Source organism: Nitratireductor thuwali (assembly GCF_036621415.1).
In the GTDB taxonomy this organism is placed as follows: domain Bacteria; phylum Pseudomonadota; class Alphaproteobacteria; order Rhizobiales; family Rhizobiaceae; genus Chelativorans; species Chelativorans thuwali.
Map to the genome: position 1 here is coordinate 1831571 of NZ_CP030941.1, position 57671 is coordinate 1889241.

The following is a 57671-nucleotide window of genomic DNA, read 5'->3' on the forward strand; positions in this document are numbered from 1 at the left end:
CGCGCACGATCGACCAGTTGCGCAGGATGAAATCCTGCATCGATGCCCGGATCCACCAGGTCGCATAGGTCGAGAAGCGGACTTCACGCTCCGGGTCGAATCGCGCGGCCGCTTCCAGCAGCCCCACATGCCCTTCCTGGATCAGGTCGCTCATCGACAGGCCGAAATTACGGAACTTCGCTGCCATGGAGATGACCAGCCGCATGTGAGCGGTCGTGATGCGGTGCAGCGCATCCTGATCCTTGCCCTGCTTCCACTTGACCGCCAACTCGTGCTCTTCATCGCGCTCCAGATAGGGCGCCTTCATCGCCGCCTTGATCATTCGCTGCCTGGCACTATTTTCCATGATGGCTGCTCCCGATACCCCGCTCCCAAACCCGACCGGTATCGCCGGCCCCGCTCGCTCCTAAGAGCAAGCGTTGGGAACAGTAACGTCTGGCAATGCCTGATAGTTCCATCTCCGCTGCCCCCGCAGGAGCCGTGCGAGGGCTGCCATGCAAAAAGCCCGGCGCTGGGCCGGGCTTCAAATGCGTTGGCAGAGAAAGGGGTATTATGCCGCCTCTTCCTTCTCCGTCTCGGCCTCCTCGTTGTCGGCCTTGGCGCCGCGGCGCGGACCCTTGTTGAGGTTGACCTCGATGAGGCGGACAGCCTCGGTCTCCGACATCTGGTTGACCGCTGCGATCTCACGCGCCATCCGGTCGAGCGCCGCCTCATAGAGCTGACGCTCGGAGTAGGACTGCTCGGGCTGGTTCTCGGCCCGATAAAGGTCGCGCACGACCTCCGAGATGGAGATCAGGTCGCCGGAATTGATCTTGGCATCATACTCCTGCGCGCGGCGCGACCACATGGTGCGCTTCACGCGGGCACGTCCCTGAACGACCTTGAGAGCGCGATCCACATAATCCGTCTCGGAAAGCTTGCGCATGCCGATCGATGTCGCCTTGGCGACCGGCACCTTGAGGCGCATCTTGTCCTTCTGGAAGTCGATCACGAACAGCTCCAGCTTGTGCCCGGCCACTTCCTGTTCCTCGATCGTAGCGATCTGCCCGACGCCGTGCGCTGGGTAGACGATGTACTCGCCCGTCTTGAAACCCTGACGTGTTGCCGATTTTTTTTGCTGGGTTGCCATACGCCTGAAACTCCTGTTCTTAATGGGGCGCGGAGATTTGATTCTCCTGCCCGGGGCGGTAGCGCCGGAGACTTGACTCTCGCGTGCTTGGAACGTGCAACTCACTCTGTGAAAGATGGGTCCGGATGTTCCAGTTGCCAAGCGGCACACAAAGTGCCACGGCCCAGATTGACTGGCCCGGATATTAGATCCCACCCCTCAGTGATTGTTCGCTTGCGCCATCGAAAGACGTGTTGGTCACCGTCATATCGAGTCAAGCTACCATAAAAAGCTGAAAGAATCAACTATTTGCCGCACATGCACAATTGCGGCGAAGCGCCGGTGCTCCACCCTCGGCCAATCGCGACATAGCGCCGCAGCTCATTTGCCCGCCGGTCCCGGCGGTTCACCCCTGCGGTTCAAGTGCAGGTCGCGTCCTTTCAACGCGACTCCGAAAAGTGGGCGCCCGCATTCGCAAAAGATCATGCTCCAGCAAGGGGACAGGTCACGATCAAGACAGCCTTGTCGTGATCTAGTCGCCCTGGCCTGGCTCCGTGGAGAAATATTTCTCGAACTTGCCCTCTTCGCCATCGAACTCCTTGGCGTCCGGCGGAGGATCTCTCTTGACAGTGATGTTGGGCCATTTCTCGGCGAATTCCGTATTCACCTGCAGCCATTTGTCGAGGCCCGGCTCGGTATCCGGCTTGATGGCCTCGGCCGGACATTCGGGCTCGCAGACGCCGCAGTCGATGCACTCGTCCGGATGAATGACGAGCATGTTCTCGCCTTCATAGAAGCAGTCGACAGGGCACACCTCCACGCAATCCATATATTTGCATTTGATGCAATTGTCGGTCACGAGATAGGTCATCTGGGGCTCCCGGTGCTCCGGAGAATGGGCTTCATGTCTGCCGCAAACCATGCTGGACTAGTGCTAACGGCGGGTGAGGTAGCCCCTTTGAAGGGCCGTGGCAAGGGTTCACATTGCGTCGCCGGGCGCGGCAGGAGAACATCGTTTCACAATGCCGGCGGCGACACATTGGGGCCCGGATCAATCGCTCAGTCCTCGTTGCGCAACCGTTCTATCTGGCGGCGTTCGCGCTTGGTCGGCCGCCCTGCGCCGGCTGCCCGCTCACCGTCAGCCGGCTTCACGGCTATTTCCGCCGGCGGCGTCAAATCCTCGTAAAGCGTCCGGGCTTCCTCGGCCGGTCCGCGCCGCGCGCCGGGCAGCAGCACCTTGTAGACGACGATGCGCCGCTCCAGCGTGATCGTCAGCACGTCGCCGGGTTTGACCGGATAGGCGGCCTGGTCGACCTTGACGCGGTTGACCCGCACCTTGCCGGCCACCGTCAGCTTGGCCGCCAGCGAGCGCGACTTCACCACCCGCGCGAAGAACAGCCATTTGTCTATGCGCTGGCGTTCGGACGGAGCAGTCAACACATGGCCCTATTTCTTGAGCTGTTCCCGGAGCGCGGCAAGTTTGGCGAAGGGCGAATCCGGATCGACCTTCGCCGGCCGGCTCGGTTGGGGCGGCCGCGCCTGGGGATGCTTCGGCCCCTGGCTGGGTTTGCCCTTCGGTCCACCCTTACGCTGGCCGTCGCGCCCATGACCAGCTCCCTGGTCAGCCCGGCGGCTGGGATTGCGTCCCTTCGCACGCGCGGGCTTGTCTCCCTCTCGCTGCTCGCGCTTTTGCACCGGCTTGCGGCGCTCGAAACGGGCGGGCCGCCAGATCAGCACGGGCCGGGGCGCTTCTTCGGCCTCGCCCTCCCCTGACGCCGAAGCAGGCGCAGCGGAGGCAGCGGAGGCAGATTGTTCCGGACCGGGCTTGGCGGTCGCTTCCGGTTCGTCCACCTCCAACGGCTGCGCCGGGCCACGGTCGGCAACAGGTTCCCCGTCCCGACGGCCAGCGTCTTGCCCGGCTTCGGACCCGCCGGCTTCCTCCACGGAGGCCGATGCGGCCGCCGGCTGAGTTGCAGCTTCGGCGGGTGCCTGTGCCGGCGGGCCTTCAGCGCCGGTCTGCGCTGCTTGCTCGCTTCCGGCTTGCTTTGCCGCCGCCTCTTCATCGAGCGCTTGGAGCCTCGCCGCAACCTCCTCGGCCGGCTTTTCCTCAGCCCGGTAGCCGAGCCCCTTGAGGATAGCCTCCATGTCCTCGGCGGTAGCGCCCAGGATCGACATCATTGCCGGAGTCACGATAAAGGCGCTGCCGTCGAACGCGCCTTCCGGGCGCGGGCCGCTGCCGGGCTTCCAGGCAAGCGCCGGGCGTATGAGATCGGCCAGGCGCTCGAGGATGTCGACACGCACGGCCCGCCTACCCAGATTGCGGAACCCCGCCAAGCGGTAAAAGGCCCGCTCGAATTCGGAATCGGTGACGACCGACGTGCGGCCGGCGGCCAGCGCGGTCACGACATCTCCGAAGCCGGGCTTGTCCTTGGCATCGTTGGCAAGCGCCCACAGCAGCGTCGCCAAGCCGGCAGGCGCCGGCTTGATGAGCGCGGGAATGAAGACGTGATAGGCGCCGAAGCGCACACCCAGCCGGCGCAGCGCGGCGCGCGCATCCTGATCGAGGCCGCGCACCTCGTCCGCCACGTCGCGGCGATTGAGCAGGCCGAAATTCTCCGATAGCTGGAACGCCAGCCCGCGTGCGATGCCTGAAAGTGCATCTGCCTGCCGCAGATCCAGCAGTGGCTTCAGATGGCTTTCCACCTGGAAATTTACGAACCGCTCCGCCCGCTGCACGACCTTGTCACGCGCCGGCCCCGTCAATTGCTCGTCGGCCAGCACGACGACGCGCGGCCTCAGAGCGTCGTCGCCGGCCACCAGCGTGGCAACGGGCGCACCGAGCCAGCGCAGCACGCCATCCGACCCCAGCGCCAGATCGCCGTTCGGCGCCGCGCCGAAGCGCTCAGCCCGTGTCTCGAACTCGGCCGCAAGCGCCTTCTGCGCCGCCGCCTTGACGGCGCGGGCGTCCTCGCCCTCCGCCGTCCTGTCCGCGGTAAAGCGAAAACCCTGCATCTCGCCCACGTGATGTCCTTCTACCAGGACTTCACCTGCGGCGCTTACTTCTGCTTCCGGCATTGCGTTCTCTCTCAGGCGCTTCATGAGCACGGAAGTCCTGCGGTCAACGAAGCGTTTCGTCAATCGCTCATGCAGCGCATCGGACAGCCTGTCCTCAATCTCTCGCGTTTTTTCCTGCCAGTGTGTCGGATCGGCCAACCAGCCGGGCCGGTGGGAGACAAAGGTCCAGGTACGGATTTGGGCAATGCGATGCGAAAGCGCATCAATTTCGCCTTCGGTCGAGGTGGCCCGCCGCACCTGATCGGCCATGTAGTCCTCGTCAACACGGCCGAACTTTGCAAGGTCAGTGAAGATCGCCCTGACGATCTCGGCATGCTGGGCCGGCGCGATCTTGCGGTAGTCCGGCAGCGCGCATGCATCCCACAGCGTCTCGACCTGCCGCCGATCCCCGGCCAGAGCGCGAATGTCTTCTTCGCGCGACAGATGATCCAGGACCTTCATGTCCGCCGCCGGCAGAGCCCTGGTCAGCCCCTCGATCGCGGGCAGGCGCTCGAGCGAAGCCTTGAGGGCATCGATGGAGGAGAAATCCGTCTGCGACGAGCGCCATTGCAGGACCTTGGAGGGCTCGAAATGATGCGTCTCGATCCGCTCGACGAGCGCATCGTCCAGTGGATCGACCCGGCCCGTGACACCGAACGTGCCGTCGCGGACGTGCCGGCCGGCACGTCCAGCGATCTGCCCAAGCTCCGCAGCCGAAAGCGGACGATACTGGAAACCGTCGAATTTCTGGTTCTGCGCGAAGGCCACGTGATCAACGTCGAGATTGAGGCCCATGCCGATGGCGTCCGTCGCCACCAGATAGTCGACGTCCCCCGACTGGTAGAGCGCCACCTGCGCATTGCGCGTGCGCGGGCTGAGGGCGCCGAGCACGATGGCCGCGCCGCCGCGCTGCCGGCGGATGAGCTCCCCGATGGCGTAGACCTCGTCGGCGGAGAATGCGACAATGGCCGAGCGCCGCGGCAGGCGCGTGATCTTCTTGGATCCCGAATAGGTGAGCACCGACATGCGCGGCCGCGTGACCACGGAAATGCCCTTGAGAAGGCGCTCCAGGATGCCGCGCATGGTGGCAGCACCCAAAAGCAGCGTCTCCTGGCGCCCGCGCAGATGCAGCAGCCGGTCGGTGAAGATGTGCCCACGCTCCAGATCGGCGGCAAGCTGCACTTCGTCGATGGCCACGAAATCGGCATCGGTCTGGCGCGGCATGGCCTCGACGGTGCAGACGGAATAGCGCGCACCGGGAGGCACGATCTTTTCCTCGCCCGTGACGAGCGACACGTTCTCCACGCCCACCCGGCCTGCGACCCTGCCATAGACCTCGCGCGCCAATAGCCGGAGCGGCAGCCCGATGAGGCCGGATTTGTGCGCCACCATCCGCTCGATCGCCATATGCGTCTTGCCGGTATTGGTGGGGCCAAGCACCGCGGTGACGCCGCGTCCACGCAGGATCGCCGCTTCAGAGCTGTTCGGCTGAATGTTCATTCGCAGCCTTGAATTGCGCAAAACCGGGACGGGCCGATCGCCTTCCTCCGCGGTTTCACTTCGGACAACCAGTTGCGCACCCGCGGATGTCGTTTCCGCAGAATGCTGCCGCAGTCATATAGGAAGCATGGCCGCCAGCAAAAGGCAAAAGCTGCCGGCAACGATGTTCCCGCGTGTCGAACTTCGGCCCGGCAAACTTTGGCCGGTTAATTTTTGGAACGAGTCTGGAACGAATCGGCGACGAATCACTCACCAGCGTGTATTCCTGATTTGTTCACCCCAATATCTTGTGCTCTGGACGGTGCCAGCGGCCACATGATGAATCGCGACATTTCTCGGCAGAAGCGATTCGGCATCGGGCGTTAATCTTTTCCGCGCCGACGGAGCGGTGCATCGCAACGAACCTTCTAAGTTTAAGATTTCGTTCACCTTTCTGAACCGTCCGTTAAACGATCTTGCGCCGCTGGACCGGCGCGCGTTAACGAACCGGCCAAACACGGAACGAATCGGCGACGAATCGGCGCTTCACTGAGGTTCCTGATACGTTCTCCACTACATATTGTGATATCCACAGGCTTTCAACAGACGTTCCACAGCCTGGCGCTCGGCTAGACCCCGCATCAGACCGTGGATGTTAGGAAGTGCGTGCCGTTGTGGCACACGCCATGTCAGGTCCACCTCAGGTAATGTACTGCCCACCATTGGCGGTGAGCGTCGAGCCGGTGATGAAGCCGGCGTCGTCCGAAGCCAGGAACACCACGCAGCGCGCTATTTCGCTGGCCTCCCCGAGCCGTCCAATGGGGATCTGCGCGACGATCTTCTCGCGCACGGCTTCCGGCACGGCCATCACCATGTCCGTGGCGATATAGCCCGGACAGATGGTGTTGACCGTAATGCCTGCCCGCGCGCCTTCCTGGGCGAGCGCCTTCGTGAAGCCGATATCGCCGGCCTTGGCGGCAGAGTAGTTCGCCTGTCCGGCCTGTCCCTTCTGGCCGTTGATGGAGGAGACGGTGATTACCCGGCCGAACTTGCGCTCGCGCATACCGGGCCAGACAGGATGCGTCATATTGAAGACGCCGCTCAGATTGGTGTCAACGACCTCTCGCCACTGCTGCGGCGTCATCTTGTGAAACATGGCATCGCGTGTGATGCCGGCATTGTTCACCAGAACATCGACCGGCCCGAGTTCGGCCTCGACCTTGGCGATGCCCGCCGCGCATTCCTCGTAGTCGGCAACGGACCAGCGGAAGGCCGGTATGCCTGTCTCCTGGGTAAAGCGGCTCGCCGCCTCCTCGTTGCCGGCATAGTTCGCCGCAACCTGGTAGCCCGCCTCCTTCAGAGCGATCGATATCGCCGCCCCGATGCCGCGCGTTCCACCGGTAACCAGTGCCGTTCTTGCCATGATAGTCGCCTCCCTTGGCGTTCCCCTCGTTCAGATCCGTGTATCCGGACTTTCTATGGGGCGCGGGCTGGGCCCGCGCCGATTTGCGTCAGAGCGCTTCGATGCACATGGCCACGCCCATGCCGCCGCCGATGCACAATGTAGCAAGCCCCTTCTTGGCGCCGCGCCGGCGCATCTCGTGCACGAGCGTGTTGAAGACGCGCGCGCCCGAAGCGCCGATAGGGTGGCCGATGGCGATCGCCCCGCCATTGACGTTCACGATCTCCGGATTCCACCCCATGTCCTTGTTGACGGCGCAGGCCTGGGCGGCAAAGGCTTCATTGGCCTCGACCAGGTCGAGGTCGTCGGTCTTCCAGCCGGCCCGCTCCAGCGCTTTGCGCGAGGCGGGAATGGGGCCGGTACCCATGATCTCGGGGTCCACGCCGGCCGTCGCCCAGGATGCGATTCGGGCCAACGGCTTGATCCCCCGGCGGTTCGCCTCCTCCTCGCTCATCAGCAGCGCGCCGGCCGCGCCGTCATTGATGCCGGAGGCGTTGGCGGCAGTCACCGTGCCTTCCTTGTCGAAGGCGGGGCGCAGCTTCTGCATGCCCTCGATTGTCGCGCCATGGCGGATATATTCGTCGTCCTCGACAACCGTCTCGCCCTTGCGCGACTTGACCGTCACCGCGACGATCTCGTCCTTGAAGCGTCCGGCCTTCTGCGCCGCTTCCGCCTTGTTCTGCGAGGCCAGCGCGAACTGGTCCTGCTCATCGCGGGTTATCTGGAACTTGCGCGCCACGTTCTCGGCCGTGACCCCCATATGATAGCCGTTGAAGGCGTCCCACAGCCCGTCGCGGATCATCGTATCGATCATGGTGTAGTCGCCCATCTTCACGCCGCTGCGCAAATGAGCGCAATGGGGCGCCAGCGACATGGATTCCTGTCCGCCGGCAACAACGATCCTGGCATCGCCGCAGGCGATCTGCTGCATGCCGATAGCGATGGCCCTGAGGCCGGACCCGCAGACCTGGTTGAGCCCCCAAGCGGTTGTCTCCTTGGGCATTCCGGCGTTGACAGCCGCCTGCCGTGCCGGGTTCTGGCCCTGGCCCGCCGTCAGCACCTGACCCAGGATCACCTCGTCCACTTCATCGGCCGCCACGCCGGCGCGCTCCAGAACGGCCCGCAGCACAGCTGTCCCCAGATCATGTGCGGGAACCTGGGCGAAAGCGCCGTTGAACGCGCCAACGGGCGTGCGCGCCGCGCTGGCGACAACAATCGAATTCGAAGCGGACATAGGGGAGCCTCCTGGGGAAACGAACGGGACATTTCCGTTCAGATCGTATCTTCCCATTCGTCGAGGTCAATCGCCGGTGTGAGGAAAGCCTCGGCAACAGCGCAAAAGCCGCCTATCGGGTGCATTGCACACAAAGCGCTTTCAATTGCCCGCTTCTTTCGCATATCCTGCCGAAAAGGTGGGAGAAGACATGAAATTACTGCCTAAAAGCGCGTCAGGGGGAGGTCTGTGATGCCCGCGAAGGACGACCCGGTGGTCATCAAGAAATATGCCAACCGCCGCCTCTACAATACCGGAACGAGCACCTATGTGACGCTTGAAGATCTCGCCGAAATGGTCAAGCGCGACGAGGATTTCGTAGTGCAGGATGCCAAGACCGGCGACAATATCACCCACGCGGTGCTCACCCAGATCATTTTTGAGCTGGAAAACGACAAGAACGGGCAGAACATGCTGCCCATTTCGTTCCTGCGGCAGCTTATCTCCTTTTATGGAGACCAGATGCAGATGGTCGTGCCGAGCTTCCTTGAGCAATCCATGGAGGCTTTCTCAAAGGAGCAGGAGCGCATCCGTGAACAGATGCGCCAGACTTTCGGCACCACGCCCATGGACATGATGCAGATGGGCGTGCCGATGAAGATGATCGAGGAACAAACGAAGCGGAATCTGGAGGTGTTCCAGAATGCCATGCGCATGTTCACGCCGATGGCGCCGACCGGCAATGGTACGGCCGCCAAGGAGGAAGGCGGGGGCGGCGAGGCTGGACGCGACGATCTGAACGACCTGCGCGACCAGATCGCGGCCATGCAGCGCAAGATCGATTCCATGTCCCGGGAATAAAGGCGCGGGAATAAAAAGACCGGCGCAAGGCCGGTCCTTTTTGAATTGGGTGTTGCCTGAGAACGCGTGAAACTACGCTTCCTTGGGCTCCAGCACTTGGCGGCCGCGATACATGCCCGACTTCAGGTCGACATGGTGCGGCCGGCGCAGTTCGCCGGAGTTCTTGTCTTCGACATAGGTCGGCGCCTTGAGCGTGTCTGCCGAGCGGCGCATGCCCCGCTTCGACGGCGACGTTTTCCTTTTAGGTACAGCCATTGTTCTGCTCCGGTGATCGTAAAAAGACCGTCGCGGCCCTGATTTCAGGGGCCCCGCAATCCGGCCGGGTATCGGAATTCGGGTCGCCTATACACGGCAATCAACCATTTGGCCAGTGGGAAGCGGCAAATTTTGCTCCGGGCGCCGTCAGGACGACTGATCTTCGGCGCGCAGATCGTAGCGGTCGATCAGTACCGGACTGACCAGCTTCGCGTGGAGAAACAGCAGCACGAGCTCGGTGTCCGGCCCCTCGCCCTCCTCCAGGGCGCGCTCCAGCCGCCCGGCCATCGCATCGGTCGCGCCTTCGCCATTGACGGCGGCATATTCCCCTTCCCCCATAAGGCAGTAGGCCATGAAGGAGCCGACCGCGGGATAGGCGTCTGGCGGAGGTTCCCCCTTGGCGCTTTCAGCCATCAGGCCCACCGTCGCCAGCTTGACCGCCTCGGGCACCTGCGCTGGATGAAGACCGTAACGCCGCATCGCTTCGTCCAGCCGGCGCATGTCCTCCGAGCGGCCGAACAGGCCGAAAAAACCGATAGCCGAGCCACGCTTCGCCATCAGTCGGTCCTCAGGCAATTGACATAGCCGCCCGCCTTGCGGGCGCGCGCTTCGATGATGGAGGCCAGCCGGCTGAGGCCGGCAGATGGCCTGGCGGGCTGGCGCCCCAACGGGTTGGGCAATGTTACCGCCAGGAGCGCTGCCTGTCTCGCCGAAAGATCCTTGGCGGATCGTCCGAAATGATATTGCGCCGCCGCCTCCACGCCGTAAATGCCTGGCCCCCATTCGGCGATGTTCAGATAGATTTCCATGATGCGCGCCTTGGGCACGGCCCAGTCGAAATAGACCGCAAGCGGCACCTCGAGCGCCTTTCGCACGAAAGAGCGCCCGGGCCACAGGAAAAGATTCTTCACAGTCTGCATGGGTATGGTGGAGGCCCCGCGCGGTTTTTCACCCGAAAGCGCGTCGCTGATCACCGTGTTGAGCGCGCGCCAATCGACCCCCGCATGGCTGCAGAACTGGCCGTCCTCGGACATGGCGACCGAATGAATGACGGCAGGACTTATCTGGTCCAGCGGCACCCAGCGCCGGTCGTAGCCCTTCAACATGATAAGATCGGCAAGCATCAGGGTCGATACCGGGTGCAGCACGGGAGAGCGATAGGCGAGCGTCAGGAGCAGGGGCACGGCGGCGACCGCCACGAGCACGAGCAGAATTCGGCGTAGCCAGCGGCGCAGGGTGCCACGGGGGCGCTTTCGCCCGCCCTTGCCGCGTGTCCGCTTTTCCCCCTCGACCGTTGGCACCGGCACGCAAAACTCCCCGGCCGCTGCTCCATCAGGCCCGGCGGGCATCGGCATCGCGGCATGAACGACATCTGGCCACGGCATCAGGGGCACCCTGGAAGATGTATCGCGACCAACCCCTCGATACCGGCAGCGCGGCCTGCTGGCAACGGCCAAGTCCCATCGGGACAAATGCCCGGTATTGACCATTGCGGCGAATGCCGTCATCGCTCGCCGGATGGAATATCTGGAAACCGAAACATTCGAGAATCTGCTGGCGCTTCGCGCCGACGAGGTGGAGCAACTCCTGAGGCAGCTGCTCGACGGGAGGCTGCGCGAGGGCGAGGTCGACCGCCCCCGCCGGCTGATCGAGGCCATGCGTCACGGCGCGCTCAATGGCGGCAAGCGGCTTCGCCCCTTTCTCCTGGTCGAGACCGCGGAAATGTTCGAGCATGGCGGACGCGCCGCGTTGCGCTCTGCCGCCGCCCTTGAATGCGTGCACTGCTACTCGCTGATCCACGACGACCTGCCGGCCATGGACAATGACGACATGCGCCGCGGCCAACCCACGGTCCACCGCGCCTTCGATGAAGCAAGCGCGATCCTTGCCGGCGATAGTCTGCTCACCTACGCGTTCGACATCATCGCCGACGCCGAAACGGAATTGCCGGCCACCACCCGGCTGGAGCTGGTGCTGAAGCTGGCGCGCGCGGCAGGCCTCGGCGGCATGGCCGGAGGACAGGCATTGGACCTGGAAGCCGAGCGCGTGTTCCCCGATGAAGGCGGCATCATAAAGCTCCAGGCGATGAAGACCGGCGCGCTCATCCGCTATGCCTGCGAGGCCGGCGCCATCATCGGCCACGCAGGTCCTGCCGATATCGAGCGCTTGGGCGCCTTCGGCTCGGCGATCGGACTGGCTTTCCAACTCGCCGACGATCTGCTCGACCTTACCGCAACGCCCGAAAGCGTGGGCAAAGCCACCGGCAAGGACGCCGAGGCGGGCAAGGCCACCCTGGCGCGCCTGCACGGCGAAGAGTGGGTCCGCAGCCAGCTCAAAGGCCTCGTCGGCCAGGCGGAAGAGCTGCTGGAGCCCTATGGCGAGCGGGCGGCTATCCTGCGTCACGCCGCCCGCTTCGTGGCCGCCCGCAACCGCTGAAAAGAACTGGCTCTGGCGACGCCTGCAGCTCCACAACACCGGGAGGCGGCGATGCCGCATTTCCCCTCTCCCGTTAATCCGGGCTTAATCGAATTGTTCGATTTTGAGCAAACGGGGAAGAATTGAGCGGGGGCGCCCTTTATGTCGGATATTGTAACGCGTCGTTACATGCACGGCCGGCTGGTCGTGCTGCTGGCCGGGTTTGTACTTGCAGTCGCCATCGGCCTCGGCGCGCTCTTCTGGCAGGCACAGCAGGCCAAGAACCAGGTGCGGTTCGGCGCGCTTCTGGGTTTCATGACGGAGGCGACCGGTGAGATCATCTACAGCGCCTTGCGGCTCGAACATGCAAGCATGCATCAGCGCAATGCGCGCTCGGCACCGAGCCTTTACGCCGCCGGCGCACACGATACGCTGAAGGTCGCCCAAGACGAGCTGAACCAGGCACTGGGGCGGTTGCAGGCAGCCTACAACGCCATGGAAATGGCGGCGCGCGGCGACGTCTCGACGCTGGAAAGCCGGCGCATCACCGACGAAGACGAGAGCCGGAAATCTTCGGTGGGCCTGGGGGCAGAACCGCTGTTTGCCGGCATCGAGACGGCCAAGGTGCCCCGCTCGGTGCTGGCCACCTGGAATGGGGCCGAGGACAGCAATTCGCTCAAGCACGAGCTGAAAAGCGTGCTCACGCTCGCCAACCGCCTCGATATCTTCAGCGATTTTTCTGTCCCGGCCGCCCAGCGTGTTTTTGCGGAACTGCAGACACTGGCGAACCAGCAGCTGCGGCCGCACCTGAAAGAGGTCTCCGACAGGCTTCATGAGGAGATGGTCTCCACATATGATACCATGCAGTTCAGCCTGGTCCTGAACGGTCTGGCGATCGTCCTGGTCGCCATGCTGATCGCCTCCCGGATATTGCTTCCGATGGTCACGCGCATCGACGAAGCCCAGAGGGAGCTTCACGACACCAATCTCTCGCTGGCCGAGGAAAAGCTCAGGGCGCAGTCCGCGGACAAGGCCAAATCCGAGTTTCTCGCCAATATGAGCCATGAGATCCGCACTCCCATGAACGGCGTCATGGGCATGGCCGAATTGCTGGCGCGCACAGAGCTCGACCAGCGGCAATCGATGTTCGTGGACGTCATCGTCAAGTCGGGCACGGCGTTGCTCACCATCATCAACGACATCCTCGACTTCTCCAAGATCGACGCGGGGCAGCTGACGCTCGAAACCGGCCCCTTCCGCCTGGGCGAAGCCATAGAGGACGTCGCCACGCTCGTCTCTCCGCGCGTCGCGGAAAAGGATCTGGAACTGATCGTCCGGGTCGACCCGGCACTGCCGGCGAGCATGATCGGCGACATGGGCCGGTTCCGCCAGGTCGCGACCAACCTCGTCGGCAATGCCGTAAAGTTCACCGAACGCGGCCATGTGCTCGTCGACGTCTCCGGCTCCGTCGAAGGCGATGTTGCGAAGGTCACCGTAAGGGTCGAGGACACCGGCCTCGGCATCCCCGCCGAAATGCAAAAAGCCGTCTTCGACAAGTTCGCGCAGGTGGACGCCTCGTCCACGCGCCGGCACGAGGGGACGGGCCTCGGCCTCGCCATCGCCTCGCGCCTCGTCGAACTGATGGGCGGCGAGATGGGCCTGGAAAGCCGGGTCGGCAAGGGTTCCGTCTTCTGGTTCACGATCCCTTTGGAGATCGACCGCGGCGCCGAACGGCCCAAGCCGGTGCCCTTCGACGTTTCGGGCGCTCGCGTACTCGCCATCGACGACAACCCGATCAACCGCGAAATCCTGATCGAACAGCTCAGGAGCTGGGGGTTTGAGGGCCTTGCGGTGGAAAGCGGCGCGGTCGGCCTCGCCTTCCTCCACCGCGCGGCCGAACTCGGCGCACGCGTCGACTGCATCATTCTCGACTACCAGATGCCGGATATGAACGGGGCGGAGGTGGCCCGCCGCATCAAATCCGATCCGGCGACGGCCGATATTCCCATCGTGCTGCTGACATCCGTAGACCAGGCGGAGACCGGACGCCTGATCGGCGAATGCGGCATCACAGCACAGCTCAACAAGCCGGCACGCTCATCCGCGCTCCTCGAAGCGCTCGTCTCGGCGATGCAGACGGCGCGTATGCAGAGCGGGGAGCAGGTCGCCGAGGCCGGGTTCCAGCATCCGCGCCTCGTCAGCACCGTCGAAGCGCATAAAGCCGTCGAGACGGCAAGACGCGGCCGGCTGGACGTCCTGGTGGCCGAGGACAACGAGGTCAACCAGCTCGTTTTCAGCCAGGTCCTGGACGGCATCAATCTGAACTACCGGATAGCCGCCAACGGAAAGACAGCCGTCAAAATGCACGACGCACTCAACCCGCGGATCATACTGATGGATATTTCCATGCCGGAAATGAACGGCCTGGAGGCGACCGCGGCGATACGCGCCCGTGAAAAAGACATGAACCGGCACACGCCCATTATCGGCATCACCGCCCACGCGCTCACCGGCGATCGCGACAAATGCCTCGACGCGGGCATGGACGACTATCTGTCGAAGCCCATTTCGCCGCGAAAACTGGCCGAAAAGATCGAGCGCTGGCTGAAGGAAGAGGAGAAGCTGGCGCAAACGGCCTGATATCACACATTCGACACATACCGCCGTGATATGCCTGCGTCGGCAACGGGTGATTTTACGGTGCGGCGATTCCTTCTCGCGGTCCTGGCTTTGCCGCCGCTCTCTATCTCTGGAACGCCTCGTGGCTGGCGGGCACCCCCGACGCAGGTGAGCTACGCCTTATAGCCCATCGCGGCGTGCACCAGATTTTCGACAGAACCGATCTTGCAAATGACACCTGCACGGCGGAGCGAATCTTCGAGCCGAGCCACGGCTTTATCGAGAACACGCTTCCTTCGATGCGGCAAGCCTTTGCGGCGGGCGCCGATGTGGTGGAAATCGACGTCCACCCAACGACGGACGGCCAGTTTGCCGTCATGCATGACTGGACGCTCGACTGCCGGACGGAAGGAACCGGCCCCACCCGCGAGCACGACATGGCTTATCTCAAATCGCTCGACGTGGGCTATGGATATACGGCCGACGGCGGCAAATCCTTCCCGTTCCGCGGCAAGGGCACCGGCCTGATGCCGTCGCTGCGCGACGTGGTGGAGAGCTTTCCCGACCGCCGCTTCCTTATCAACTTCAAGAGCCGTGAGGCGCGTGAGGGCGAAATGCTCGCGCGCATGCTGACCGACAATCCCCAGTGGAGGGACCGCATCTGGGCCGTCTATGGCGGCGATGAGCCGACTTTTGAAGCGGCACGGCAGGTCGAGGGGCTGAAAGGTTTCGGCTCCCGCTCCACCAAGCAGTGTCTGATCCGCTACCTTGCCCTCGGCTGGTCGGGCTACGTCCCGCAATCCTGCCGCAACACCTATGTGATGGTGCCCGGCAACATTGCTTGGCTGCTGTGGGGATGGCCCAACCGTTTCCACGCGCGGATGGAGCGCGCCGGCAGCGGGATCATCCTGCTCGGACCCTATTCGAGCGGTGATCCCGGTACGTCGGGCATAGACAGGCCCGACCAGCTTTCGCTGGTTCCGCCGGGCTTCGATGGCTACATCTGGACCAATCGCATCGAAGATATCGGCCCAATGCTTAGATAGGCCGCTTTCAGGTTTCTGCCAGCACAGGCCTACTCGGCCGCTTCCTTGCTGGCGCCGAACCGGCGTTCGATATACTCGCCGACCATTTTCTCGAATTGGCCGGCGATCTCCGGACCGCGCAGCGTGGCGGCCTTCTTGCCGTCGATATAGACGGGAGCGGCGGGCATTTCGCCGGTTCCCGGTAGCGAGATGCCAATGTCGGCGTGCTTGGATTCGCCCGGGCCGTTGACGATGCAGCCCATCACCGCGACCTTGAGTGCTTCGACCCCCGGATAGCGCTCGCGCCAGAGCGGCATGTTGCGGGCGAGGTCAGCCTGGATCTTCTGCGCCAGTTCCTGGAAGACGGTGGAAGTCGTGCGCCCGCAGCCGGGGCATGCCGCCACCACCGGCACGAACTGCCGGAAGCCCATGGTCTGCAAGAGCTCCTGGGCCACCTTCACCTCGCGGGTACGGTCGCCACCGGGCTCAGGCGTCAGCGAAATGCGGATCGTATCGCCGATCCCCTGCTGCAGGAGGATGCCCATGGCCGCCGAGGAGGCGACGATGCCCTTGGTGCCCATGCCAGCTTCGGTCAGCCCCAGATGCAGCGCATGGTCCGATCGTTTGGCCAGTTCCGTATAGACGGCGATCAGATCCTGCACCTGGCTCACCTTCGCCGACAGGATGATCTTGTCGCGCGTCAGGCCGATCTCCTCCGCCAGCGCCGCCGATAGCAGCGCCGATTGGACGATGGCCTCGCGCGTCACCTCCTGCGCCGTCATAGGCGATTTGCTGCGCTGGTTCTCGTCCATCAGCCTCGTAAGCAGCTCCTGATCCAGTGAACCCCAGTTGACGCCGATCCGGACCGGCTTGTCGTAGCGGATCGCCGTTTCGATGATCGCTGCGAACTGTTTGTCCTTCTTGTCGCGAAAACCGACATTGCCCGGATTGATGCGGTATTTGGCGAGCGCTTCCGCACAAGCGGGATGATCGGCCAGAAGCTTGTGCCCGATATAGTGGAAATCCCCTACCAGCGGCACGTTCACGCCGATCCGCTCCAGCCGTTCCCGGATCTTCGGCACGGCGGCGGCCGCCTCGTCGCGGTCCACGGTGACGCGCACGACCTCGGATCCAGCCCGGTGCAGGGCCGCCACCTGCGCCACCGTCCTGTCGATGTCAGCGGTGTCCGTATTGGTCATCGACTGCACGACCACCGGCGCATCGCCGCCGACGAGAACGCCATCCACGTCCACGGCAACCGACGCGCGACGGGGAAATACGGCGGAGATATATTCAGGCTGGCAATTGCCGGACATGGGAGCGGTCCCAAGGGTCGAACGGTTACGGCCTTTCAGGTGGCGGACAAGCGCTCGAATGTCAATGGCGTGGCCGGCGGTGGCCGCTGCCGGTCACTTCAACCGCAGGAAGTCGTTCCGCATTTCCGCTTCGCAGGCTTCCATATAACGCCAGGCGCTCAGCATGTGCCTGTACATGATGGACCGCACGCTTTCGCTGTCCCCGGCCCTCAGCGCCGCAAGCAGCCGCGTCTGGTACGACAGCCCCGTCTCGCGCAACTCCGGGTTCGGCTTGTCGTAGATGCGCTTGCACACGGTAAGGCTGCGCAGCAGGTTCTGCAGAAAGCCGCACATGAAGCCCAGCACCGGGTTGGGGCTTGTCTGAGCGAGCACGCCATGGAAATCGAGCTCCGCCATGCGCTGCTGATATTCCTCGCCCACCGTCTCGGCAGGATGGTCGTAGACCCGCATCGTCTCTTCCAGCCGGGCATAATGTGCCTCGTCCACGTGCCCGACCAGGCTTGCCGCCAGCTCCGGCTCAAGCTGGCAGCGCACGGCGTAGATGTCGGCTATGGAAGGCTGGCGGAAGAAGAAATAGTTGGCCAGAAGCTCCATCGCCTGGCGCTCGCCCAGCGCCGACACGAAGATGCCGCCGCCCGGCCCCGTGCGTGTGGTCACCAGCCCTTGCGCTTCGAGCGAGCGCAGCGCTTCGCGCATCGTGCCCTTGGAAGCCCGGAAGCGCTCGATCAGCGCCTTTTCCTGCGGCAAACGGTCGCCGGGGCGCAGATTGTGCTCGACGATCCAGTCCTTGATCTCTTCGCAGATGATAGCCGGCCGTTTCGGACCCCGTGGCGGGCGCGGCCGGCGCGTGGAAGTCTCGCTCACGCAGCGCCCTCCACGACCGGTACCCCCAGCGGGTGAAAGCAGGCGGCCAGCCGTCCGTCCGAGCCCGTTTTCTCCAGCGGCGGGCGTGTCGCACGGCAGTCGTCCTGCGCGCGGGGACAGCGCGGCGCGAAGGAGCAGCCAGGCGGCGGGTTGTATGGGTCAGGCAGTTCGGCCAGCCCGTCCTCGCCCTGCAGCCTCTTCTTGCCCGGCACCGGCGCGGAATTGAACAGCAGCCGCGTGTATGGATGCCGCGGACGGGAAAAAAGCCCCGCTGACGCACCTTCCTCGACGATACGCCCGAAATACATCACCGCCACCCGGTCCGACACGCTCTCCACGACCGACAGATCATGGCTGATGAAGACATAGGTGAGCCCGAACCGGTCCTTGAGATCGTCGAGCAGGTTGAGCACCTGCGCCTGCACGGAGACGTCGAGGGCGGAGACCGGCTCGTCCAGAACCAGTATCTCCGGCTCCGCCGCGAGCGCCCGGGCGATGCCGATGCGCTGGGCCTGCCCGCCGGAAAACTCATGCGGATAGCGGTCGAGGAATTCGGCGCGCAGGGAGACGGCGTCCATCAGTTCGTCGAGCCGGCTGCGACGCCCGGCCGAATCCAGCCCCAGCAGATGGATCATCGGCGCCTCGAGGATCTTGCGGATCGTCTTGCGCGGATTGAGCGAGGACACAGGATCCTGAAAGACATACTGGATGATGCGGGCAAGCCCCCGTGAATCGCCCTTCGCCAGCGCCGTCACATCGTCGCCCCCCATGACGATGGAGCCCTTCGTGGGTGCGTCGAGGCCGACCAACATGCGCGCCAGCGTCGACTTGCCGCAGCCCGATTCACCGACAATGCCCAGCGTCTCGCCCCTTTCCAGCCGCAGGTCCACCCCCTGTACGGCATGCACCGCCGGCTTTGGCTTGCCGAACAAGGTCCGCCCGCCTCCGAAGACGCGCGTAAGGCCAGCCGTTTCGAGAATGGGCGTGTTCATTGCGCGGCCTCCTCCCGCCCTGCCGTGAGCGGCTTGATGCAGCGTACCGCGCGGCCAGGACTAAGATTATCGAGCGCTATGTCGCCCTTTCGGCAGGCGGCTTCGGCATGGGGGCAGCGATCGGCAAAGGCACAGCCTTCCGGCAGGCGGTTGACGGCGGGCGGAAGGCCGGCGATCGCGTCGAGCCGCCGTTCCGGCTCGCCCAGCACCGGCACGCAGTCGATCAGCTTGCGCGTGTAGGGATGGGCGGGCGAGAAAAGCACCTCGTCGGTCGGGCCCGTCTCGACGATGCGCCCGGCATACATCACCGCCACCCGGTCCGAGATTTCCGACACCACGCCGAAATCATGGGTGATGAACAGCAGCGCCGACCCTTTCTCGTCCTGCAGCGCCGCCATCAGCTTGAGTATCTGCGCCTGCACCGTCACGTCGAGCGCCGTGGTCGGCTCGTCGGCAATCAGGATTTCCGCGTCATTGGCGAGCGCCATGGCGATGGAGATGCGCTGTCGCATGCCGCCCGAAAGCTGGTGCGGGTAGGAATGCGCGCGCTCCGCCGCGTTGGGGATGCGCACGAGCGAAAGCAGCTCCACCGCCTTCTTCCATGCCTTGCGATAGGAAAGCGGCTGGTGGGCGCGGATCGCCTCGGTGATCTGGTCGCCGACCGAAAACAGCGGGTGCAGCGTCGACAGCGGATCCTGGAAAACATAGGCGAACGCCCCGCCGCGTAGCCGCCTGAGCTCGGCTTCCGAAGCTTCCAGCAGATCCTTTCCCTCATGGATCACCCGCCCGCCCGCGATCCGCCCCGGCGGCGTCGGCACCAGGCCCAGCAGCGACATGGCAGTGACCGACTTGCCCGATCCCGATTCTCCGACAAGGCCGAGACATTCATGCTTGTTGAGCTGGAAACTGACGCCGCCCACCGCCTTGTAGACCTCGCCGCCGACATGAAACTGGGTCTTGAGATCACGCACGTCGAGCGCGGCATCGGTCTCTCTTGGCATCTCCGGCACGCTCTCTCGCCTGACGGCGGTCGCCGCCGACGGCCTGCTGAGCGCGCCCGACTTCAAACGCGGGTCGAGCACGTCGCGGATGCCGTCGCCCAGAAGGTTGATGCTCATGACCAGCGCAAAGATCATCAGGCCCGGCACGATCGAGACGTGCGGCGCGTTGAACAGAACCTTACGGCCCTCGCCCAGCATGGACCCAAGGTCGGCCTGCGGCGGCTGCGCTCCAAGGCCCAGGAAGCTCAATCCCGCCGTCTCCAGGATCATCCAGCCGACGGTTGTCGACATGGTGATGACGATCACCGGCAGGACGTTGGGCAGTACCTCGGAAAGCAGGATGCGGATATGCCCCTTGCCCGAAAGCTTGGCCGCATCCACGAATTCCCGCCGCGCCAGCGATAGCGTGACGCCGCGAATATTGCGCGCGAAGAACGGGATGTTGACCACCGCGATCGCGTAGAGCGCGTTCAAGAGGCCCGGTCCCAGAACCGCGACGATAGCCAAGGCCAGGAGGATGTAGGGAAAGGCCATCAGCATATCGATGCCGCGCATCATGATGTTGTCCGTGCGCCCGCCGGCATAGCCGGCGATCAGGCCGATGGCCGAGCCGAAGATCGCCGCCACGATGGTGGCCGAAAGCCCGACTGCTATGGAAACCCGCGTTCCCCACAGGAGTCGGGAGAAGAGATCGCGGCCGAGCTGGTCCGTTCCTAGCAGATGCCCCTCCGTCATCGGCCGCAAGAGCCGATCGGCGGGATCGGTGATGTCTGGCGACGGCAGGGGTAGCCACGGCGTGATGAGCGCCAGCCCGGCGATAATGACGAGCAGCACCAGCCCGAACGCGGAAAGCCGGTTGGCTACCAGAAGCTGGAGAAAACTCGGTCGCCCGCGCCGGGCCGGCGGTTTCGCCGCATCGACAGCCACGCTCATGTCTTCAGCCTCGGGTCTAGGAAGTGCTGCGCCAGATCCGCCAGCAGGTTGAACAGAACATAGCTCGCCGCCACCACCAGCACGCCGCCCTGCACAAGAAGCAGGTCGCGCGTGGAAATCGCCTGCACCAGCATGCGGCCGATGCCCGGCCACTGGAACACAGTCTCGATATACACCGCCCCGCCCAGCACGAAGCCCGCCTGGATGCCGATGACGGGGATGACGGAGACGAGCGCGGCCTTGAAGGCATGGCGGTAGATGACACGGCGCTCCGTCAGGCCTTTGGCGCGGGCGGTGCGGATATAGTCCTGGCGCAGCACTTCCAGCATGGCCGCGCGGGTGAGCCTGGCGATCACGCCGGTCGCCACCACGGCCAGCGTCACGGCGGGCAGGATGAGATGCGCCAGTAGATCGAGCGGCCCGCCACCACCATAGATGGCGAACATGCCCGAGGGCGGCAGCCATCGCAGGTTGACGGCGAAAACCAGGATCAGGATCAGGCCAAGCCAGAAGGAAGGCATGGAGATGCCGATCAGCACGAAGAAGGTCACGATCCGGTCCGTCCAGCCGAACTGGCGCACCGCCGAGACGATGCCTGCCAGAAGGCCGAAGACCGTGCACAGAAGAAGCGCCGCTCCCGCCAGCACCAGCGTCGCGTTGAAGCGCTCCAGCACCTCGTCGAGAACCGGCCGGTTGAGCGAATAGGAGCGGCCGAGATCGCCCTGCAGAAGATTGCCGAGCCAGATGAAATACTGCTCGGGCAGGGAGCGGTCGAGACCGAGCTGCTGGTTGATCCGCGCTACGTTTTCAGGTGTGGCATACGCTCCGAGGATGGCCGTCGCCGCATCGCCGGGGATCATCGCCATGATCAGAAAAACGATGACGGTGAGGCCGAACAACACCGGCACGACCATCGCCAGGCGCTTGAGAAAATAGACGAGCATCACGCTGGCCCGCGAATGTAACGCCGGCCGGCCTTATCCCCCTCCGTCATGACGGCCAATCTCCCCCCTTGAGAGGGAGATGCCCGGCAGGGCGGAGGGGGTTGACAGCGCTGATCATGGAAAGCGGAACCTACTGCTTAGCCACGTCCTTGAGCAGCAGGAAGAATGACGGCTGAAGCTCGAAATTCTCCACCTGCGCTGTCGTCACCGCATTCTGTTTCCAGTTTGCGATGAACGCCCACGGCGCATCCTCATGCACGATCTCCTGCATCTGCTTGTAGAGCTCCGCCCGCTCTTCCTGTTCGGTCGAACGGCGCGCTTGCTCCAGAATCGTGTCCACTTCCCGATTGGAGTAGTAGCCCGAGTTGAAACCGCCCTCATCCGGAAAGGCCTCGGTGCGCAGCGTCAGATAGGGCAGCGTGTCCGGATCGTTGGTCATCCATGCCATCTCGGCCATGTCGGCCTTGCCTTCCAAGCCGGGATTCACTTGGCTGAGGAAAGTGTTCCACTCATACGTCTCGATGGTCACGTTCATGCCGACCTCGGCCAGATCCGCCTGGATGGCCGTGCCCATGGCAACCGGGTCGAGCATGCCGGAACCGCCTTCGGTGACGTAGAAGATCACTTCCTCACCGTCATAGCCTGCTTCCTGAAGCAGCTCGCGCGCCCTGTCGGGATCGTGCGGATACGGCTCCAGCTCTTCATTGTAGGCCCAGGCGAACGCCGGCGGCGTCGGTCCGGCGGCAACCTCCGCCGTGCCCTGCAGCACGTTCTCCACCAGGGCCTGCTTGTCGATGGCGTAATTGACGGCCTGGCGCGCGGCCTTCTCGTCGAAGGGCGGTTCCTTCATGTTGAGGATGAGGAACCACAGATGAGGCCCCGCCTGCTCGTAGACCACGAAGTTCGGATTGTCGGCAAACTGGCCGAGATTGTCCGGCGGCACCTCCACCATCAGGTCGATGCCGCCGGAAAGCATTTCGGCAACGCGCGTATTGGCGTCGGTGATGGGCCGGAAGACAACGGCCTCCAGCGAAGGCGCGCCATCCCAATAGTCCTCGTTGCGGGTCACCACCACCTTCGCGTTGCTTTCCCACTCGGCGAATTTGAACGGGCCGGTGCCGGAGGGATTGCGGCCGAAATCGGATCCGTGCTCCTTCACCGCCGCCGGCGAGACGATCAGCCCGGTCGGATAGGCAAGGTTGGAAAGGAAGGGCGCATAGGGCTCGCTCAGCTTGAATTCGACCGTCAGATCATCGACGGCCGTCACCTCGTCCACCGTCGAGAAGAAGAAGGCCAACGGGAACGGGCCCGTGTCATGCTCCGGGTGCTCCTCATCCAGCATGCGGTCGAAATTGTACTTCACGGCCTCCGCATTGAGGGGAGTACCGTCGTGAAAGCTGACGCCCTCGCGCAGCTTAAAGGTGTAGGTGGTCCCGTCTTCCGAGACATCCCAGCTTTCCGCCAGCGCCGGCTCCACCTCCAGGGTACCGTCCCTGTAGCGTACGAGCCCGTCATAGACGTTCATGAGAATACGGAAATCGTTGACGGCGGTCACCGCATGCGGGTCGAGCGACTTTGGCTCGGCGATCTGTCCGACGATGAGCACGTTCGGCGGCGTCTGTGCCTGCGCCGGCTGCATGCCGAACGCGGCAAACCCCGCCATGGCCAGTCCTGCAAGCGCGCTTTTCAGCACGCGGCTTATCCCTGTCATGACACCCTCTCGGTTTCGCGTTTGTTGATACTACTGTTGCTAGCGTAATTTATCATGATAAATACGCAAGCATGAATTTCACCGCCGACACCCACAGCAACGCGCTCCCGGCGACCGGCCCCTTGAGATCGGGCAATGCCTGATGGCCTGCGCATAGACCTTGCCCGCCTTCGAGCCGACCTCGAAGCGCTGGGTAGGATCGGCCGGAATCCCGATACCGGCGGTCTCGACCGCGTCAGCTTCTCCGACGCCGACATGGAAGGCCGGCGCCATGTGCAGGGTCTGATGGAAGAGGCCGGACTGGAAACCTCGATGGACGGCGCCGGCAATCTTTCCGGCCGGTGGAATGTAGGCAAGGGCCCCGTCGTCATGCTCGGCTCGCATCTCGACACCGTGCCTGACGGTGGAATGCTGGACGGCGCCCTTGGCGTGCTGGCCGCGTTGGAGGCCGTTCGCACCATGAAGGAGGCCGGCCTTGCGCCGGCCTGCCCGATCGAAGTCATCGCCACTTCTGAGGAGGAGGGCCGCTTCGGCGGCATGTTCGGCGCGCAGGCGCTGGCCGGAACGGTGACCCCGGAATGGCTGGAGACCGCCCGGGACGACGGCGGGACGAGGCTCGCGGATGCCATGCGCGCGCAGGGCATGGACCCGCGGAAGGCGCTGGACGCCAAGAGGCCAGAAGGCTCCATCGCCGCCTTCCTCGAACTTCATATCGAGCAGGGGCCCGTCCTGGAGCAAACCGGAAAGCCGGCTGGCATCGTCACCGGCATTTCTGGCGTGTTCAACTGGACGATCCGGCTGACCGGCGAAGCCAATCATTCCGGCACGACGCCGATGGACATGCGCCGCGATGCCTTTCAGGGCTTGGCCGATTTCGCCCGGCAGATACCCGAACTGATCGCCGAAAGCGGCAGCAATGTCAGCCGGTTGACGATAGGCAAGGTCTCCCTGGAGCCGGATTTTCCCCATACGGTGCCGGGCCGGGCCGAATTCACCCTCGTTGCCCGCGATATAGACGAAGCGGTCATGCAGGCGCTCGCCGACGGCGCCCGCCGGCGCATCGCCGAGGTGGCCGCACGCCACCGGCTCGACCATGAAATAGTGGAAACGAGCTGGCTCCCCCCATTCCCCTGTGACGGCTCCGTCATCGCGACACTCCAGGCAGCGGCACGCTCGCTCGGGCTCGACGCGCCGCTGATGCCATCGGGCGCCGGCCACGACACGCAGGTGCTCGGCGCGATAGCGCCGGCCGGGCTGATCTTCGTGCCGTCGGTTGCCGGCATCAGCCACGCGCCCGGCGAATTTACCGAGTGGAAGGACATCGAAGCGGGAGCGAACCTCATGCTCCACGGGGCGATGCGCCTGGCCGGCCTGTAGGACGCCCGCCGTCCCTCCATCTTCTCAAATCATGGAACCGCGATGCCGTGAAGCCGTTGCAGTGTCGAGTTCGTTCGACCATGAAGGGGTATATCAATGTTCAGACATCAGGACGGAACCGCCGACGATCTTCGCGACCAGCTCAACAGCTTGCGCGACGAGATGACGGATCTTCGCAAACAGGTTTCGCGGCAGAGTGCCGGCGCGTACCGGGAGACCCGCCACAAGAGCGCGGAAATCGGCGACATGATACGCGACTATTTCGAGGCTGCCATGCCCGAGCTGCGCCGCAGCGCCAACCAGATCGGGCGTACAGCGCGCCAGCATCCGAGCGCCAGCGCCGGAGCTGCCTTGGCCGGATTGGCGGTCCTCGGTCTGGCGGCGGCTCTGTTGATGCGCCGATAGACGCCGCCGCTTGGCATCTCATGCTGCAATGCAATAAGCTCCCGCCATAGCCAACCGGGAGAGCGCATATGAGCATGCCAAGCACCGCCCCAGGGGCCGCCCCACGAACCGCCCCACGAACCGCCATCGTCACCGGCTCCACCTCCGGCATCGGGCTGGGCATCGCGCGGGCATTGGCCGCCACCGGCTGCAATGTCGTCCTGAACTCCTATACCGACAGCGCCGAGGACCACGATCTGGCGGCGGCGCTGGCGGCCGAGCATGGGATCCAGGCGGCGTATATCGCGGCCGACATGGCCAAGGCCGCGAACTGCCGGGAGCTCGTGCAAAAAGCCTGTGCGCGGTTCGGCGGTCTCGATATCCTGATCAATAATGCGGGAATCCAGCACGTCGCGGCGGTTGAGGATCTTCCGCCGGAAAAATGGGATGCGATCCTGGCCATCAATCTCTCCTCCGCCTTTCACACCACCGCCGCCGCCATCCCGCACATGAAGAAGAAGGGCGCCGGGCGCATCGTCAACATCGCCTCGGCCCATGGCCTGCGCGCCTCGCCCTTCAAATCCGCCTATGTAGCGGCCAAGCACGGCGTGGTCGGCCTCACCAAGACGGTGGCGCTGGAGCTGGCCGAGCACGGTATCACCTGCAACGCGATCTGCCCCGGCTATGTCCTTACGCCGCTGGTGGAAGCGCAGATACCCGACCAGATGAAGGCCCACGGCATGGACCGCGACAAGGTGGTGCGCGAGGTGATGCTGGCCAAGCAGCCGACGCGCGAATTCGCGACGGTCGGCCAGATTGGGGAGACGGCCGCCTTTCTATGCTCGCCCGCGGCCGCTCAGATTACCGGGACTACGATCTCCGTCGACGGCGGATGGACCGCGCAATAGAGCAATTCCAGGAAAAGTGGAAGCCGGTTTGCCGTCCGGACTTGGGTAGAATCAGCCAGTTAGATCAGCTCGGCGCTTCTGTGAAACGGTGAACCGATCCAGGGTGACCAACAGGAGCCGGCACCCATCACAGCCTTGAAACGGCCAGGCAGATGAGGCGCACCATCCGGCCGGCGCCTTCCTCTCCAGCCTTGCCGCAGAGGCCGCGCAGGCGCATGCCTTCGAGCACGTCGAACAGCATGGCAGCCAGTTCGTCCGGCGGCATGTCCGCCGCCTCCAGGTCGGTCCCCCTCTGCGCAGCTTCCTCGGCGATCGCGCGCGCGAACAGGCGGACCAGGCGCTCGCGCCACTCAGCCACGATATCGGCGGCGATCCGGTTCTCGACATCAATGAGTTCCTGCCCATGCGGCGACGCGTCAACCATGCGCGTCAGGTGGAACAGCGCCTTGTCCAACGCCTTCATCAGGCGCTCGTCAAGCGTGCCACCTTCTTTGAGTGCCTCCTCGGCCTGAACGCAGGATTGCTCCAGCAGGGCGGCCCCGACGGCGCGGAAGATATCGGCTTTGTTGCGGAAGAGCAGATAAAGCGCCGGCCTGGATAGTTTCGCGGCGCGGGCGATATCATCCATCGTCGTGCGCGAGAAGCCGTAGGCAAGAAAGACCTCAAGGGCAGCATGCACGATGCGCGCCCGTCTCGGGTCCGTTACGCTTTCTTCTTCTTTTTGATTTTTTGTGTTCATGATCGGCATAAAGGGTTGTTGACAAAATGACGGAATTTGTCAATGTGTCGCCGCCTGGAAATGCCGGTCGCTGGCATGGACAGGGAGGCGGAGCTTGCACACCTCGTGTCTCTTGACTCTAGGTTGTCAGGAGGTTTGACCTGTGCGTCTTTTTTGCAGCGCAGAAACGCGTTAGTAGTGTCGCCCGGCAGAAATGCGCTTATACGGCGAGTTTGAATCATCAGCCCGTCGACACCATATCGGGTCGGACTTGCCGCTTCGGCCAGGTCCAGCACACTGGAAATTGATATGCCCAAGGTTAAGTTCCACAAGATCGCAGCCGTGCTTGTGCTTGTTGCCACGGCCGCCTGGGTAGCCACCGGAGAGTTCTCCTCTGTCGGAAGCGCAAGCCAGGAGGCGGAAGCCCGGCGGGCGGAGGCCCCGCCAGAACGGCAGGTTGAGCTGAAAACTGTGCAGGTGGCCGCTCCGCCGCGCCTTCAGCATTCCCGCACGATTCATGTTTCAGGCCAGACCGCCGCCGACAAGCGGGCCGTGTTGGCTGCCCGTTCCGGCGGCGTGATCCAGGAACTTCTGGTTGAAAAGGGGGACCGGGTGGCTGCGGGCGACCTGATCCTTCGCCTGGAATCGGAAGGCAAGGAAGCAGCCGTCGAATCGGCGAAGCAGGCTCTCGCACAGCGCGAGGCCGAGGCCGAGGCCGCTGAGAGGCTGGCACAATCGGGCAACATCGCACGCCTTCAACTGGATAGCGCCCGCTCGGCCCTTGCCAGCGCCCGCTCGGCGCTCGAGGCTGCGCAGGCGGAGCTTGATCGGGTGACCGTGCGCGCGCCCTTCGCAGGGCTTATCGATTCCGTTCCGGTGGAACAGGGCGCTGCCATCATGCAGGGCGCCGAAGTCGCTACGCTGTTGAAGCTCGATCCAATCGTCGCAAAGGGCGAAGTGGGCGAGCGCGATCTCGGTACCGTCAACATCGGCGACAAGGCCGACGTCCGCCTCGTCAACGGCCAGACGCTCGAAGGCACGGTCCGCTACGTCAGCCGCGAAGCCTCGGCCCAGACACGCACCTACGCCGTGGAAGTCGCCATCCCCAATGCCGCCGGCGGGATTCCGGCAGGCATGACCGCGGAGATCGAAATCCGCGCCGAAACGGTCGAGACCGTTGCTCTGCCGCGTTCGGTGGTAACGCTCAATAAGGCCGGTGATTTGGGCGTCCGCACCGTCGACGCAGGCGATGAGGTCGCGTTTCATCCGATCGACATCGTGGACGATACGCCCAAGGCGCTTTACCTGGCCGGCATCCCCGCCGACGCCCGGGTGATCGTGGCCGGGCAGGATCTGGTCACCGATGGTGAAAAGGTAAATGCCGTTACAGCCGATGAAAGCCTGATCCGCGATCTCGCCGGATCGGTCGTGGGCAAAGCGGTACAATAGGACCAGTCTGACCGATGGATATCGTTCGCCTTGCCATCAAGAACGCGCGGCTCACGCTCTCGATCCTGCTCTTCTTCGTGGTGGCCGGCGCGTTGGCCTATCAGAGCATCCCGAAGGAAGCCGAGCCGGATGTTCCGATACCGATCATCTATGTAAGCCTGAGCTATCAGGGCATTTCGCCGGAGGATTCCGAGCGCCTGCTCCTGCGGCCGGTCGAGACCGCGCTGAAGGGCTTGGAAGGCGTCAAGGAAATGCGTTCTTCCGCCTATGAGGGCGGCGGCTTCGTGCTGGTGGAGTTTCAGGCCGGCTACGATTTTTCCAACGCCATCGAAGATGTGCGGGCGAAGGTTTCGGACGCCGAGCGCGAACTTCCCTCCGGGGCCGACGAGCCTTCCGTGCACGAGGTCAACGTCTCGGAGTTCCCTATCCTCGTCGTCACGCTTTCGGGCAATCTGCCCGAGCGGGTCCTGTCAACCGCGGCCCGCAACCTGCGTGACCGTATCGAAGAGGTTCCCGGCGTCCTGGAAGGCGCTTTGCAGGGTGCGCGCGACGAACTCGTGGAGATCATCATCGATCCGGTCAAGCTGTCGTCCTACGGCTTGCAGCTCGACCAGCTTGTCAGCGGCGTCAACGCCTCCAACAGCCTGGTCGCCGCCGGCGCGCTCCAGGGCGAGGAAGGCCGCTACGCGGTCAAGGTGCCTTCGCTGATAGAGGATATCGAGGACGTAGCGAACCTTCCTATCGTGGCGACGGGCGACGCGGTGGTGCGTGCCCGCGATCTGGCCACGGTCCGCTCCACTTTCACGGATGCCGAGACAGTCACGCGGCTAGACGGCGCGAACGCCATAGCCATCGAAGTCAAGAAGCGGGTCGGTTCCAATCTCGTGGAAACCGTCGATGCGGTGAAGGCGGTATCCGAAGACTTCGTCGCCAACATGCCAGCCGGCGTGAACGTGACGTTCAGCCAGGATAAATCGGTGATGATCCGCGACATGCTGTCGGATCTGCAGAACCATGTTCTGATCGCCGTCATCCTGGTCTTCATCGTCGTCCTTTACACGCTGTCCGGCCGGGCTTCGCTGCTCATCGGCCTCGCCGTCCCCGCTTCCTTCCTGATGGGCATCTACGCCCTGTCGCTGGCCGGCTACACGGTCAACATGGTGGTGCTGTTCAGTCTCATCCTGGCAGTCGGCATGCTGGTGGATGACGCCATCATCGTGACTGAATTCGCCGAAAGGCGCATGACCGAAGGCATGCCGAAGGCGCAGGCGTTCGAACTGGCCGCAAAGCGCATGGCTGGTCCGGTCATCGCCGCCACCATGACGCGCATCGCGGCGTTCTCGCCGCTTCTGTTCTGGCCGGGCATCGTCGGCGAGTTCATGAAGTATCTGCCGATAACGCTGATCGTGACGCTGGCGGCGTCCATGCTCTACGCGCTGATCTTCACACCGACGCTGGGCGCATTGATCGCCAAAGCCCATGTCGAGGAAAAGCCCAAGCCCGACGGCTGGTATCTCGGCCTCGTTAAGCAGGCCATACGCTTCCCCAAGACGGTGCTTCTGCTCACGGTTCTGCTGCTGGTCGGCGTTCAGGTCACCTATTCCAAATATGGCGCCGGCGTGGAGTTCTTCCCTGCGGTCGAGCCTGAATACGGCCTGATGTATGTCCATGCCCGCGGCAATCTCTCGCTCGACGAAATGGATCGTCTCGTGCGCCCGGCGGAGCAGAAGCTCATAGGGTGGCCCGGCATCGAATCTGTCTACACCCGCGTCGGCCAGACGCGCGGCGGCGGACAGGATATCGACGAGGACGTCATCGGCGTCATCCAGTATGAGTTCATCGATTGGCGCGAGCGCAAGCCCGCCAGCGAAATCCTGAACGACCTGCGGGCGGTGATGGCTGATATGCCGGGTGTCGAGATCGAGGTGCGTGTTCCCGAAGGCGGTCCGCCGACGGGCCAGCCCATCCAGGTCCAGCTTTCGGCAGCCAATCCCGCCAACCTGAGCGAGCAGGCAAGCCAGGTTGCCCAGCAGCTCGCCGAGATCGACGGCGTCATCGACATCTCGGACGGCCTGCCGCCGCCCGGCATCGACTGGGCCATAAAGGTCGATCGGGCGAAGGCGGCCCAGTACGGCATCAGCCCCACTTCGGTCGGCACGGTCGTCCAGCTCGTCACCAATGGGCTGAAGCTTTCAGAGTACCGACCGGCCGGTGTGGACGATGCCGTCGACATCCGCCTGCGGCTGCCCGAAGACCGGCGCACCCTCTCCACGCTGGACCAGTTGCGGGTGCAGACCTCCCAAGGGCCGGTCCCGATCTCCAATTTCGTGGAGCGGGAGCCGGAGCGCAGCACGGGCATCCTTAACCGTATCGACGCCCAACGCACGATCACGGTCACGGCCAATGTCGCCAGCGACTTCCAGGTTTCGGAGGTCCAGGCCAATGTGACCTCGATGCTGGAGGGGATGGATTTCGGCGCCACCCGCTGGAAACTTGCGGGCTCGAGCGAGGAAAGCGACGAGGCCGCTTCCTTCCTCAGCAAGGCGTTCGGCGCGGCTATTTTCCTTATCTTCGTCGTGCTGCTCGCGCAGTTCAACAAGTTCACCAGCGTATTCCTGGTGCTGATGACGGTGGTCATGGCCACCATCGGCGTGTTCCTGGGGCTGCTGTTGACGGGCCAGCCCTTCGGCATCGTCATGTCGGGCATCGGGGTGATCGCACTGGCCGGCGTGGTCGTGAACAACAACATCGTGCTCATCGATACCTACGACCGCCTGCGTGAAGAAGGCATGCACAAGCGCGACGCGATTCTGCAAACCTGCCGCGAAAGGGCCCGGCCCGTCCTGCTGACGGCCATATCCGCCATCCTGGGTGTGCTGCCGATCGCCTTCGGCCTCGGCCTCGAACTGTTCGACCGGGAGGTCACGATCGGCGCGCCTTCTACCCAGTGGTGGATTTCACTGTCGAGCGCGATCGTCTACGGCCTGACCTTCGCAACCATCCTGACGCTGATCGTCACGCCATCGGCCCTGATGGTTTTCACCCGCGAGAACAGGCCGGTCGGAGAAAAGCGCCGCGGGATCCTTAAGCGCATCTTCCGCAGGAAACAGCCCGACGACGGCGCCAATGACAGCCACGCCGACGATGGCCTTGCGGCCTTCCCCAAGGCTGCGGAGTAGCGCGTGGCCGCCAGAGGAACAACCTGGCGGCCACGATCCGCAGGAACGGAAAGCTGGAGCACCCGCTGGATTCGGGAAAAGCGGAAGCCGGCTTTTCGTCCGCAATTGCGCATATTCAAATAGTTAGATCAGTTCGGTGTTTCTGTGAAACGGTGAGCTGATCTAGAACATCCGAATAGATGCAGGGGCGCTCAAGCCAGAGGCTGGAACTAGCCCCATGCAACGTGCGTTAGTGATTTTATCGCTTCACAACGAAGGATATGACGATGTCACTTGGCACAATTCTCATCATCATTCTCATTCTTCTTCTGATCGCTGCCATCCCCGCTTGGCCCTATTCCGGCGGCTGGGGCTATGGCCCATCGGGCATCCTGGGGGTACTTCTCGTGATCGTGCTCATATTGGTATTGCTTGGCCGAATATGACGGCCTCACTCCGATAGCCTTGCCGGAATTACTCGGCTGGCTGCGCCGCGATCGTGTCGGCGGGCCGAACCAGGCCCGCCATCATCACCACGAGTGCCAGCAGGCCTGACAGACCTATGAAGATCACCGCGAATCCGGTCCGGTCAGCCACGAAGCCTACCAGGGAAGGCGCCAGGAGCAGCCCGGAATAGCCGATCGTGGTGGCGACGCTCATGCCGGCCGCGGATGAGATGCCCGGCTGGTTGCCGGCCGCCGAAAATGCGATGGGCACCATATTTGCAATGCCGAGACCCGCAAAGGCGAAGGCAAGCGTGGCGACGAGAGGCGACGGGGCAAGCCCCGCACCCAGGAGCCCGGTCGCGGCGACGGTGCCCGAAAGGCGCATGGTCGCGACTGCACCCAGGCGGTTGCGCAACCCGTCGCCCAGGAAGCGCATCAGCGCCATGGTGCCGGAAAAGAAGGTGAAGGCGAGGCTCGCCGTGGCGAGGTTCGCGCCCATCTCCTGGCGCAGATAGAGCGCGGCCCAATCGAGCACCGCACCCTCAGGCACCATGCAAAAGAGCGCGACCACGCCTGTGAGATAGGCGAGCGGATGGCGCGGGAAGCCGCTCAATAGCCCGCCTGCGGGCGCCGTCGGAGCCCTGCGCTCCACGATGAGCTTCGGCACAGCCGCCAGGACGAGGAGAAGCGCCACGGCGGTGACCGCCCCCGCATGGAAAAGATGCCCCCACTGCTGGGCAAGGACACCGCCAATGCCCGCGCCGGCAAACCCGCCCAGGCTCCAGAAGCCATGCGAGGACGACATGATCGCGCGCGCCAGCCGCCGTTCCACGGCGACGGCGTTGGCGTTCATCGTCACATCCATGCCGCCTAGGAGAGCGCCGAAAGCGGCAAGCGCAGCCACCAGCACAGCCATGTCCGGCGCGGCGGCCACCGCCAGAAGTGAGACGGCGCAAAGCGGCCCTGCCACCCGCATGACGACGCGGGAACCGAACCGGCTCATGAAGTAGCCGCAGACCGGCATGGCGGCGACCGCCCCCAGGCCGACGACGAGAATGAGCAGCCCAAGCACCGATTCGCTGAGCGCGAAGCGCGAGACGAGCAGCGGAATCTGCGGCGCCCAGCTTCCGACCATGAAGCCGTTGACGAAGAAGAAGGTCGCAACGGCCCAGCGGCCGTGCAGGGCGTTATCCTGGGACATGTGCAAAATCCGCGAAGTGAACGCTGAGGAGTCCAGTTAAATCGATTTAAACCAGCATGTCCTAGACCAGATCAGCCATTCTGCAGGACCACGAGCAGATCCTTGGCGTCGATCTGGTCGCCCGCCTTCACCAGCACCTCGGACACGGTACCACCGCGTTCTGCATGGAGCGCCGTCTCCATCTTCATCGCCTCGATCGAAAGCAGGACATCTCCGGCCTTGACCTCCTGTCCCGGCGTGACGGCGACGGAGGATATCACGCCCGGCATCGGCGCACCCACATGCCCTTCATTGCCGGCTTCCGCCTTGCGCCGCACGGCGAGGGCGGAGGCCCCGTGCAGCCGGTCCGGCACCTTGACGCGGCGGGGCTGGCCGTTGAGCTCGAAGAAAACCGTGACCATGCCCTTCTCGTCCGGCTCGCCGATGGCAAGGCAGCGGATGATCAGCGTCTTGCCCCGCTCGATATCGACGAAGATCTCCTGCTCCTGCTCCATGCCGTAGAAATAGACCGGCGTCGGCAGCACGCTCACCGGGCCGTAGCTCTCTGTGGCTGCGGCAAAGTCGGTGAAAACCTTGGGATACATCAGCCACGATGCGAATTCCTGATCCGTCACCTCCCGGCCAAGCTGTTCCTCCAGTTGTTTGCGGTCGGCGTCGAGATCGGCCGGCGCCAGCAGCGAGCCGGGGCGCACCGTGATCGGCTTGTCGCCCTTGAGCGCCTTCTTCTGGAGGTCCTGCGGCCAGCCGCCGGGCGATTGGCCCAGGTCGCCGCGAAGCATCGAGACCACGGAATCGGGAAAGGCGATATCTCTCTTCGGATCCTTCACGTCGGCCACGGTGAGGTCCTGACTGACCATCATCAATGCCATGTCGCCCACCACCTTCGACGACGGCGTCACCTTCACGATGTCGCCGAACATCATGTTTACGTCGTGATAGGTCCGCGCCACCTCGTGCCAGCGCGTTTCCAGCCCGAGCGAGCGTGCCTGCTCCTTGAGATTGGTGAACTGGCCACCGGGCATCTCGTGCAGATAGACTTCCGAGGCAGGCCCCTTCAGGTCGCTCTCGAAAGCGGCATACTGGTTGCGCACGGCCTCCCAGTAGAAGGAGATGCGCCGCACCCATTCCGCGTCCAGGCCCGTATCGCGCTCGCCACCCTTGAGCGCCTCGACGATGGAGCCGAGGCAGGGCTGCGACGTGTTGCCCGATAGCGCGTCCATCGCCGCATCGACCGCATCCACGCCGCTGTCGCAGGCGGCGAGCACCGTCGCCGCGGATATGCCCGAGGTGTCGTGCGTGTGGAAATGCAGGGGCAGGTCCGTGGCCTCGCGCAGCGCCTTAAAAAGCACCCGCGCCGCGGCCGGCTTCAGGAGGCCAGCCATATCCTTGAGCGCAATGATGTGCGCGCCGGCTGCCTCCAGTTCCCTGGCCAGGCCGACATAATATTTCAGGTCGTACTTGGCCCTGTCGGGGTCGAGAATGTCGCCCGTGTAGCAGATGGCGGCCTCGCATAGCCTGCCCTCCTCGCACACGGCGTCCATTGAGACGCGCATGTTCTCGACCCAGTTCAGGCAATCGAAGACGCGGAACAGGTCAACGCCGCCCTCCGCCGCCTGCTTGACGAACAGCTTCACCACGTTGTCGGGATAATTGGTGTATCCCACTCCGTTCGCCCCGCGCAGAAGCATCTGCAGAAGCAGGTTTGGCACGCCCTGCCGGATCAGCGACAGCCGCTCCCACGGATCCTCGGTCAGAAAGCGCATGGCGACGTCGAAAGTGGCGCCACCCCAGCATTCGAGCGAGAGCAGCTCCGGCAATGCCCGAGCATAGACGCCGGCGATGGCGGCAATGTCGTGAGTCCGCATGCGCGTGGCCAGCAGGGACTGGTGGGCGTCACGCATCGTCGTGTCCGTCAGGAGCACGCGCGGTTGCTCGCGCATCCACCGGGCGAAGCCTTCGGGACCCCGCGCATCCAGTATCTGCTTGGTTCCGTCCGGAACCGCCCTGTCGAGATAGGGAACGCGGGGCGCGGCTGCTTCCGCCTTGGGCCGCGGCCGGTCACGGGCTTCGGGATGGCCGTTGACCGTCACATCGGCGAGATAGTTGAGAAGCTTGGTCGCTCGGTCCAGGCGCTTGACCTGGGCAAACAGCTCTGGCGTCTCGTCGATGAAGCGCGTCGTATAGGTGTTGTTGCGAAATTTCTCATGGCCGATGATAGCTTCGAGGAAAGTGAGGTTCGTCGCTACGCCGCGGATGCGGAACTCGCGCAGGGCCCGGTCCATGCGGCGTATCGCTTCCTCGGGCGTCGGCGCCCATGCGGTGATCTTTTCCAGCAGCGGGTCGTAGAAGCGGGTGATCACCGCGCCCGAATAGGCGGTGCCGCCATCGAGCCTTATGCCGAAGCCGGTCGCGCCGCGATAGGCGGTGATGCGGCCATAATCGGGAATGAAGTTCTGCTCCGGATCCTCCGTGGTGATCCGGCATTGCAGCGCGTGACCGTTGAGCTTGATCTCCGCCTGGGCCGGAACGCCCGTCGTCCCGTTGCCGATCTCCTGGCCTTCGAGGATGCGGATCTGCGCCTTGACGATGTCGATGCCCGTCACCTCTTCGGTGACCGTATGCTCCACCTGGATGCGCGGATTGACCTCGATGAAATAGAAGGCACCGGTGTCGGCATCCATCAAGAACTCGACGGTTCCCGCGCCGATGTAGTTCGTTGCCTTTGCAATCTTCAGGGCATAGCCGCAAAGCTCGGCGCGCCTTTTCTCGTCCAGGTAAGGCGCGGGCGCGCGCTCGACGACCTTCTGGTTGCGCCGCTGGATGGAGCAGTCGCGCTCGAACAGATGCACCGCATTGCCGTGCGTGTCACCCAGCACCTGCACCTCGACATGGCGCGCGCGTTCGACCAGCTTTTCCAGATAGACCTCGTCCTTGCCGAAGGCGGCTTTTGCCTCGCGTTTGGCCTCCGTGACCTCGCGCGCCAGATCCTCCGCCTTGCGGATGGCGCGCATGCCGCGCCCGCCGCCGCCCCAGGAGGCCTTGAGCATGACCGGATAGCCGACCTCCTCGGCCATCTTCGCCACGGCGTCCATGTCGTCCGGCAGCGGCTCGGTGGCCGGCACCACCGGCACGCCCACTTCCACCGCCAGATTGCGCGCGGCCACCTTGTTGCCGAGCCGGCGCATGGTCTCCGGCTTCGGGCCAATGAAGATGATGCCGTTTGCCGCGCAGGCCTCGGCGAACTCCGGGCTTTCCGAAAGCAGCCCGTAGCCCGGATGAATGGCGTCCGCGCCCGAAAGCCTGGCGACGCGGATGATCTCATCGATCGACAGATAGGCCTCGATGGGTCCCAGATCGCGCTCCAGATGCCGGCCCCGTCCCACCTGGTAGGACTCGTCCGCCTTGAACCGGTGCAGCGAGTATTTGTCCTCCTCGGCCCAGATCGCCACCGTTCGAATATCCATCTCATTGGCCGCGCGGAACACGCGGATGGCGATCTCGGAACGGTTTGCGACGAGGATTTTCTTGATCTGCACTGGCATGCTCCGCTGAAGAGGATGGCTGTCATTGCCGCTTTCCGGGAAGCACGACCTTCAACGAATGCCGACCCCCGGACACTTCCCCTTGATTAGCGTGGACGATGCTGCGGTGCAAACAATCCTGACGCCGGGGCAGAAATGTTTCCCGCCAGTGGAGTGCGCCCCTGAGGGTGGACACTGATCAGGCTGCTGTTTTGCCAGTCTGCCGGATGTGTTGATCCTCGAACTGCTGCGGGCTGAGATATCCCAGCGCCGAATGGAGCCTGCGCTTGTTGTAGACCTCCTCAATGAAGTGGGGAAGGTATTCTGCGACCTCCTCGAAGTTTTCGAAGGCCATGGGATAGACCGCCTCGATCTTCAACGTCTTCATGAAGCTTTCGGCCTTGGCGTTGTCATAGGGATTGCCCCGGCGCCCCATTGAGCCGATCAGGCCATTGCGGCTCAGCGTCTCACGGTAGAGAGCGGCCGCATATTGCCCACCGCGGTCGGAATGATGGATCAAGCCCGACATCGGCTTTCGGCGCTGGATAGCTGCAGTCAGGGCTGTGATCGTGAGGCGCGCGTCGATCGAGCGGCCGATGGCGTAGCCGACGATCAAACGCGACCAGGCGTCGAGAATGATGGCGACGTAAGTGAAGCGGCCCGGCACAGCCACATAGGTTATGTCGGAGACCCAAAGCTGGTTTGGGCCGGTCGACACAAAGTCCTTTGCCAGGTTGGGGAAGATTGGGCCGTCGTGATCGCTATCGGTAGTGACAACGAAGCGCCGCCGGAGCTTGGGCTGCAGATCATGCTCGCGCATCAGGCGCCGGATTTTCTTGTGGTTCACGACAAGGCCCTGTTGCCGCAGGGCGGCGCCGACACGACGGTAGCCGTAGAATTCGAACTCGTCGCAGATCGCGAACATCGCCTCCACGATCGCAGTGTCGTCGGCCTGTTTCTGGGGGTGGTCATAGTAAGTCGAGCGCGCAATCCCCATCAGCCGGCATCCTTCGGCGACGGAGAGGCCACCGGGCCGGTGATGACGGATGTAGTCGCGTTTTTCGGCCGCTGTGCGTTTTTCAGAGCCCCCTTTAGGAACTCCAGCTCGAGAGCCTGCTTGCCGACGAGCCGTTCAAGGGCCGCGATCCGGGCCTCGTATTCCTGAATCAGATCTACGGCCTCAACATCCTCGTCAAAGGCGCCTTCCTCATGCTTGCGGATCCAGATGCGGATCAGGTTGCGCGCGATGTCGTAACGCCTCGCCAGGCCGTGAAGTGACTCGCCGGAGAAATACTCCTGCACGATTTGGCGCTTGAACTGGATGCTGTGATTGCGGTGCCTTGCCATGGGTCTTCTCTCCGAAAACCCGACAGGCTGGTCAATCCTTCAGTCCGATCTGTCCACCCTCAGGGGCGCACTCCACAGGACGGCAAAAATTTCGTTTCAACCGAAAAAGGCCCGGCTTCAAGCCGGGCCTTTCGCGTTGGAGCATGATCGCGATCTAGACGATCAGCTGCGCGCTACTGTACCAGATAATCGTACTGGCCGTCTTTCCACTCGTAGAAGACATAGCCCGGCAGCGTGACGTCGCCCTTCTCGTCGAAGGAGAGCTCGCCCAGAACCGTCTCGAAAGTACCCTCGTTGAGCGCATCGACCACAGCGTCATAGTCGGTCGAGCCGGCAGCCTCGACGGCCTGCGCCCATGCCTGGATGGCGGCATAGGTGTAGAGCGCGTAGCCTTCGGCCGTCTTGCCGGCGGCCAGAAGCGCGTCGACGACGGGCTTGGCGATCTCGTTCTTGCGCGGATCGGGCGAGAACGTCATCAGCGTGCCTTCACCAGCCTCGCCGGTGATGGCCCAATACTCGTCGGTCACGAGAGCGTCGCCGGATACGAGCACCGTATCCATGCCCTGCTCACGCATCTGGCGGGCCATGAGGCCGGCTTCCGTGTGATAGCCGCCGACATAAAGAACGCCGATGCCTTCCTGCTTCAGCTTGGAAACCAGCGCCGTGTAGTCCTTCTCGCCTGCGGTATAGGCTTCGTACATCGCCGGCTTGCCGCCAGCGGCTTCGTAAGCGGCCATGGTCGCGTCGGCCAGACCCTTGCCGTAGGCCGTCTTGTCGTGGACGAAGGCCACCTTCTTGTCGGGGAAGTTCTCGACCAGGAACTCGCCTGCAACGGCGCCCTGCTGATCGTCACGACCGCAGACGCGGAAGATGCCCTCGCCCGGACGCTCGTCGGTGAACTTCGGGTTGGTCGAGGCCGGCGAGATCTGGATGATGCCTTCCTCGGCATAGACGTTCGATGCCGGGATCGAAGAGCCCGAGCAGAAATGGCCTGCCACGAACGACACGCCCGAACCGGCGAACTGGTTGGCAACCGCCACGGCCTGTTTCGGATCGCAGGCGTCGTCGCCCACTTCCAGCTTGAGCATTTCACCGTTCACGCCGCCCGCCGCATTGATGTCGGCGACGGCCTGTTCGGCGCCGGCCTTCATCTGTGCGCCGAAAGAGGCGTACTGGCCCGTCATCGGACCAGCGGTCGCGATAGTGATATCGGCCCAGGCTGATCCGGTCATTACAAGGCTGAGCGCTGCGCCAGCCAAAAGTGTCTTCTTCATGACTACTCCCTTGAAAACACCACAAGTTCCCACAGCTTTCCGGAAATGGTGTTCGGCTCTCCGGTTCTGCCGTCGCGGGTTCGTTCCCCGCTTAACCTGCATCAAAGCTCAATTTTTCTGCGAAGTGAAGACTTTGTGCCGGTTAATCATGAATTGGTTTACGCCTCCTGCCCATCGGTCCTTCGCCAGCCGAGCAGGCCCGTGCGCGCATATTTGAAGTTGTACTGGGTCGACATCTGCCGCGCCCGCGTGATGCGCTTGCCGACGAATGCGAAGATCAGGAGCACGATCAGGTCGGCGATGTAGTACTGGACAGACAGAAGCGATCCGCCGAACAGCGCGAAATGGATGAACCGCGTGGCCGCCGTCAGGAGCACGATATAGGCAGCGAGCTGCAGGTTCGGCTGCCATGCGCGGGCGATCGCACGCCCGGTCAGATATGCCGCCCCGCCGGCCAGGAAAACCGTGACGAACAGGAAAGCGCCGAAAGAGACTTCCCAAAAAAGGCTGTTCGCGTTTTCCATCTCAGTGCCTCCCGCCTTCCAGATACGCCGCGCGCACTTCCTCGCGCTTCAGGAGCTCTGCGCCGGTGCCGCTCATGGTGATGTTCCCGTTGACCATGACGTAGCCGCGATGGGCAAGCCTCAGCGCATGGAACGCGTTCTGCTCGACCAGGAACACGGTAAGGCCCTCGTTCTTGTTGAGCTCGCGGATCGCATCGAAGATCTGCTTGACGATCAGCGGCGCCAGGCCCAGTGACGGCTCGTCGAGCAGGAGCAGTTTCGGCCGGCTCATCAGCGCCCGCCCGATCGCCAGCATCTGCTGCTCGCCGCCTGACAGCGTGCCGCCGCGCTGGCCGATGCGCTCCTTCAGCCGCGGGAACAATTCGAAGACCTTCTTGAGATCGTCCTCGAAATGCTTGGGATCGACGAGCGCCGCACCCATCTGGAGATTCTCCATGACCGTCATGCGCGGGAAGATGCGACGCCCCTCGGGCGACTGCGCGATGCCCAGATGCATGATCTCATGGGTCGGCATCGCCGTAATGTCCCTGCCGTCATAGACGATCTGGCCGGTACGCGCCTGCGGGTTGCCGCATATCGTCATCATGAGGGTCGACTTGCCGGCGCCGTTCGCCCCGATCATGGTCACGATCTCGCCGCGATGGACATCGACGTCCACGCCGCGCAGCGCGACGATCTTGCCGTAATAGGTCTCGACGCCGCGCACCGAGAGCAATGTTTCCCCCGTGCCGGTCATGCCTTGCCTCCCTTGCCGCCGGTGCGCGCCGCGCCGCGGCCGGGCCGGCTGGTGGCGACCTCGCCGCTATCCACTCTTTTCGAGAATTCCGTATCGCCGCCCTTGGCCAGAACCTTCGCCTGCTTCACCCATTCCTCGCGCTCGATGCGTCCGGGAAAGCCGAGATAGCTGCCCACCCATTCGATCTCGGCCTTCTTCCAGGCCGCGACCTGGGAGAAATTCCAGATGCCCAGCGCGTTGAGCTTCTTTTCGCTGGCTGGCCCCACGCCCTTGATGCGCGTGAGATTGTTGGCGCCACCGGCACCCGGCTTCTTTGTGCCGGGCGGCTGTTTGCCCGGATATTTGTCGGCGTCGGCAACTTTGACCTCGCCAGTGGAAGCAGCCGGCTTGGCCGCTGCCGCCTTTGCTTTTGCCGGAGCAGCCCGTTTACCCGCCGCTCTCGGCTTGCGGGCAGGAGGCGCCTTCTCCTCCGGCGGCTGGTCCTTGGTGACCGAGGACAGATCCTCGCGAACTTCCGGCACGTCGATCTCTTCTTCCTCGTCGACGCCCAGATAGGCCGCAATCACCCTCGGATCGGACCTGACCGTTTCGGCCGTTCCGTCGGCGATCTTGACGCCGTAGTCGAGCACCACGATGTGGTCGGAAATCTCCATGACCACGCCCATGTCATGCTCGATCAGGAGCACCGAGATACCGTGTTCGTCGCGGATATATTTGAGCAATTCGTTGAGCTCGGAGGATTCGCGCGGATTGAGGCCTGCCGCCGGCTCGTCGAGGCACAGAAGCTCCGGCCCCGTGCACATGGCCCGGGCGATCTCCAGACGCCGCTGCGCGCCGTAAGGCAGGTCCGAAGCCGGGTCGTCCGCCCGGTCCACCAGGCGCGTCTTTTCCAGCCAATAGACGGCCTTCTCGATAGCCTCTTCCTCGGCTTTTTTATAGCCGGGCAAGCCCAGTATGCCGCCGAACGAGAAGCCGGAAGCCACCACCAGCGGATTGTGCTGGGCAACGAGCAGGTTTTCCAGAACCGTCATGCCGCCGAACAGGCGGATATTCTGGAAGGTGCGCGCCACCCTGGCCTTGTGCGAAATCTCGTGGTCAGCCATGCGCTCCAGCAGGAAGACGCCCTTGTCGCCCTCCTTCTTGAAGCGTGCGCCGCTGCCCGTCACCGCCTCGACCGTGTCGTCCTGCCGTCCCGGCCCGTGGCGCATGATGATGCGCCCCTCCGTCGGCTTATAGAATCCGGTGACGCAGTTGAAGACCGTGGTCTTGCCGGCGCCGTTGGGTCCGATGAGCGCGGTAATGTCGCCGCGTCCCACCTCGAAGGTGAGGTCGCCGACGGCAACCAGGCCGCCGAAACGCATCGTCAGATGCTCGACCGAAAGGACGGGGTCGTTCTCCCAGCGGTTTACGCCCGCCGCCTCGGAAGGTTTCTTCTTCGCCATCGCGTCCATCAGTGGCCCTCGCCCTGTGCTACCATGTCCGCATCGATGCGCTTCTTCTCCTTGAGAACCGCCGTCGGTTCGCGCGTGGATACCAGCCCACGCGGCTTCCAGACCATGATGAGCACCATGGCCATGCCGAAGATCAGCATGCGGTACTGAACCGGGTCGAAGCCCGGCCCGAACACCTGGGACAGGAAGCCGAGATTGCGCAGCATCTCGATGCCGCCGATCATCACCACAGAGGCGATAACGACACCGATCTGCGAGCCGAGGCCGCCGAGCACGACGATGGCCAGGATGATGGCCGATTCCAGGAAGGTGAAGCTCTCCGGCGAGATGAAGCCCTGCCGCGTGGCGAAGAACGATCCCGCGAACCCGCCGAACATCGCACCGATCGCAAAGGCGGTCAGCTTGGTGTTGCGGGTGTTGATGCCGAGCGAGCGGCAGGCGATCTCGTCCTCGCGCAACGCTTCCCAGGCACGGCCTATCGGCAGGCGCCGCAGCCGCATGGTGACGAAGTTCGTCAACAGCGCCAGGAAGAAGATGATGTAGTAAAGGAAGATAAACCGCTGGATCGGCGCGTATTCTATGCCGAAGAAATCGGCGAACCCGCCCTCGCCGCGTTTCAGCTCAAGTCCGAAGAACGTGGGCTTGGGAATGCCGGAAATGCCGTCTGGCCCGCCGGTGAACTGGTACCAGTTCAACAGCACGATGCGGATGATCTCGCCGAAAGCCAGCGTCACGATCGCCAGGTAATCCCCGCGCAGCCGCAGCACCGGGAACCCGAGGATGATGCCCCACAGCGCCGCCAGCATGCCGGCAAGCGGCAGGGCTACCCAAAAGCCGATGAACTCGAAATGCTGCGCCAGCAGCGCAAAGGAGTAGGCGCCGACAGCATAGAAGGCGACATAGCCAAGGTCGAGCAGGCCGGCCAGGCCCACGACGATGTTCAATCCCCAGCCGAGCATGATGTAGGTCATGATCAGGATGGCTAGGTCGATGAACTGCCGATCCTTGCCGGGGAAGAAGGTCGTGAAGAAAAAGGGAAGCACCACCGCAAAGGCGAACAGGCCCCGCATCACCCACTTGCCGAGGCCGGGCGCGGCGGCGCCAAGCTCGCCAAGCTTCTGGCCGAGCGTCTGCGTGGCCGGCGTGTGCGCCTGGAACACGAAAATATTGAGCGCCAGCCGCCCGGCGAAGACCACGAGGATCGACACGATCCACGCCGTCCAGCGCATTTTCAGGTCGAGCCCGCCCGGCGCGATATCGGTGCGCACGCCGATGAAGAACAGGCCGAGCACCGCGACGAGCATCGCAGCCATTGCCGCATCGCGCAGCGAATCCTTGAGCTTGTTCTTCTCGGGCGCCGCAACGATATTCGGGGCCTGGCGGCCCCGCTCCGCCTCTCTCTGCGCACCCGCCGGCCGGTTGCTGGCGGCCGGTACGTTTGTCTTGGCTCCAGCCATCAGACCTTCTCCACTTCAGGCTGGCCCAGAAGGCCGGAGGGCAGGAAAATAAGGACGATGGCCAGGATCGAGAAAGCCGCCACGTCCTTGTATTCCACAGTAAAGTAGCCCGACCAGAAAACCTCGATCAGGCCGATCAGGAGCCCGCCCAGCATGGCACCCGGTAGCGAGCCGATACCGCCCAGGACCGCCGCGGTGAACGCCTTAACGCCGGCGAGGAATCCGATATAGAAGTCGATCACGCCGTAAAGCAGCAGGAACATCAGCCCGGCGACCGCGGCGAGCGCGGCGCCCATCACGAAGGTCAGCGAGATGGTCCGGTCGACGTTCACGCCCAGCAGCGCGGCCATCTTGCGGTCCTGCTCGCAAGCCCGCTGCGCGCGGCCGAGCGATGTCTTGGTGATCAGCAGCGTAAAGGCGGTCATCAGGATCAGCGTGGTCAATATGATTATGATCTGCATGTAGGAGAGTTGCACCAGTATGGTGCCCTGCTCGGTAGAGCCCTGCATCAGCGTCACGCCACCCTGTATCTGCGGCGGCAGCGGCTTGACGCGCGCGCCCTGCGTGATCTGGACGAAATTCTGCAGCACGATCGACATGCCGATAGCGGTGATCAGCGGCGCCAGCCGGAACGAGCCGCGCAACGGCCGGTAGGCCAATCGCTCTACGGTCCATCCCCAGGCCGACGTGAACAGCATCGAAATGATGAGGACGATGAGAAGGACCAACGGCAGGAAGGCGAAACCCAGAACACTGGTCAGGATCAGGAACACGGCCAGCGAGATGAAGGCGCCGATCATGAAGATGTCGCCATGGGCGAAGTTGATCATGCCGATGATGCCATAGACCATCGTGTAGCCGATGGCGATCAGACCATAGATGGATCCCAGCGTCAGCCCGTTGATAAGCTGCTGGACGAAATACTCCATATCCTGTGCAACTCCCCTGGAATGTCGCCGGCAGGCGCATCCCCTTGTTGTTATTCCCCTGACCGTTGCGAGCCTGGCCTTGAGAGGCCTGAGTGTCCCGCCGGCCTTGTTGACGCACCTGCTTCGATGCCTGTGCGATGCCTGGAGCGCCTGCGCCCATTCGGACTGCAAAGGCGCTCGAACTCCTTGGATCTACGCATCGAGCTTTCCGAAAACCGATCCCGATTTCCCCGCCGGTGCTGTAGACGGCGCGGAAGCTATCATCCGTCCCGCGCAATGTCTTTGCTTTCGACGCTGGAAATCGGTACGATTTTCGCACGATCCCCGACGCTTCGAGCTGTTCAGCGCACATTCTTGCGCTAGACTGGATCAATAGGCAAATCGTTTCTGGCTTACCTATCGCACCACGAAACCATGCGCGAAGGGATCGCGGCCGTCAATGAAGATCGTGTTGAGCCCGGTCATGCGCGCCCAGCCCGCCACCGACGGCACGATCGCCCGGCGACCGCCGACTTTCGTTTCCTCCTCCACCCTTCCCTTGAATATCGAGCCGATGATCGACTCGTGATGATACGCCTCCCCGACCGCAAGCCGTCCCTTGGCGTGAAGCTGTGCCATACGTGCCGAGGTGCCGGTGCCGCAGGGCGAGCGGTCGATGGCCTTGTCCCCGTAAAAGACCGCGTTCCGCCCGTGCGCGCCTTCCCGCGTCGGCTTCCCCGTCCACAATATGTGCGACAGGCCGCTTATTGCCGGGTTGTCGGGATGAACGAACGTATGCGCCGCATTCAGCCGCTCGCGCAGGACCGGGCTCCAGCGGATCAGGTCGCTGGCGTCATGGTCGGCAATATCCCGGAAATTTTTCTGCGGATCGACGATGGCGTAGAAATTGCCGCCAAAGGCGACATCGATGCTGAGCAGGCCGAGGTTCGGGCACTCGATTTCCAGCCCCTCGGCATGAAGGAAGGCGGGCACATTGGTGATCCGCACCTCCTCGACATGCGGCCCCTCCTGCCTGTATTCGGCCACGACAAGTCCCGCCGGCGTGTCGAGCCGCAATATGCCTGGCGTCTTCGGCCGGACGAGGCCATGCTCGATCGCGAAGGTCACGGTTCCTATCGTGCCATGGCCGCACATGGGCAGGCAGCCGGAGGTCTCGATGAACAGGATGGCGATGTCGCAGTCTTCCCGCGTCGGCGGATAGAGGAAGGAGCCGGACATCATGTCGTGACCGCGCGGCTCGAACATCAGCCCCATGCGTATCCAGTCGTATTCGGCAAGGAAACGTGCGCGTTTCTCCATCATCGTGGCGCCGGAAAGCTGCGGGGCGCCGCCGGCAACGAGCCGCACCGGATTGCCGCATGTATGTCCGTCGATGCAGAAGAAGCTGTGGCGGGTCATCCTAGAACCATCCCTTGAAACGTTGCGGCCGGAACGGCGTTATGTCGATGGATGGCGCCTGCCCCGACACCAGGTCGCGCACCAGCCGTCCCGTGCCCGCCGCCTGGGTAAGCCCCAGATGGCCATGCCCGAAGGCAAGGATGACATCGGGATCGCGCGATGAGGGGCCGATGACGGGCAGGGAGTCCGGCATCGACGGACGATAGCCCATCCACTGCCGTCCGCCCTCCGTCTTCAACCCGGGCAGAAACGATGCCGCCTTGTCCAGCATGGCCTTTGAACGCGCGTAGTTGGGTGGCCGTTTGAGGCCGCCTAATTCCACCGCGCCGCCAATGCGCAAGCCAGTTTCGAGCGGCGTCACCACGAAACCGTGCCGCCCGAACACGAGCTGGCGCTCCACCGGAAAGGCTCCAACCGGCAAGGTCGTGTTGTAGCCGCGCTCCGTTTCCAGCGGCACCGCATCCCCGAACTGGGCGGCGAAGCGCTTCGACCATGCGCCGGCGGCAATGACAAGCTTCCCGCAGACCCGCCTTTCGCCCCCGGCAAGCTGCAGCACGATGCCCTCCGCCTCGCGCCGCACGCTGCTGACGGTCGCGGGCAGGAAGCGGGCGCCGTTGCTCTCCGCATGGGCCCAGATGGCCTGGCCAAGCCGATGCGGGTCGGTCACCGTCTTCCAGCCGGGCACGAAGGTCGCCCGGACGAACCTGTCGGACAGGCCCGGCTGATAGGCGGCGAGCTCTCCCTTCTGGAGATGCTGGAATGCGATGTGGAAACGCCGCCGCGCGCGCCACCCGGCTTGCGCTGCCTCGAATTCGGCCTCGCTCTCGTAAAGCTCGAGACAGCCGTCCTCGCGCAACATTCGGGTCGTGGCGGAGCGCGCCGTCAGGCCCGCCCATTCGCGCTCGGCCAGCCGCATCATGGTTGCCTGCGCGCACAGCGCCGCCTCATAGCCGGAGGCCCGGCCGGCCCGCAGGAAACGCAGGAGCCAGGGCAGGATGGTCGGCAGATAGACCGGCGGGATCGACAAGGGACCGAGTGGATCGGCCAGCCATCCCGGCACCTGCCGCGCCATGCCCTTTTGGGCCAGCGGCAGGACGTCGGCAAAGGCCAGCGCCCCCGCATTGCCGGCGCTCGTTTCCTCGCAAATGCCCGAGCGGTCGATCACCAGGACCTTCCGCCCGGCCTCGGCCAGATATGCGGCAATGGTCACGCCGATGATCCCGCCGCCGATCACGGCGACGTCTTCCATGGCTGATGTTTTGCGGTCCTGCGCCACCCGTCCCCCTGTCGGCGCCTGGAGCGCCTTGCGTCCGTGGACGCACGAAAGACGCTCCATCTTCTTGTTTTCCGCATATGCGGACGCCAGACGATCCCGCCCGACTGCAAAATTCCCTAGGCCGCCCGGTCGAGCCGAGGCAGCGCCGGCCGCTCGTTTATGGCCTCGCGGACGATCCGCTCCACTTCCGCCCGGCGCGCGCCGGCCAAAGGCTGGCGCGGCATGCGGACCCGCTCGTTCGAGCCGATCTCGATCGTCTCGGCGAGCTTGATGTTCTGCACCAGATAGGTGGAAACGTCCAGATCGAGCAGCGGCCGGAACCAGCGGTATATCGCCAGCGCCTCGTCGCGGCGCCCTGCCTTCATGAGCTGATAGATGGCGACCGTTTCGCGCGGGAAGGCCGTGACCAGCCCCGCCACCCAGCCGACCGCACCCACGGCGAGCGCCTCGAAAGCAAGGTTGTCGACACCGGTCAAGACGTCGAACCGATCCCCAAATGCATTGATGACCTCTGTGGTGCGCCGGATATCGTCCGATGATTCCTTGATGGCAACGAACAGATCGTTTGCCGCGAGCGCCTCCATCACCGGCACGGTAACGTCGACGCGATAGGCGACGCGGTTCGAATAGATCATCACCGGCAGTCCGCCGGCCGAGGCCACCGCATTCAGCGTGTCCACCGTCTCGCGGTCGTTGGTGTGATAGATCGGGCTCGGCACGATCATCAGCCCGTCGGCGCCGGCCTTGGCCGCACGCTTGGCGAGCGCCTGGGCATCGCGCGTGGCCGCCTCGTTGACCGTCAGAAGGACAGGCCGCCCGCCGGCCGCCGCCCGCGCCGTGGCCAGAACCTCCAGCTTCTCGTCATGGCTCAGCATCGGGCCTTCGCCCAGCGAGCCGCACACGATCAGCCCGTCGCAGCCGGCTTCCATGTAGAGGCCGAAGCACCGCTCCATCTCCTTATGATCAAGCGTGTCGTCAGCCGTGAATTTGGTCGTAACTGCAGGAAGAACGCCGCTCCACATTGTTTCGCCTCTCCATTTGATATATCACTGATATATTAACCCGAGCGCCGGCCTGTCAATTGCAGAATGCATTCTGATATATCAAAAATATATCACAGATGAGGGATTCGATGAACGAAGCGCCCCAGACCAAGATGTCCGAACCGGTAGCTGCCAAGGCTTACAAGGCCCTGGAGCGCATGATCGTCACGCTCGCGCTGGCGCCGGGTTCGGTGACCACCGAAGGCACGCTCATCGAGAATCTCGGCTTCGGCAGGACGCCGATCCGCGAGGCTATTCAGAGACTGTCCTGGGAGGGTCTGCTGGAGATACGGCCGCGCGCCGGCCTTGCCATTGCCCCCTTGAACGCCCCCGATTGGCTGAAGGTCATTGAGGCGCGGCGCGGTGTGGAGGCGGTGCTGGCCCGAGCGGCCGCGCGGTTCGTGACTCAGGATAGCGCGGCTCTTTTCCGCAACGCCGCCTTTCGCATGCAGAAGGCGGTGGTCGCGGGCAACGCGATCGCCTTCCTGGAAGCCGACAAGGAGCTGGACGAGGCGATGGCGGCGGCAGCCGATAACCCCTTCGCTGCACGCCTTGCAGCTCCGCTGCAGACCCACAGCCGCCGCTTCTGGTTCCGCTATCAGGCAGACACCGGTCTGGCCCAGGCGGCGGAAGGCCATGTCCAAATCATCCGCGCCGTGTTGGACGGCGACGAGAAGGCTGCCGCTCGCGAGGCTGACGCCCTGATGAACCTCCTCAGGAAGCACGCGGAGGCTGCCTCGCGTTATTGAGGCACCGGCGCTACACGCCCTCGCCGATCAGGATCGAGCCGAAACTGTCGTCCCAACTCTCGCCGGCCGCCAGTATGCAGCTATTGCCTTCGGTATCGGTCGTCACGATGGTCCAGCTGCCTTGCCGCGAAGCGAAAACTTCCATGATGGCATGCTGTCCCAACAGACCCATGGCCTTCTGGCTCTCGTCGAACTGGTGCCTCAACTGGTCGACAAGCGCATCGCGCGGCGCACAGATCGTGGCCTCACTCGTCGCCTGTTGCGCTCCGGTGAAAAGTGCGACGGCGGCCAGCGCCGTCAAGCCGAGCCCGGCTTTCATCGCCTTCATCATCGTCACCTCCCGCCATCAGGCCGCTACCCTTGCGCCGATGGCGTTCTTACAGCGCCGCCCGTCGATCCCGACGCTAAGCGCGGACGCCATGGGGGTTCCCAAAACCGCGCACCCCACCACTCCGGGACCTGTCCCCCGTCGCGCCGTGGTGCGCTCGTGAGGAATTAACGATTGGAGGGCAAAGCCGTTCCCGCGGTCCGGCACAATGTCGTTCACTTTGCCGAGAGCAGCCGCCATGCGGCATCAGATGCATGAGATAGGTTGGCGAACCTTGCGCGGGGCAAGCCGTACGTTGCTCCCGCGACGCAGCCGCAAACGCCGCCCGAAGCCATCTCCGGGCGGCGAGCGCCGCAAATCTAGTTCATCGTCGGAATGATGAACTCTGCCCCGTCCTTCACGCCCGAAGGCCAGCGCGAGGTGACGGTTTTCGTCTTCGTGTAGAAGCGGAATGCGTCCGGGCCGTGCTGGTTGAGGTCCCCGAAAGCCGAGGCCTTCCATCCGCCGAACGTATAATAGGCGATCGGAACCGGGATCGGCACGTTGACGCCCACCATGCCGACCTCGACGCGGGCGGCGAAATCGCGGGCCGCATCGCCGTCGCGCGTGAAGATGGCGACGCCGTTGCCATATTCGTGGTCGTTGGGCAGCGCCAGGGCCTCCTCATAGGTATTGGCGCGCACCACCGAAAGGACCGGTCCGAATATCTCCTCCTTATAGATGCGCATATCCTTCGTCACGTTATCGAAGAGGCAGCCGCCCATATAATAGCCGTTCTCGTAGCCCTGCATCTTGAAGCCACGCCCGTCGACCGCCAGCGTCGCGCCTTCCTTGACGCCGATATCGACATAGTTCTTCACGCGCTCCAGCGCCTCGCGCGTCACCAGCGGACCGAAGTCGGCGCTCGCATCGGTGGATGGGCCCACTTTCAGGCTTTCGACGCGCGGAATGAGCTTCTCGACCAGCCTGTCGGCCGTCTCCTTGCCCACCGGCACCGCCACCGACACCGCCATACAGCGCTCGCCCGCCGAGCCGTAGCCGGCGCCGATCAGCGCGTCCACGGTCTGGTCCATGTCGGCGTCAGGCATGACGATAAGATGGTTCTTGGCGCCGCCGAAGCACTGGGCGCGCTTACCGTTGGCCGTCGCCCTTCCATAGATGTACTGCGCGATCGGCGTCGAGCCGACGAAGCCGACGGCCTTGATGTCGGGATCGTCGAGAATGGCGTCGACCGCTTCCTTGTCGCCATTGACGACATTGAGCACGCCCGCCGGCAGGCCGGCCTCGACGAACAGCTCGGCGATGCGCATGGGAACGCTGGGATCGCGCTCGGAAGGCTTGAGGATGAAGGCGTTGCCGCAGGCGATTGCCGGCGCGATCTTCCACAGCGGGATCATGGCCGGGAAGTTGAACGGCGTGATGCCCGCCACCACGCCCAGCGGCTGGCGCATGGAATAGACGTCGATGCCGGGGCCCGCACCCTCCGTGTACTCACCCTTCATCATGTGCGGCGCGCCGATGCACACCTCGACGACCTCGAGCCCGCGCTGGATGTCGCCCTTGGCGTCGGGGATGGTCTTGCCGTGTTCGCGTGCCAGCAGTTCCGCCAGTTCGTCATAATGGCGATGGGCCAGTTCCAGGAATTTCATCAGCACGCGCACGCGGCGCTGCGGATTGGTTCTGGCCCAGCCGATCTGCGCTTCACTGGCATTCTCCACGGCCTGCCGCACCTCTGCGGCGCTGGCCAGCGAAACCTTGCCGCGCACCGTTCCGTCCATGGGTTGCATGACGTCCTGCGTACGTCCGCTCGTGCCGGCGACACGCTCGCCGCCGATGTAATGACCGATTTCTTCCATTGAGGCGTCTCCCAGGGTTTTTGAGTTGTTCCATTGTCCCGCTCTCGAAGCCCATTTGCAACGCGCAGCAAAACGAACCCGTTGTGCAGATATGGAATAGCGATTATGGAGGTCACTGCAATTTCGCACGATGCGGCGCTTTGGGAGGGCAATCGCGTGAAGGAAAAAGTTTCTTGGTCGAGCCGCAGCGTGCGGTGTTTTCCATTTTCGCGCAGCGAAAATGGCAAGGCCGACCGGCCGTCGCGCCCTGATGGCGCGAGCCAAGGGCGCGGATGCGCCCGCCCGGCGCTTGAGGGACGGAAAAAATGAATTGGGACGACGTGCGCATATTCCTCGCGGTGCTGCGCGCCGGTCAGATTCTGGGCGCGGCAAGACGTCTGGGCGTGAACCATGCCACCGTCTCGCGCCGCATCGCCGCCCTCGAAGAAGCGCTCGGAGCCAAGCTCTTCCATCGGCTGACCACCGGCACGGAGCCGACCGCCGCGGCGGAGCGCCTGCGCGAGGTGGCCGAGCGCATGGAGGCCGACATGATCGCCGCCCGCGCCGAGCTTTCCGGCGAAAGCGGCGACATCTCCGGCACGGTCCGCATCGGTGCGCCCGACGGCTTCGGCGTCGCGTTCCTTGCTCCCCGGCTTTTCCGGCTGAGCGAGACACATCCACGGCTCGCGCTCCAACTGGTCCCCGTGCCGCGCTCCTTTTCGCTCTCGCGCCGCGAGGCCGACATAGCGATCACCGTCGAAAGACCGACCGAGGGACGCCTGGTGGCGATGAAGCTGGTGGACTACACGCTCGGCCTCTACGCCTCCAAAGCCTATATCGAGGCCAACGGCCTGCCCACCGACACCGGCGAGATCTCCCGGCATCGTCTCGTGGGCTACGTGCCCGACCTCGTCATCAGCCCGATGCTGGACTACGCGGCCGAGATCGCCGAGGACTGGGTCTCGTCCTTCTCCATCTCCTCGGCGCTGGGTCAGGTGGAGGCCGTGCGCGCCGGCGCCGGCATCGGCATCCTGCACACCTTCATCGCCCGCCGGCACGAGGAACTCGTCGCCCTGCCGTTTCCCGAACCGATCCGCCGCAACTACTGGCTCGTCTACCACGAATCCATGCGCCCAAGCCGCCGCATCCAGAAGGTCGCCGCATTCATCGGCGACCTGGTGGAGCAGGAGCGCCAAAGCTTCGTTTGACACGTCGTCATCGATTCTGTTTTGCGAACTCGCCCTGATTCTTGCCTTGAGGATGCCGTGGGGCGCCCAGCTTCGTCATCCCGGAAGCCCGCAGGGCTATCCGGGACCTATTGGAAGAATATCGTAGAGCGCGGCCCGGTCCTCGCTCTGGTATATGTCGGCGTCGGCGGCGCCTTCTACGGAGACCGGCCGCGCCTCTCAATAGGTCCCGGCTCTGCGCGGCTTCGCCGCTTGGCCGGGATGACGAGGCGGGCTGCTCGTGCTCTCCCTGTGCATCAACGAGCACCCCTCACACGAACGGCTTCGCCGGATCGTAGCGCCGCGGCAAGAGCCTGTTCAGGTAGTCGAGGCAGGCGGCCGAAACCCGGCTTTCCTCCGGGTGCAGGAAGTCCGCCGGCATGTGGCGGGTCTTGCCCGCCACGGCTTCCAGCGCCACCAGCCGGCAGGCCGTTCGCTTGCCGTCATATTGAAGCGCCACCGACCCGCTGCCCTTATCGACCGAGGCCACCGCGAACGCACCCGCCTCGAAGGCTTCGCGGGCGTCGGCTTCGCTGATGGTCGCGATATTGCCGCGTGGCAGGTAGCCGAAGGTGTCGACGCGGGCGCGCTGGCCAGGCAGGTCTTCGGCCAGCATCCGCTCGATCGCCTGGCCGAGATCGGTGCCCGACAGCCGCACATTGCCGTGCTGGTCGCGCTCCAGCATCTCGGGCGGCACCAGCGCCTCGACGAGCGAGCGCCCCTGCGCATCGGCAACGCCTTCCGACATGGCCACAATGCAGCGGCCATGCCGCGCCAGCGTGGCTTTGACGTCATCGATGAAGCTCTTTCGCTCGAACGGCCGCTCGGGAACATAGGTGAGATGCGGCGCACCACCTTCATCCAGCGTCCAGGCGGAGGCCGCGGCAGTCAAAAACCCGGCGTGCCGGCCCATCACGATGCCGACATAGACGCCGGGCAGCGCCCGGAAATCGAGATCAACACTTATAAAAGCCCCGGCGACGAACTCCGCCGCCGAAATGAAGCCGGGCGTATGGTCGTTTTCCACCAGATCGTTGTCGATGGTCTTGGGAGCATGGAGGAAGGCCATGCCGCCGCCCGCCGCATCGCGCAGGATCGCCTGGGTTCCCGAAGTGTCGTTGCCGCCGATATTGATGAACGCATCCGCGCCCGCCTGCTTCAGCCCCTTCAGCACCGCCTCGCAGTAAGCCGCATCCGGCTTGTCCCGCGTCGAGCCCAGCGCGGCGCTGGGCGTGGCGGCGATACGCCGGAGTTCGGCCTCCGTCAGGTCGGACAGAGTGACGAAATTGCCGTCGCGAATACCGCGAACGCCATGCAACGCCCCCAGCACCCGGCAACCGGGATAGCGGCGGCGCGCTTCCAGCGTCGCGCCCGCCACTGTCTGGTTGATCACGGCGGTCGGCCCGCCGCCTTGTGCGATGACGAATGTCGCGGTCATGTCGCGCCGCCTCCTCCGTTCCGAGTTCCGGCGCTATTCATGACACGGCTCGCGCGTAAATGAAACGCGTTGGGACCGGCTGGAACTCTACCGGAACAGCATTACCGGTATCTTGCACGAACGCAGCATTTCCGTCGTGGTCGAACCGATGATCAGGCTGCGGATGCGCGAATGACCATAGGCGCCCATGACCAGAAGGTTGAAACGCTCGCTCTCCACGCGCTCGGCAATGACGATCTCGGCCTGGCCGGGGGCAATCTCGATTTCGGCTTCGATGCTGCCGGCGGCCAGCGTCGCGCGCGCGTCTTCCAGCCGCCTTCTGATGTCGCTGCCATCGCTTCCCACGGTGAGCAGCTTCACGGGCAGGCCGGCGAACAGGGGCGACCGAGCCATCGCGTCCACCGCCTTCATGCTGCTCGCCCCGCCATCGAAAGCGACCAGCACCTTGTCGATCGGCTTGAATGCGCGCGAGGCGACGAACACCGGCTTTGTACTCGCACGCGCCACCCGCTCCAGATTGGAGCCAAGGTGAAGCTTGGCAAAGTCCGCGGCCTCACCGCGTTTGCCGATGACGAACATATCCGTATCCGCCTCGATCTCCGCCACCGTCTCCACGACGTCGCCTCTCCGGAGCTTGGTGGTGACGGCATCGACGCCAGCAAGGTGAACCATGCCGGCGGCATCGTCCAGAATTGCCCGCCCGCGCTTTTGCGCCAGCTTCGCCCTTTGCTCGTCGAGTTCGGAAAGTTCCTCCAGCAGGCTGGAGCGTGCGCCCAGCGCAATGGCGCCGGAAAGGTTCGAAGGCGCGCTCGCCGTCTCGCGTCGGCCGAGAACGTGCAGAAGCTCGACCGTCGCGCCGATCCGCGCCGCTGCCCAGGCTGTATGTTCGCATACGCTCTGCGAATAGATGGAGCCGTCTACAAAAGCGGTGATCTTCATGTCTAGTGCCCCATCAGTTTCTCAAGCGCGCCCGGCTTGTCGTGAATGCCGAGCTTGTCCACGATGGTCTCGCTCGCCTCGTTCATGCCGAATATCTCGACATCGGCGCCATCGCGGCGGAACTTGAGCACGATCATGTCCAGTGCGGCAACACTCGAAATGTCCCAGATGTGGGCGCGGGAGACGTCGATAACCACTTTCTCCAGCGCTTCCTTGAAGTCGAAGGCCTTGTTGAAGTCTTCGACCGAAGCGAAGAAGAGCTGTCCCTCCACCTTGTAGGTGCGCGCCTTGCCGTCATCGGAAAGCACCGACGTGACGCGGAATATCTGGGCGATCTTGCCGGCGAAGAAGATGCCGGACAGGAGCACGCCGACCAGCACGCCGATGGCTAGGTTGTGCGTGAAAACGACGCAGACGACGGTCGCCAGCATGACGATCGAGGAGGAGAGCGGATGTTCGCGCAAGCCTTTGATCGACGACCAGGAGAACGTGCCGATCGCCACCATGATCATGATGGCGACGAGGGCGGCCATCGGGATCTGGCGCACCCATTCGCCCAGCACCACGATCATGAACAGCAGGAAAACGCCGGCGCTGAAACAGGAAAGCCGGCCGCGGCCGCCAGATTTCACGTTGATGATCGACTGGCCGATCATCGCGCAGCCCGCCATGCCGCCGATGAAGCCGGTTGCCGTATTGGCGAGGCCCTGGCCGATGCATTCCTGGTTCCTGTCGCTCGGCGTGTCGGTGAGTTCGTCCACCAGCGACGCCGTCATCAGCGATTCCAGGAGCCCGACCGCCGCCACCGCGGCCGAATAGGGCAGGATGATCTGCAGCGTTTCGAGATTGAGCGGAATGTCGGGGATGAGAAACACCGGCAGTGTCGACGGCAGCTCGCCCATGTCGCCCACGGTGCGCAGCTCGAAGGCGAAACCGATGGAAAGCGCAGTGAGAACGACGATGCAGACGAGCGGCGAAGGAATCGCCGTCGTCAGCCGGGGAAACAGGTAGATGATCGCAAGGCCGCCCGCCACCATCACATAGGTGAGATCGGGCACGCCGATGAGTTCGGGAAGCTGCGCCATGAAGATGAGGATGGCCAGGGCGTTGACGAAGCCGGTCATTACCGAGCGCGAGACGAAACGCATGAGGTGGCCAAGCCGCAGAAGCCCCGCGCCGACCTGCAAAACGCCCGCCAGAACGGTGGCCGCCAGGAGATATTGCAGGCCGTGGTCCTTGACCAGCGTCACCATCAACACGGCGGTGGCCGCCGTGGCGGCCGAGATCATGCCCGGCCTTCCGCCGGCGATGGCCGTGATGACGGCGATCGAGAAGGAGGCGAAAAGCCCCACCTTCGGGTCGACGCCGGCGATGATGGAAAAGGCGATGGCCTCGGGAATGAGCGCAAGCGCCACGACTATCCCGGAAAGCACATCCGCGCGGATATTGCCGAACCACTGGTCGCGGTAATTGGAAATTGATATCATTGATCGTCCAGAACAAGCCCGCTCCGCCGCCGGGCGGGGCGGAAACATGCGGGATGCGAGATGATTGAGCCGGCGGATGAGCGGCCGGCGGAGCCACCCGGAATCTCACCGGGTCCATGATGGTTGGAATCGGGTAATAGCGGGAACGCTGCTGCAGCGCAACATGGCGAGGCGCATAGCTGCCCTGCGCGGCTTCGGCTCAGTCGGCCGAGCTCTCCAGATGCCGGCGCAGGAGCCCCACATTCCGCTTGTTCGCCTTGAAGAAGATGTCGAAGACGGTGCCGATGACCGGCACCGAACCGATCGCGAAGTCGAGCCCGACATTGGCTGCCATATGCATGAGCACGCTGCGGGGAGCTCCCAGCCTGGCGGCCCGGTACACGATGTAGGCCGAGATAAGGGCGGTGGCGCCGTCGCCGACAACCGGAATGAGGCTCGCCGCGCCATCGATGCCGAACGAGAAGGGCGTCCCCGGAATGCCCCAGCGCGTGTCGAGCAGGGTGGCGAGGCGGTCGAGCTCCTCGATCCGCGGATCGGGTACCGGGCGCCCGGTCTCCCGTCTGTCGCCGGCGGCGCCCGCCTGCATCAGCGCCTCGTGATGATCCATACGGCGTGGATGACGCCGGGAATGTAGCCCAGCAGCGTAAGCAGCAGATTCAACCAGAACTGGATGCCGATACCGACCTGCAGGAACACGCCGAGCGGCGGAATGAGGATCGAAAGCAGTATCCGGATGACGTCCATGGCGAGAACTCCAGCTGTGCGCCGCCCCGTCATACGCCCGAAACCGGCAATGACGGATGCAGCGGCCCGCGTCGCAAATCGACGCACTGCACCGTAACGCTCCAATTCCTCATTCGATCCGGACAGCAGGCGAAGACCGGCCGCTCCCGCGCCTGGCCGTGGCTACGGAGCCTTCTTCTTCGCCTTCTTCGGCTTGGCTGCGCCGCCCGCATCGGCCTTCTTCTTGAAGAACCCGGCCTCGCCTTCCGGCCCCGCGGCGCCCGGTTTGCCGCCCTTGCGATGCTGCTTCTTGAAAGGCTTCTTGCCGGGCTTTTCCCAGCCGCCTGGAGCCTCGCCGCGTGCGGGCTTGCCGCCCGAATAGGGTTTTCCGTGGCCGGAACGCGAAAATCCCGGCGGACCGTCAAGCTGCTTCAGGCGTATCGAATTTTCCAGCGTCATGTCCGGACCGACGGCAGCCAGAAACCGTTTGACGCTGGCGGCGTCCAGTTCGACGAAGGTTTCCTCGGTCTGCATCTTGATCTGGCCGATCTCGCGCTTGGATATCCCGCCCGCACGGCACAGCAGCGGAATGAGCCAACGCGGCTCGGCATTCTGCTTGCGTCCCACCGAAAGCGAGAACCAGGCGCTCTCTGCGAACTCGTTGCGGGACGATGGCCTTGTGTCCTCGCGCTGGCGCTCGTCGCGATGGGCAACCGGCATCAGATCCTCGGGCGCCGATTTGCCGCCGCGATAAAGCCTTACGAAAGCCGCCGCCACCTGGCGCGGATCGCGGTTCTGCAGCAGCTCGTCGACGAAGGCCGCCTCATCCTCGCTCACGGGCTCGGCCAGCGCCGGATCGGCCAGAAGCCGCTCATTGTCTCGCCGCAGCACGTCGTCGGCGGAAGGCGGCGACGCCCACGCCGCCTGGATCTTGGCGCCCTGCAAAAGCCGCTCGGCCTTGCGCCGCGCATTCTGCGGAACGATGAGAGCGCTCACGCCCTTGCGCCCCGCCCGCCCCGTGCGCCCGCTGCGATGCAGCAGCGTGTCCGGGTTGGTCGGCAGGTCGGCGTGGATGACCAGCTCCAGGTTCGGCAGGT

Annotated in this window: 51 protein-coding genes and 1 other annotated feature (2 of these 52 running past the window's edge); of the genes, 13 read left to right on the forward strand and 38 right to left on the reverse strand. The window is 63.9% G+C overall.

Features of this window, described 5'->3' with window-relative positions; genetic code table 11:
* From NTH_RS08800 to NTH_RS08830, 7 genes are all read right to left on the reverse strand, one after another.
* A protein-coding gene (locus tag NTH_RS08800; protein WP_338531840.1) for an RNA polymerase factor sigma-32 crosses the window boundary here: on the reverse strand, positions 1–349 show its 5' end (the start). The gene continues 515 nt to the left of window position 1, outside the view; the window shows 349 of its 864 coding nt (coding positions 1–349); the start codon lies at positions 347–349; the stop codon falls past the left edge of the window.
* Positions 350–550: 201 nt separating this feature from the next.
* Positions 551–1129 (reverse strand): CarD family transcriptional regulator, encoded by a 579-nt coding sequence (locus NTH_RS08805; RefSeq protein ID WP_338529671.1) that lies wholly within the window; start codon positions 1127–1129, stop codon positions 551–553.
* A 511-nt stretch (positions 1130–1640) separates the two neighbouring features.
* A complete protein-coding gene (gene fdxA / locus NTH_RS08810; protein WP_338529672.1) occupies positions 1641–1979 on the reverse strand; it encodes a ferredoxin FdxA in 339 nt (112 codons plus the stop codon).
* A gap of 188 nt (positions 1980–2167) precedes the next feature.
* Positions 2168–2545 carry an RNA-binding S4 domain-containing protein gene (locus NTH_RS08815; protein WP_338531841.1) on the reverse strand — a complete coding sequence of 126 codons (378 nt, stop codon included), beginning with the start codon at positions 2543–2545 and terminating at the stop codon, positions 2168–2170.
* Between the two features lie 9 nt (positions 2546–2554).
* The gene (locus NTH_RS08820; RefSeq protein ID WP_338529673.1) at positions 2555–5662 is read right to left on the reverse strand and encodes a helicase-related protein; all 3108 of its coding nucleotides are present in this window, start codon (positions 5660–5662) and stop codon (positions 2555–2557) included.
* Between the two features lie 679 nt (positions 5663–6341).
* Positions 6342–7064, reverse strand: a complete 723-nt coding sequence (phbB, locus tag NTH_RS08825) for an acetoacetyl-CoA reductase (RefSeq protein WP_338529674.1) — start codon at positions 7062–7064, stop codon at positions 6342–6344.
* Between the two features lie 88 nt (positions 7065–7152).
* Positions 7153–8337, reverse strand: a complete 1185-nt coding sequence (locus NTH_RS08830) for an acetyl-CoA C-acetyltransferase (RefSeq protein WP_338529675.1) — start codon at positions 8335–8337, stop codon at positions 7153–7155.
* Between the two features lie 231 nt (positions 8338–8568).
* On the opposite strand from NTH_RS08830, the gene phaR reads away from it, so the two are divergent.
* Entirely contained in the window at positions 8569–9177 is a 609-nt protein-coding gene (gene phaR / locus NTH_RS08835) for a polyhydroxyalkanoate synthesis repressor PhaR (RefSeq protein WP_338529676.1), read from the forward strand.
* A gap of 72 nt (positions 9178–9249) precedes the next feature.
* On the opposite strand, the gene rpmF is transcribed toward phaR, so the two are convergent.
* The 3 genes from rpmF to mtgA all read right to left on the reverse strand — a co-directional run bounded on the left by rpmF (position 9250) and on the right by mtgA (position 10781).
* Positions 9250–9432 (reverse strand): 50S ribosomal protein L32, encoded by a 183-nt coding sequence (gene rpmF / locus NTH_RS08840; protein WP_265517765.1) that lies wholly within the window; start codon positions 9430–9432, stop codon positions 9250–9252.
* 147 nt (positions 9433–9579) lie between these two features.
* Entirely contained in the window at positions 9580–9990 is a 411-nt protein-coding gene (locus NTH_RS08845; RefSeq protein ID WP_338529677.1) for a hypothetical protein, read from the reverse strand.
* Positions 9990–10781, reverse strand: coding sequence for a monofunctional biosynthetic peptidoglycan transglycosylase (gene mtgA, locus NTH_RS08850; RefSeq protein WP_422392430.1), 792 nt, complete (start codon positions 10779–10781; stop codon positions 9990–9992). Before mtgA ends, NTH_RS08845 begins: the two co-directional genes overlap by 1 nt.
* Positions 10782–10950: 169 nt before the next feature.
* Here mtgA and NTH_RS08855 point away from each other — a divergent pair, with 169 nt between their 5' ends.
* The 3 genes from NTH_RS08855 to NTH_RS08865 all read left to right on the forward strand — a co-directional run bounded on the left by NTH_RS08855 (position 10951) and on the right by NTH_RS08865 (position 15512).
* On the forward strand, positions 10951–11868 hold the full coding sequence (locus tag NTH_RS08855) for a polyprenyl synthetase family protein (RefSeq protein WP_338531843.1): 918 nt from the start codon (positions 10951–10953) through the stop codon (positions 11866–11868).
* A gap of 141 nt (positions 11869–12009) precedes the next feature.
* Positions 12010–14487, forward strand: coding sequence for a response regulator (locus NTH_RS08860; protein WP_338529678.1), 2478 nt, complete (start codon positions 12010–12012; stop codon positions 14485–14487).
* 68 nt (positions 14488–14555) lie between these two features.
* Positions 14556–15512, forward strand: coding sequence for a glycerophosphodiester phosphodiesterase family protein (locus NTH_RS08865; RefSeq protein WP_338531844.1), 957 nt, complete (start codon positions 14556–14558; stop codon positions 15510–15512).
* A gap of 29 nt (positions 15513–15541) precedes the next feature.
* Here the strand turns inward: NTH_RS08865 and ispG are convergent, their stop codons facing one another.
* The 6 genes from ispG to NTH_RS08895 form a co-directional block, all read right to left on the reverse strand.
* On the reverse strand, positions 15542–16807 hold the full coding sequence (ispG, locus tag NTH_RS08870) for a flavodoxin-dependent (E)-4-hydroxy-3-methylbut-2-enyl-diphosphate synthase (RefSeq protein WP_338529679.1): 1266 nt from the start codon (positions 16805–16807) through the stop codon (positions 15542–15544).
* Positions 16808–16900: 93 nt separating this feature from the next.
* Positions 16901–17671 (reverse strand): FadR/GntR family transcriptional regulator, encoded by a 771-nt coding sequence (locus NTH_RS08875; RefSeq protein ID WP_338529680.1) that lies wholly within the window; start codon positions 17669–17671, stop codon positions 16901–16903.
* Positions 17668–18663 carry an ABC transporter ATP-binding protein gene (locus NTH_RS08880; RefSeq protein WP_338529681.1) on the reverse strand — a complete coding sequence of 332 codons (996 nt, stop codon included), beginning with the start codon at positions 18661–18663 and terminating at the stop codon, positions 17668–17670. The genes NTH_RS08875 and NTH_RS08880 overlap by 4 nt, the downstream gene beginning before the upstream one ends.
* Positions 18660–20597 carry a dipeptide/oligopeptide/nickel ABC transporter permease/ATP-binding protein gene (locus tag NTH_RS08885; RefSeq protein WP_338529682.1) on the reverse strand — a complete coding sequence of 646 codons (1938 nt, stop codon included), beginning with the start codon at positions 20595–20597 and terminating at the stop codon, positions 18660–18662. The genes NTH_RS08880 and NTH_RS08885 overlap by 4 nt, the downstream gene beginning before the upstream one ends.
* Positions 20594–21541 (reverse strand): ABC transporter permease, encoded by a 948-nt coding sequence (locus NTH_RS08890; RefSeq protein ID WP_338529683.1) that lies wholly within the window; start codon positions 21539–21541, stop codon positions 20594–20596. The genes NTH_RS08885 and NTH_RS08890 overlap by 4 nt, the downstream gene beginning before the upstream one ends.
* A 130-nt stretch (positions 21542–21671) precedes the next feature.
* A complete protein-coding gene (locus tag NTH_RS08895; protein WP_422392431.1) occupies positions 21672–23204 on the reverse strand; it encodes an ABC transporter substrate-binding protein in 1533 nt (510 codons plus the stop codon).
* 183 nt (positions 23205–23387) lie between these two features.
* On the opposite strand from NTH_RS08895, the gene NTH_RS08900 reads away from it, so the two are divergent.
* From NTH_RS08900 to NTH_RS08910, 3 genes are all read left to right on the forward strand, one after another.
* On the forward strand, positions 23388–24629 hold the full coding sequence (locus NTH_RS08900; RefSeq protein WP_338529684.1) for a Zn-dependent hydrolase: 1242 nt from the start codon (positions 23388–23390) through the stop codon (positions 24627–24629).
* A 96-nt stretch (positions 24630–24725) separates the two neighbouring features.
* Positions 24726–25034, forward strand: coding sequence for a hypothetical protein (locus tag NTH_RS08905; protein WP_338529685.1), 309 nt, complete (start codon positions 24726–24728; stop codon positions 25032–25034).
* A gap of 74 nt (positions 25035–25108) precedes the next feature.
* The gene (locus tag NTH_RS08910; protein ID WP_338531846.1) at positions 25109–25921 is read left to right on the forward strand and encodes a 3-hydroxybutyrate dehydrogenase; all 813 of its coding nucleotides are present in this window, start codon (positions 25109–25111) and stop codon (positions 25919–25921) included.
* A gap of 127 nt (positions 25922–26048) precedes the next feature.
* Here the strand turns inward: NTH_RS08910 and NTH_RS08915 are convergent, their stop codons facing one another.
* Positions 26049–26669 carry a helix-turn-helix domain-containing protein gene (locus NTH_RS08915; protein ID WP_338529686.1) on the reverse strand — a complete coding sequence of 207 codons (621 nt, stop codon included), beginning with the start codon at positions 26667–26669 and terminating at the stop codon, positions 26049–26051.
* 279 nt (positions 26670–26948) lie between these two features.
* Here NTH_RS08915 and NTH_RS08920 point away from each other — a divergent pair, with 279 nt between their 5' ends.
* The 3 genes from NTH_RS08920 to NTH_RS08930 all read left to right on the forward strand — a co-directional run bounded on the left by NTH_RS08920 (position 26949) and on the right by NTH_RS08930 (position 31692).
* Positions 26949–28088: an efflux RND transporter periplasmic adaptor subunit gene (locus NTH_RS08920; protein WP_338529687.1), complete on the forward strand. Its 1140-nt coding sequence runs from the start codon at positions 26949–26951 to the stop codon at positions 28086–28088.
* A gap of 14 nt (positions 28089–28102) precedes the next feature.
* Entirely contained in the window at positions 28103–31267 is a 3165-nt protein-coding gene (locus NTH_RS08925) for an efflux RND transporter permease subunit (protein ID WP_338529688.1), read from the forward strand.
* A 266-nt stretch (positions 31268–31533) separates the two neighbouring features.
* The gene (locus tag NTH_RS08930; RefSeq protein ID WP_338529689.1) at positions 31534–31692 is read left to right on the forward strand and encodes a DUF3309 family protein; all 159 of its coding nucleotides are present in this window, start codon (positions 31534–31536) and stop codon (positions 31690–31692) included.
* Between the two features lie 28 nt (positions 31693–31720).
* Here NTH_RS08930 and NTH_RS08935 read toward each other — a convergent pair whose 3' ends face one another.
* The 13 genes from NTH_RS08935 to NTH_RS08995 form a co-directional block, all read right to left on the reverse strand.
* Complete coding sequence (locus NTH_RS08935; RefSeq protein ID WP_338529690.1) at positions 31721–32893, reverse strand: MFS transporter; 1173 nt, start codon at positions 32891–32893, stop codon at positions 31721–31723.
* Between the two features lie 71 nt (positions 32894–32964).
* The gene (pyc, locus tag NTH_RS08940) at positions 32965–36429 is read right to left on the reverse strand and encodes a pyruvate carboxylase (RefSeq protein ID WP_338529691.1); all 3465 of its coding nucleotides are present in this window, start codon (positions 36427–36429) and stop codon (positions 32965–32967) included.
* A 184-nt stretch (positions 36430–36613) separates the two neighbouring features.
* Complete coding sequence (locus NTH_RS08945) at positions 36614–37462, reverse strand: IS3 family transposase (RefSeq protein ID WP_338531847.1); 849 nt, start codon at positions 37460–37462, stop codon at positions 36614–36616.
* A complete protein-coding gene (locus NTH_RS08950) occupies positions 37411–37761 on the reverse strand; it encodes a transposase (RefSeq protein WP_338529412.1) in 351 nt (116 codons plus the stop codon). The genes NTH_RS08945 and NTH_RS08950 overlap by 52 nt, the downstream gene beginning before the upstream one ends.
* Before the next feature lie 173 nt (positions 37762–37934).
* On the reverse strand, positions 37935–39035 hold the full coding sequence (locus NTH_RS08955) for a branched-chain amino acid ABC transporter substrate-binding protein (protein WP_338529692.1): 1101 nt from the start codon (positions 39033–39035) through the stop codon (positions 37935–37937).
* Between the two features lie 158 nt (positions 39036–39193).
* The gene (locus NTH_RS08960) at positions 39194–39559 is read right to left on the reverse strand and encodes a DUF6867 family protein (RefSeq protein WP_338529693.1); all 366 of its coding nucleotides are present in this window, start codon (positions 39557–39559) and stop codon (positions 39194–39196) included.
* Between the two features lies 1 nt (position 39560).
* The gene (locus tag NTH_RS08965) at positions 39561–40295 is read right to left on the reverse strand and encodes an ABC transporter ATP-binding protein (RefSeq protein WP_338529694.1); all 735 of its coding nucleotides are present in this window, start codon (positions 40293–40295) and stop codon (positions 39561–39563) included.
* Positions 40292–41746, reverse strand: coding sequence for an ATP-binding cassette domain-containing protein (locus NTH_RS08970; protein WP_422392368.1), 1455 nt, complete (start codon positions 41744–41746; stop codon positions 40292–40294). The genes NTH_RS08965 and NTH_RS08970 overlap by 4 nt, the downstream gene beginning before the upstream one ends.
* Positions 41746–43203, reverse strand: coding sequence for a high-affinity branched-chain amino acid ABC transporter permease LivM (gene livM, locus NTH_RS08975; RefSeq protein ID WP_338529695.1), 1458 nt, complete (start codon positions 43201–43203; stop codon positions 41746–41748). The genes NTH_RS08970 and livM overlap by 1 nt, the downstream gene beginning before the upstream one ends.
* Positions 43203–44132, reverse strand: coding sequence for an ABC transporter permease subunit (locus NTH_RS08980; protein ID WP_338529696.1), 930 nt, complete (start codon positions 44130–44132; stop codon positions 43203–43205). The genes livM and NTH_RS08980 overlap by 1 nt, the downstream gene beginning before the upstream one ends.
* Positions 44133–44528: 396 nt before the next feature.
* The gene (locus NTH_RS08985) at positions 44529–45530 is read right to left on the reverse strand and encodes a 4-hydroxyproline epimerase (RefSeq protein ID WP_338529697.1); all 1002 of its coding nucleotides are present in this window, start codon (positions 45528–45530) and stop codon (positions 44529–44531) included.
* 1 nt (position 45531) lies between these two features.
* Positions 45532–46779 carry an NAD(P)/FAD-dependent oxidoreductase gene (locus NTH_RS08990; protein ID WP_338531849.1) on the reverse strand — a complete coding sequence of 416 codons (1248 nt, stop codon included), beginning with the start codon at positions 46777–46779 and terminating at the stop codon, positions 45532–45534.
* Between the two features lie 143 nt (positions 46780–46922).
* Positions 46923–47828, reverse strand: coding sequence for a dihydrodipicolinate synthase family protein (locus tag NTH_RS08995; RefSeq protein ID WP_338529698.1), 906 nt, complete (start codon positions 47826–47828; stop codon positions 46923–46925).
* A 110-nt stretch (positions 47829–47938) separates the two neighbouring features.
* Between NTH_RS08995 and NTH_RS09000 the strand changes: the two genes are divergently transcribed.
* Positions 47939–48598 carry a GntR family transcriptional regulator gene (locus tag NTH_RS09000; protein ID WP_338529699.1) on the forward strand — a complete coding sequence of 220 codons (660 nt, stop codon included), beginning with the start codon at positions 47939–47941 and terminating at the stop codon, positions 48596–48598.
* A 10-nt stretch (positions 48599–48608) separates the two neighbouring features.
* On the opposite strand, the gene NTH_RS09005 is transcribed toward NTH_RS09000, so the two are convergent.
* Positions 48609–48926: a hypothetical protein gene (locus NTH_RS09005; RefSeq protein WP_338529700.1), complete on the reverse strand. Its 318-nt coding sequence runs from the start codon at positions 48924–48926 to the stop codon at positions 48609–48611.
* A 359-nt stretch (positions 48927–49285) separates the two neighbouring features.
* Complete coding sequence (locus tag NTH_RS09010) at positions 49286–50782, reverse strand: CoA-acylating methylmalonate-semialdehyde dehydrogenase (protein ID WP_338529701.1); 1497 nt, start codon at positions 50780–50782, stop codon at positions 49286–49288.
* Positions 50783–50887: 105 nt separating this feature from the next.
* Here NTH_RS09010 and NTH_RS09015 point away from each other — a divergent pair, with 105 nt between their 5' ends.
* Both NTH_RS09015 and NTH_RS09020 read left to right on the forward strand, forming a co-directional pair.
* On the forward strand, positions 50888–51091 hold the full coding sequence (locus NTH_RS09015; protein ID WP_338529702.1) for a hypothetical protein: 204 nt from the start codon (positions 50888–50890) through the stop codon (positions 51089–51091).
* Entirely contained in the window at positions 51088–51969 is an 882-nt protein-coding gene (locus NTH_RS09020) for a LysR family transcriptional regulator (RefSeq protein ID WP_338529703.1), read from the forward strand. Before NTH_RS09015 ends, NTH_RS09020 begins: the two co-directional genes overlap by 4 nt.
* Before the next feature lie 289 nt (positions 51970–52258).
* On the opposite strand, the gene NTH_RS09025 is transcribed toward NTH_RS09020, so the two are convergent.
* The 6 genes from NTH_RS09025 to NTH_RS09050 all read right to left on the reverse strand — a co-directional run.
* On the reverse strand, positions 52259–53425 hold the full coding sequence (locus NTH_RS09025; protein ID WP_338529704.1) for a diphosphate--fructose-6-phosphate 1-phosphotransferase: 1167 nt from the start codon (positions 53423–53425) through the stop codon (positions 52259–52261).
* A gap of 87 nt (positions 53426–53512) precedes the next feature.
* Positions 53513–54364 carry a universal stress protein gene (locus NTH_RS09030; RefSeq protein ID WP_338529705.1) on the reverse strand — a complete coding sequence of 284 codons (852 nt, stop codon included), beginning with the start codon at positions 54362–54364 and terminating at the stop codon, positions 53513–53515.
* A gap of 2 nt (positions 54365–54366) precedes the next feature.
* Positions 54367–55851, reverse strand: coding sequence for a SulP family inorganic anion transporter (locus NTH_RS09035; RefSeq protein WP_338529706.1), 1485 nt, complete (start codon positions 55849–55851; stop codon positions 54367–54369).
* Positions 55852–55914: 63 nt separating this feature from the next.
* Positions 55915–55970: a sequence feature (sul1 is cis-regulatory element that is thought to sense ions involved in sulfur or methionine metabolism; They are found in Alphaproteobacteria), on the reverse strand.
* 80 nt (positions 55971–56050) lie between these two features.
* Positions 56051–56458 (reverse strand): DUF4112 domain-containing protein, encoded by a 408-nt coding sequence (locus tag NTH_RS09040; protein WP_338529707.1) that lies wholly within the window; start codon positions 56456–56458, stop codon positions 56051–56053.
* Complete coding sequence (locus NTH_RS09045; protein ID WP_265517816.1) at positions 56437–56595, reverse strand: YqaE/Pmp3 family membrane protein; 159 nt, start codon at positions 56593–56595, stop codon at positions 56437–56439. Before NTH_RS09045 ends, NTH_RS09040 begins: the two co-directional genes overlap by 22 nt.
* A 162-nt stretch (positions 56596–56757) precedes the next feature.
* Positions 56758–57671, reverse strand: partial view of a DEAD/DEAH box helicase gene (locus tag NTH_RS09050; protein WP_338529708.1) — the 3' end only. 925 nt of this gene lie beyond the right edge of the window; only the last 914 of its 1839 coding nucleotides appear in the window; the start codon falls outside the window, past its right edge — the gene reads right to left on this strand; it ends in the stop codon at positions 56758–56760.

Coding starts and splice junctions, on each gene's coding strand:
- NTH_RS08805 (WP_338529671.1), bottom strand. CDS start 1,129: ATGGCAACCCAGCAAAAAAAATCGGCAACACGTCAGGGTTTCAAGACG.
- fdxA (WP_338529672.1), bottom strand. CDS start 1,979: ATGACCTATCTCGTGACCGACAATTGCATCAAATGCAAATATATGGAT.
- NTH_RS08820 (WP_338529673.1), bottom strand. CDS start 5,662: ATGAACATTCAGCCGAACAGCTCTGAAGCGGCGATCCTGCGTGGACGC.
- phbB (WP_338529674.1), bottom strand. CDS start 7,064: ATGGCAAGAACGGCACTGGTTACCGGTGGAACGCGCGGCATCGGGGCG.
- NTH_RS08830 (WP_338529675.1), bottom strand. CDS start 8,337: ATGTCCGCTTCGAATTCGATTGTTGTCGCCAGCGCGGCGCGCACGCCC.
- phaR (WP_338529676.1), top strand. CDS start 8,569: ATGCCCGCGAAGGACGACCCGGTGGTCATCAAGAAATATGCCAACCGC.
- rpmF (WP_265517765.1), bottom strand. CDS start 9,432: ATGGCTGTACCTAAAAGGAAAACGTCGCCGTCGAAGCGGGGCATGCGC.
- NTH_RS08845 (WP_338529677.1), bottom strand. CDS start 9,990: ATGGCGAAGCGTGGCTCGGCTATCGGTTTTTTCGGCCTGTTCGGCCGC.
- mtgA (WP_422392430.1), bottom strand. CDS start 10,781: ATGCCCGCCGGGCCTGATGGAGCAGCGGCCGGGGAGTTTTGCGTGCCG.
- NTH_RS08855 (WP_338531843.1), top strand. CDS start 10,951: ATGGAATATCTGGAAACCGAAACATTCGAGAATCTGCTGGCGCTTCGC.
- NTH_RS08860 (WP_338529678.1), top strand. CDS start 12,010: ATGTCGGATATTGTAACGCGTCGTTACATGCACGGCCGGCTGGTCGTG.
- ispG (WP_338529679.1), bottom strand. CDS start 16,807: ATGTCCGGCAATTGCCAGCCTGAATATATCTCCGCCGTATTTCCCCGT.
- NTH_RS08880 (WP_338529681.1), bottom strand. CDS start 18,663: ATGAACACGCCCATTCTCGAAACGGCTGGCCTTACGCGCGTCTTCGGA.
- NTH_RS08885 (WP_338529682.1), bottom strand. CDS start 20,597: ATGAGCGTGGCTGTCGATGCGGCGAAACCGCCGGCCCGGCGCGGGCGA.
- NTH_RS08890 (WP_338529683.1), bottom strand. CDS start 21,541: ATGCTCGTCTATTTTCTCAAGCGCCTGGCGATGGTCGTGCCGGTGTTG.
- NTH_RS08895 (WP_422392431.1), bottom strand. CDS start 23,204: ATGGCGGGGTTTGCCGCGTTCGGCATGCAGCCGGCGCAGGCACAGACG.
- NTH_RS08900 (WP_338529684.1), top strand. CDS start 23,388: ATGCCTGATGGCCTGCGCATAGACCTTGCCCGCCTTCGAGCCGACCTC.
- NTH_RS08905 (WP_338529685.1), top strand. CDS start 24,726: ATGTTCAGACATCAGGACGGAACCGCCGACGATCTTCGCGACCAGCTC.
- NTH_RS08910 (WP_338531846.1), top strand. CDS start 25,109: ATGCCAAGCACCGCCCCAGGGGCCGCCCCACGAACCGCCCCACGAACC.
- NTH_RS08915 (WP_338529686.1), bottom strand. CDS start 26,669: ATGCCGATCATGAACACAAAAAATCAAAAAGAAGAAGAAAGCGTAACG.
- NTH_RS08920 (WP_338529687.1), top strand. CDS start 26,949: ATGCCCAAGGTTAAGTTCCACAAGATCGCAGCCGTGCTTGTGCTTGTT.
- NTH_RS08925 (WP_338529688.1), top strand. CDS start 28,103: ATGGATATCGTTCGCCTTGCCATCAAGAACGCGCGGCTCACGCTCTCG.
- NTH_RS08930 (WP_338529689.1), top strand. CDS start 31,534: ATGTCACTTGGCACAATTCTCATCATCATTCTCATTCTTCTTCTGATC.
- NTH_RS08935 (WP_338529690.1), bottom strand. CDS start 32,893: ATGTCCCAGGATAACGCCCTGCACGGCCGCTGGGCCGTTGCGACCTTC.
- NTH_RS08950 (WP_338529412.1), bottom strand. CDS start 37,761: ATGGCAAGGCACCGCAATCACAGCATCCAGTTCAAGCGCCAAATCGTG.
- NTH_RS08955 (WP_338529692.1), bottom strand. CDS start 39,035: ATGAAGAAGACACTTTTGGCTGGCGCAGCGCTCAGCCTTGTAATGACC.
- NTH_RS08960 (WP_338529693.1), bottom strand. CDS start 39,559: ATGGAAAACGCGAACAGCCTTTTTTGGGAAGTCTCTTTCGGCGCTTTC.
- NTH_RS08965 (WP_338529694.1), bottom strand. CDS start 40,295: ATGACCGGCACGGGGGAAACATTGCTCTCGGTGCGCGGCGTCGAGACC.
- NTH_RS08970 (WP_422392368.1), bottom strand. CDS start 41,746: ATGGACGCGATGGCGAAGAAGAAACCTTCCGAGGCGGCGGGCGTAAAC.
- livM (WP_338529695.1), bottom strand. CDS start 43,203: ATGGCTGGAGCCAAGACAAACGTACCGGCCGCCAGCAACCGGCCGGCG.
- NTH_RS08980 (WP_338529696.1), bottom strand. CDS start 44,132: ATGGAGTATTTCGTCCAGCAGCTTATCAACGGGCTGACGCTGGGATCC.
- NTH_RS08985 (WP_338529697.1), bottom strand. CDS start 45,530: ATGACCCGCCACAGCTTCTTCTGCATCGACGGACATACATGCGGCAAT.
- NTH_RS08990 (WP_338531849.1), bottom strand. CDS start 46,779: ATGGAAGACGTCGCCGTGATCGGCGGCGGGATCATCGGCGTGACCATT.
- NTH_RS08995 (WP_338529698.1), bottom strand. CDS start 47,828: ATGTGGAGCGGCGTTCTTCCTGCAGTTACGACCAAATTCACGGCTGAC.
- NTH_RS09000 (WP_338529699.1), top strand. CDS start 47,939: ATGAACGAAGCGCCCCAGACCAAGATGTCCGAACCGGTAGCTGCCAAG.
- NTH_RS09005 (WP_338529700.1), bottom strand. CDS start 48,926: ATGAAGGCGATGAAAGCCGGGCTCGGCTTGACGGCGCTGGCCGCCGTC.
- NTH_RS09010 (WP_338529701.1), bottom strand. CDS start 50,782: ATGGAAGAAATCGGTCATTACATCGGCGGCGAGCGTGTCGCCGGCACG.
- NTH_RS09015 (WP_338529702.1), top strand. CDS start 50,888: ATGGAGGTCACTGCAATTTCGCACGATGCGGCGCTTTGGGAGGGCAAT.
- NTH_RS09020 (WP_338529703.1), top strand. CDS start 51,088: ATGAATTGGGACGACGTGCGCATATTCCTCGCGGTGCTGCGCGCCGGT.
- NTH_RS09025 (WP_338529704.1), bottom strand. CDS start 53,425: ATGACCGCGACATTCGTCATCGCACAAGGCGGCGGGCCGACCGCCGTG.
- NTH_RS09030 (WP_338529705.1), bottom strand. CDS start 54,364: ATGAAGATCACCGCTTTTGTAGACGGCTCCATCTATTCGCAGAGCGTA.
- NTH_RS09035 (WP_338529706.1), bottom strand. CDS start 55,851: ATGATATCAATTTCCAATTACCGCGACCAGTGGTTCGGCAATATCCGC.
- NTH_RS09040 (WP_338529707.1), bottom strand. CDS start 56,458: ATGGATCATCACGAGGCGCTGATGCAGGCGGGCGCCGCCGGCGACAGA.
- NTH_RS09045 (WP_265517816.1), bottom strand. CDS start 56,595: ATGGACGTCATCCGGATACTGCTTTCGATCCTCATTCCGCCGCTCGGC.